This is a genomic window from Nocardia elegans NBRC 108235, from assembly GCF_001612845.1.
GTDB classification, from domain to species: Bacteria; Actinomycetota; Actinomycetes; order Mycobacteriales; family Mycobacteriaceae; genus Nocardia; species Nocardia nova.
Genome location: NZ_BDBF01000009.1, coordinates 115,344 through 173,014, shown reverse-complemented (window position 1 = coordinate 173,014; position 57,671 = coordinate 115,344). Strand labels below are relative to the sequence as shown.

General features: G+C 65.4%; 44 protein-coding genes and 2 pseudogenes (1 of these 46 only partly in view). 29 read left to right on the top strand and 17 right to left on the bottom strand.

Annotated features, from left to right (window positions below; all coding sequences use genetic code 11):
- Nucleotides 1–1,722, top strand: partial view of an ATP-dependent nuclease gene (locus NE2_RS08040; RefSeq protein WP_081879808.1) — the 3' portion only. The gene continues 267 nt to the left of window position 1, outside the view; the window shows 1,722 of its 1,989 coding nt (coding positions 268–1,989); its start codon lies beyond the left edge, outside the window; the stop codon is at nt 1,720–1,722.
- A 131-nt stretch (nt 1,723–1,853) separates the two neighbouring features.
- Here NE2_RS08040 and NE2_RS35525 read toward each other — a convergent pair whose 3' ends face one another.
- The 4 genes from NE2_RS35525 to NE2_RS08020 all read right to left on the bottom strand — a co-directional run bounded on the left by NE2_RS35525 (nt 1,854) and on the right by NE2_RS08020 (nt 7,727).
- Nucleotides 1,854–2,375, bottom strand: a complete 522-nt coding sequence (locus tag NE2_RS35525) for a hypothetical protein (RefSeq protein WP_146165341.1) — start codon at nt 2,373–2,375, stop codon at nt 1,854–1,856.
- A gap of 1,669 nt (nt 2,376–4,044) precedes the next feature.
- Complete coding sequence (locus NE2_RS08030) at nt 4,045–5,517, bottom strand: FAD-dependent oxidoreductase (protein ID WP_063025268.1); 1,473 nt, start codon at nt 5,515–5,517, stop codon at nt 4,045–4,047.
- A gap of 369 nt (nt 5,518–5,886) precedes the next feature.
- On the bottom strand, nt 5,887–7,035 hold the full coding sequence (locus NE2_RS37770) for a hypothetical protein (RefSeq protein WP_425438059.1): 1,149 nt from the start codon (nt 7,033–7,035) through the stop codon (nt 5,887–5,889).
- A 227-nt stretch (nt 7,036–7,262) separates the two neighbouring features.
- On the bottom strand, nt 7,263–7,727 hold the full coding sequence (locus tag NE2_RS08020; protein WP_063025264.1) for a Het-E N-terminal domain-containing protein: 465 nt from the start codon (nt 7,725–7,727) through the stop codon (nt 7,263–7,265).
- Between the two features lie 1,068 nt (nt 7,728–8,795).
- Between NE2_RS08020 and NE2_RS08015 the strand changes: the two genes are divergently transcribed.
- The 4 genes from NE2_RS08015 to NE2_RS08000 are packed head-to-tail and all read left to right on the top strand — an operon-like array spanning nt 8,796 to nt 12,400.
- Complete coding sequence (locus NE2_RS08015; protein WP_063025262.1) at nt 8,796–9,209, top strand: hypothetical protein; 414 nt, start codon at nt 8,796–8,798, stop codon at nt 9,207–9,209.
- Nucleotides 9,210–9,217: 8 nt separating this feature from the next.
- Entirely contained in the window at nt 9,218–9,955 is a 738-nt protein-coding gene (locus NE2_RS08010; protein ID WP_063025260.1) for a hypothetical protein, read from the top strand.
- Nucleotides 9,956–9,980: 25 nt separating this feature from the next.
- Nucleotides 9,981–11,372 (top strand): ROK family transcriptional regulator, encoded by a 1,392-nt coding sequence (locus NE2_RS08005; protein WP_167356715.1) that lies wholly within the window; start codon nt 9,981–9,983, stop codon nt 11,370–11,372.
- A 53-nt stretch (nt 11,373–11,425) separates the two neighbouring features.
- Nucleotides 11,426–12,400: an ROK family protein gene (locus NE2_RS08000; protein ID WP_063025257.1), complete on the top strand. Its 975-nt coding sequence runs from the start codon at nt 11,426–11,428 to the stop codon at nt 12,398–12,400.
- 192 nt (nt 12,401–12,592) lie between these two features.
- Here the strand turns inward: NE2_RS08000 and NE2_RS07995 are convergent, their stop codons facing one another.
- Nucleotides 12,593–12,847, bottom strand: coding sequence for a MerR family transcriptional regulator (locus NE2_RS07995; RefSeq protein ID WP_218018575.1), 255 nt, complete (start codon nt 12,845–12,847; stop codon nt 12,593–12,595).
- Nucleotides 12,848–13,391: 544 nt separating this feature from the next.
- Between NE2_RS07995 and NE2_RS07990 the strand changes: the two genes are divergently transcribed.
- The 3 genes from NE2_RS07990 to NE2_RS07980 all read left to right on the top strand — a co-directional run bounded on the left by NE2_RS07990 (nt 13,392) and on the right by NE2_RS07980 (nt 14,917).
- Entirely contained in the window at nt 13,392–13,595 is a 204-nt protein-coding gene (locus tag NE2_RS07990) for a cold-shock protein (protein ID WP_030518586.1), read from the top strand.
- Nucleotides 13,596–13,696: 101 nt separating this feature from the next.
- A complete protein-coding gene (locus tag NE2_RS07985) occupies nt 13,697–14,041 on the top strand; it encodes a hypothetical protein (protein ID WP_146165342.1) in 345 nt (114 codons plus the stop codon).
- 459 nt (nt 14,042–14,500) lie between these two features.
- On the top strand, nt 14,501–14,917 hold the full coding sequence (locus tag NE2_RS07980) for a recombinase family protein (protein WP_233429706.1): 417 nt from the start codon (nt 14,501–14,503) through the stop codon (nt 14,915–14,917).
- Nucleotides 14,918–15,146: 229 nt separating this feature from the next.
- Here NE2_RS07980 and NE2_RS07975 read toward each other — a convergent pair whose 3' ends face one another.
- The gene (locus NE2_RS07975) at nt 15,147–15,770 is read right to left on the bottom strand and encodes a TetR/AcrR family transcriptional regulator (RefSeq protein WP_233429712.1); all 624 of its coding nucleotides are present in this window, start codon (nt 15,768–15,770) and stop codon (nt 15,147–15,149) included.
- A 333-nt stretch (nt 15,771–16,103) separates the two neighbouring features.
- Between NE2_RS07975 and NE2_RS07970 the strand changes: the two genes are divergently transcribed.
- Together NE2_RS07970 and NE2_RS37625 are read left to right on the top strand one after the other, a co-directional pair.
- The gene (locus NE2_RS07970) at nt 16,104–17,018 is read left to right on the top strand and encodes an NADP-dependent oxidoreductase (RefSeq protein ID WP_063909310.1); all 915 of its coding nucleotides are present in this window, start codon (nt 16,104–16,106) and stop codon (nt 17,016–17,018) included.
- A 150-nt stretch (nt 17,019–17,168) separates the two neighbouring features.
- Nucleotides 17,169–17,318 (top strand): annotated as a pseudogene (locus NE2_RS37625) (transposase); the annotation flags it as partial.
- Nucleotides 17,319–17,441: 123 nt separating this feature from the next.
- Here NE2_RS37625 and NE2_RS07965 read toward each other — a convergent pair.
- Nucleotides 17,442–18,143 carry a type 1 glutamine amidotransferase domain-containing protein gene (locus NE2_RS07965; protein WP_063025247.1) on the bottom strand — a complete coding sequence of 234 codons (702 nt, stop codon included), beginning with the start codon at nt 18,141–18,143 and terminating at the stop codon, nt 17,442–17,444.
- Nucleotides 18,144–18,605: 462 nt separating this feature from the next.
- Here NE2_RS07965 and NE2_RS07960 point away from each other — a divergent pair, with 462 nt between their 5' ends.
- Nucleotides 18,606–18,827 (top strand): hypothetical protein, encoded by a 222-nt coding sequence (locus NE2_RS07960; protein WP_063025245.1) that lies wholly within the window; start codon nt 18,606–18,608, stop codon nt 18,825–18,827.
- Between the two features lie 283 nt (nt 18,828–19,110).
- Here the strand turns inward: NE2_RS07960 and NE2_RS07955 are convergent, their stop codons facing one another.
- The gene (locus tag NE2_RS07955; RefSeq protein WP_063025243.1) at nt 19,111–19,470 is read right to left on the bottom strand and encodes an Rv2640c family ArsR-like transcriptional regulator; all 360 of its coding nucleotides are present in this window, start codon (nt 19,468–19,470) and stop codon (nt 19,111–19,113) included.
- 95 nt (nt 19,471–19,565) lie between these two features.
- Between NE2_RS07955 and NE2_RS07950 the strand changes: the two genes are divergently transcribed.
- Entirely contained in the window at nt 19,566–20,102 is a 537-nt protein-coding gene (locus tag NE2_RS07950) for an ArsI/CadI family heavy metal resistance metalloenzyme (protein ID WP_063025385.1), read from the top strand.
- Between the two features lie 92 nt (nt 20,103–20,194).
- On the opposite strand, the gene arsA is transcribed toward NE2_RS07950, so the two are convergent.
- Nucleotides 20,195–21,970: an arsenical pump-driving ATPase gene (arsA, locus tag NE2_RS07945; protein WP_063025241.1), complete on the bottom strand. Its 1,776-nt coding sequence runs from the start codon at nt 21,968–21,970 to the stop codon at nt 20,195–20,197.
- A gap of 187 nt (nt 21,971–22,157) precedes the next feature.
- Here arsA and NE2_RS07940 point away from each other — a divergent pair, with 187 nt between their 5' ends.
- From NE2_RS07940 to NE2_RS07900, 9 genes and pseudogenes are all read left to right on the top strand, one after another.
- Nucleotides 22,158–22,529 (top strand): ArsR/SmtB family transcription factor, encoded by a 372-nt coding sequence (locus NE2_RS07940; protein ID WP_063025238.1) that lies wholly within the window; start codon nt 22,158–22,160, stop codon nt 22,527–22,529.
- A complete protein-coding gene (gene arsB / locus NE2_RS07935) occupies nt 22,526–23,623 on the top strand; it encodes an ACR3 family arsenite efflux transporter (RefSeq protein ID WP_063025236.1) in 1,098 nt (365 codons plus the stop codon). Before NE2_RS07940 ends, arsB begins: the two co-directional genes overlap by 4 nt.
- Nucleotides 23,620–23,826, top strand: coding sequence for a hypothetical protein (locus tag NE2_RS37620; RefSeq protein WP_063025235.1), 207 nt, complete (start codon nt 23,620–23,622; stop codon nt 23,824–23,826). Before arsB ends, NE2_RS37620 begins: the two co-directional genes overlap by 4 nt.
- A 33-nt stretch (nt 23,827–23,859) precedes the next feature.
- Complete coding sequence (locus NE2_RS07925; RefSeq protein ID WP_063025233.1) at nt 23,860–24,273, top strand: arsenate reductase ArsC; 414 nt, start codon at nt 23,860–23,862, stop codon at nt 24,271–24,273.
- 246 nt (nt 24,274–24,519) lie between these two features.
- Nucleotides 24,520–24,762, top strand: a pseudogene (locus tag NE2_RS07920) (amphi-Trp domain-containing protein); the annotation flags it as partial.
- Between the two features lie 148 nt (nt 24,763–24,910).
- Entirely contained in the window at nt 24,911–26,251 is a 1,341-nt protein-coding gene (locus NE2_RS07915; RefSeq protein ID WP_174553917.1) for an FAD-dependent oxidoreductase, read from the top strand.
- Between the two features lie 5 nt (nt 26,252–26,256).
- Nucleotides 26,257–27,018, top strand: coding sequence for a class I SAM-dependent methyltransferase (locus NE2_RS07910; protein WP_063025227.1), 762 nt, complete (start codon nt 26,257–26,259; stop codon nt 27,016–27,018).
- Between the two features lie 55 nt (nt 27,019–27,073).
- Complete coding sequence (locus tag NE2_RS07905; RefSeq protein WP_063025225.1) at nt 27,074–43,036, top strand: non-ribosomal peptide synthetase; 15,963 nt, start codon at nt 27,074–27,076, stop codon at nt 43,034–43,036.
- A gap of 37 nt (nt 43,037–43,073) precedes the next feature.
- Nucleotides 43,074–43,865 (top strand): alpha/beta hydrolase family protein, encoded by a 792-nt coding sequence (locus tag NE2_RS07900; protein WP_063025223.1) that lies wholly within the window; start codon nt 43,074–43,076, stop codon nt 43,863–43,865.
- A 70-nt stretch (nt 43,866–43,935) separates the two neighbouring features.
- On the opposite strand, the gene NE2_RS07895 is transcribed toward NE2_RS07900, so the two are convergent.
- Nucleotides 43,936–45,063: an NADH:flavin oxidoreductase gene (locus tag NE2_RS07895; protein WP_063025221.1), complete on the bottom strand. Its 1,128-nt coding sequence runs from the start codon at nt 45,061–45,063 to the stop codon at nt 43,936–43,938.
- Nucleotides 45,064–45,175: 112 nt separating this feature from the next.
- Here NE2_RS07895 and NE2_RS07890 point away from each other — a divergent pair, with 112 nt between their 5' ends.
- The gene (locus NE2_RS07890) at nt 45,176–45,601 is read left to right on the top strand and encodes a MarR family winged helix-turn-helix transcriptional regulator (protein ID WP_063025219.1); all 426 of its coding nucleotides are present in this window, start codon (nt 45,176–45,178) and stop codon (nt 45,599–45,601) included.
- A gap of 219 nt (nt 45,602–45,820) precedes the next feature.
- Here the strand turns inward: NE2_RS07890 and NE2_RS07885 are convergent, their stop codons facing one another.
- Nucleotides 45,821–46,537, bottom strand: a complete 717-nt coding sequence (locus NE2_RS07885; RefSeq protein ID WP_106958507.1) for a DUF8020 domain-containing protein — start codon at nt 46,535–46,537, stop codon at nt 45,821–45,823.
- 361 nt (nt 46,538–46,898) lie between these two features.
- Complete coding sequence (locus NE2_RS07880) at nt 46,899–47,528, bottom strand: hypothetical protein (RefSeq protein WP_146165234.1); 630 nt, start codon at nt 47,526–47,528, stop codon at nt 46,899–46,901.
- 397 nt (nt 47,529–47,925) lie between these two features.
- Here NE2_RS07880 and NE2_RS07870 point away from each other — a divergent pair, with 397 nt between their 5' ends.
- Both NE2_RS07870 and tsaA read left to right on the top strand, forming a co-directional pair.
- On the top strand, nt 47,926–48,927 hold the full coding sequence (locus NE2_RS07870; protein ID WP_146165235.1) for an AraC family transcriptional regulator: 1,002 nt from the start codon (nt 47,926–47,928) through the stop codon (nt 48,925–48,927).
- Between the two features lie 66 nt (nt 48,928–48,993).
- Nucleotides 48,994–49,407, top strand: a complete 414-nt coding sequence (gene tsaA / locus NE2_RS07865) for a tRNA (N6-threonylcarbamoyladenosine(37)-N6)-methyltransferase TrmO (RefSeq protein WP_030515053.1) — start codon at nt 48,994–48,996, stop codon at nt 49,405–49,407.
- A 14-nt stretch (nt 49,408–49,421) separates the two neighbouring features.
- Here the strand turns inward: tsaA and NE2_RS07860 are convergent, their stop codons facing one another.
- Both NE2_RS07860 and NE2_RS07855 read right to left on the bottom strand, forming a co-directional pair.
- Nucleotides 49,422–50,783: an NAD(P)/FAD-dependent oxidoreductase gene (locus tag NE2_RS07860; RefSeq protein ID WP_063025209.1), complete on the bottom strand. Its 1,362-nt coding sequence runs from the start codon at nt 50,781–50,783 to the stop codon at nt 49,422–49,424.
- 130 nt (nt 50,784–50,913) lie between these two features.
- Nucleotides 50,914–51,564: a TetR/AcrR family transcriptional regulator gene (locus NE2_RS07855; protein ID WP_084493876.1), complete on the bottom strand. Its 651-nt coding sequence runs from the start codon at nt 51,562–51,564 to the stop codon at nt 50,914–50,916.
- Between the two features lie 203 nt (nt 51,565–51,767).
- On the opposite strand from NE2_RS07855, the gene NE2_RS37615 reads away from it, so the two are divergent.
- Complete coding sequence (locus NE2_RS37615) at nt 51,768–51,842, top strand: 50S ribosomal protein bL37 (RefSeq protein ID WP_369801531.1); 75 nt, start codon at nt 51,768–51,770, stop codon at nt 51,840–51,842.
- A gap of 105 nt (nt 51,843–51,947) precedes the next feature.
- Here the strand turns inward: NE2_RS37615 and rsrA are convergent, their stop codons facing one another.
- Nucleotides 51,948–52,214, bottom strand: a complete 267-nt coding sequence (rsrA, locus tag NE2_RS07850; protein WP_063025383.1) for a mycothiol system anti-sigma-R factor — start codon at nt 52,212–52,214, stop codon at nt 51,948–51,950.
- Nucleotides 52,215–52,258: 44 nt separating this feature from the next.
- On the bottom strand, nt 52,259–52,873 hold the full coding sequence (locus NE2_RS07845; protein ID WP_036504644.1) for a sigma-70 family RNA polymerase sigma factor: 615 nt from the start codon (nt 52,871–52,873) through the stop codon (nt 52,259–52,261).
- A gap of 471 nt (nt 52,874–53,344) precedes the next feature.
- Between NE2_RS07845 and ybaK the strand changes: the two genes are divergently transcribed.
- The 4 genes from ybaK to NE2_RS07825 all read left to right on the top strand — a co-directional run bounded on the left by ybaK (nt 53,345) and on the right by NE2_RS07825 (nt 56,744).
- Nucleotides 53,345–53,842, top strand: coding sequence for a Cys-tRNA(Pro) deacylase (gene ybaK, locus NE2_RS07840; RefSeq protein WP_063025205.1), 498 nt, complete (start codon nt 53,345–53,347; stop codon nt 53,840–53,842).
- Nucleotides 53,843–53,982: 140 nt separating this feature from the next.
- Nucleotides 53,983–54,483 carry a MarR family winged helix-turn-helix transcriptional regulator gene (locus NE2_RS07835; protein ID WP_063025203.1) on the top strand — a complete coding sequence of 167 codons (501 nt, stop codon included), beginning with the start codon at nt 53,983–53,985 and terminating at the stop codon, nt 54,481–54,483.
- A 77-nt stretch (nt 54,484–54,560) separates the two neighbouring features.
- Entirely contained in the window at nt 54,561–56,264 is a 1,704-nt protein-coding gene (locus NE2_RS07830) for an MDR family MFS transporter (protein WP_084493891.1), read from the top strand.
- A gap of 141 nt (nt 56,265–56,405) precedes the next feature.
- Nucleotides 56,406–56,744 carry a hypothetical protein gene (locus tag NE2_RS07825; protein ID WP_063025199.1) on the top strand — a complete coding sequence of 113 codons (339 nt, stop codon included), beginning with the start codon at nt 56,406–56,408 and terminating at the stop codon, nt 56,742–56,744.
- A gap of 24 nt (nt 56,745–56,768) precedes the next feature.
- On the opposite strand, the gene NE2_RS07820 is transcribed toward NE2_RS07825, so the two are convergent.
- The gene (locus NE2_RS07820) at nt 56,769–57,620 is read right to left on the bottom strand and encodes an SOS response-associated peptidase (protein ID WP_063025197.1); all 852 of its coding nucleotides are present in this window, start codon (nt 57,618–57,620) and stop codon (nt 56,769–56,771) included.
- Between the last annotated feature and the right edge of the window lie 51 nt (nt 57,621–57,671).

Here is a 57,671-nt window from a genome sequence, read left to right as displayed (position 1 = left end):
CGGCGACGCCTCGGAAAGTACGGGTTGGGTGAGCAGGCGACTTTTAGGCGCACCTGGACAGCGGCCGATGGAAAAGAGAAGATTGTCGGTAACGCCATGCAAGGGCCAGGTTTCGCGGAAGCACGCGACGGAACGAAAGTGGGCGAGTACCGCCCCGCCTACATTGCGTTGCGCGATAAATTTCCAGAGCTTCCCGACCTTGGCGGGAAGGCAGCGAAGGCGGCCATAGTAACCGCGCTTGAAGATTGGGAGGCAGATCCGGCGAATGCAGACAAGCTAGAACAGACCCCTGACGTTGATGCTTCTCATCTCTTCGGCGCTATTGGCACAACGGTCATTAACCAATGTAGCCGAATGGTCTTTGTGCCGGCCGCGTTGAACATCGCTGGCGAAGTAGGAGCCATCGGAAAGAAGACTGCCCTAAACGAACTGGTCGGAGCACTGATGGCTGCGGCCGGGGAAAAGGCCCACGCAGACTGGCGTGTGAAACATAGCGACGCGATTGACGAGTTGCAGAAGTCTGTTCGCGAAGGAGTCGCCAAGTCTACGGATGTCCAAGCAGCACGGATCAACGCGCGGCTTGACCAGTTCATTCCTGGAACGTCGATCAAGTTCACCCCTGATATTCCGGAATGGCAGCCTAGGTCGTCGGTGTCGGTGAGGACCGATGTGATCGTCAACGGCATCGCGAATGATGTCGCACGGCAAGGTCACGGGACGCAGCGTGCGATCATGATGACAATGCTGCAGGCGATGGTTCCGGACGCCGCGAGCGCCGCAGACAGCCATGTCATCCAGGACGGCGAAGAGGTCGAGGATGCCGATGCTCGGCTGGCCGCAGAGTTGGAACAACTTCCCTCGCTGATCATCTGCATCGAGGAGCCCGAGATTTACCAGCACCCAGTGAGAGCACGAACGTTTGCTCGCGTGCTGACGAATCTGGCACAGGAACCGAACGTTCAGGTGATTGTTGCCACCCACAGCCCGTACTTCGTACGTCCAGAGCAGTTTTCAGCCTTGCGGCGATTCGGGATCGTCGGCAACCAATCGACAATTAAAAGCACTTCATTTGCTCAGATCGCCGCGGATATTGGCAAGAGTGAAGAGTCTGTGAGTAAGGTCGTAACCAAGGAGTTGCCTACCTCCTTTTCGGAGGGATTCTTCTCCGATCGTGTTGTACTCGTCGAGGGCGATACTGACAAGGTTGTGATCGAAGCTCTAGCTGAGCGCTGCGGGATGCCACTTGATGCTGCGGGTGTATCAGTGCTCTGCATGGGAGGCAAAGGGAACCTTCGCGTACCCAGTGCAATCTTGCAGGCGCTCGCGGTGCCGATATATGTAGTTGTCGATGGAGACGCTATGTGCTCGTTGCGTAGCGAAAAATACGAGCCGGGATCGTCGAAGCAACTCGAAGCATTGGAGAGTAATCGAAAACAGACAGAGGAAGTCATTGATTGGCTTCCTAACGGTGTTACGTCGGGCGCCAAGTTCGAGGGTGATTCGATGTCGACGGCAGACTTTACACTCTGGCATGACGATATTGAGTCAGAGCTTGAGAAGTGGCCTGATTTCGTCGCTCAGCTGACAGCTGTCGGCGGCCAGCTGCGAACGAAAAAGATGGCTCACTATCGAGCTGCGGCCTATGCGGTAAATCTGGAAACTATGCCTGCGCCGCTAAAAGCATGCCTAGAAAAGATGGCAGGATTTGCGGCGAAATATTGACGTATCCCAAATTGTAGATAGGCAGGTGCTGATCGGGCATCACCTTCTGGAAGACATCACATAGGGGCTGCGACCGAGGAAATCAGGCTGAGCAGTAAGGGATCGCTACTGCTCAGCCGGGGCCTGGTCGATCAGCTATTCCTTTTCTTGAGGCGCGTTGTCTTACGTTTCGTGTACCATCGACCCTCGCGTGCACTACGCAGAGTCACGCCCGCGCGGATAAGGCTCCTGTTGGCAGTGTTGGTGGTGATATTGAATTCCTTGGCGATTTCAATCGTCGACCAGCCATTGGCATACAGCTCTACTGCCTTATCGACCTGTTCAGAGGACAGCCTGAAGGCCCAGTGTTTCTCTACGCCCTGCCGTTTCAGATGAGCGTCAACCGTTTGCGTATGCATTCCGAACAGGCGAGCGAGATCAGCGATCGACGACCCAGCTTCGTACTGCGCAACCAGATTCTGTATCTCTTCCGGCGATAATTTTCGGTTCGGCTTGTACGACCGTCGCTCACGTTTCGCCGACGTCACCTTGTGTACGAGCTTCGTGCGTTGAGCGCCAGCAGGCTGCTCACCGAGTTTGGCGATGAGCCGCTCCAGGGGTCGCGGCGTGTTTGAAAGCGTTCCGATTAGGCGTACCAAAGCGGGCTCTTTCAAACCTTCACGGTTTGAAAGAGGTCCTCTTAGGTGCACCGTTTCCCGGTAGATCTGCCTGATTTGCGTGCCGTGTGTTCGAGCGCACTCGAACACACGGAGGTGACCTGGGAAAATGCGCACCCACCTGCGGAAACTATTGGCAGATCCGCCAGGATCGGCTCCAGACAACGCTGCCCGTCCGGACACTCGGGATGATCGGTGGGCGACGGTGATCCCAACGCTGATTCCCCCACAGGCACCACTGGAACAACTGATTCGCGGCCCCCTGCCGAAATCGGCAGAGCCGGAACCGGCCCCCATCGACGACATCCTATGTGGCGTATGCGCTCTCGGCGAGGTCGGCAGAGTCCTCGACCGATACGTCATGACAGCCCTGAACTGAACGCCGGGGACACACCTACAGATACAGCCCCTGGACGGCATCCTGTTCGTCGGCCCGGCCGACGACGGACCCGTCCAGGTCACCGCCGACGGCTATTTCCGCATCCCGTTCCGGCAACGGCGCAGAGTCGGCCTCCTCATCGGCGAGCGGTCCTATTGACGGGACGCCGCAGTCACAAACATCTCCTGATCCATCCGCCCGCTGCCATAGGCAGGCTCCTGTCCGCCCAACTGCCCCTTCTGGATCGGTGATCATGGGCGCTCCGAACACAGCAGCCACCACGAGCGATACCATCGCCGCCGCGCGCCTGCTGCTCACGCAGATGGGCCTGTCACCCGCAGACCTCGTCGCCCGGCCACGAACGTGCCTACATTCGCCGAGATCGTCCCCGCAGTCCGCGCCACCCTCGAAGCAGGCACGCGACGCACCTACGGCACCCATCTGAACCGTCTCGAACTCCACTGGGGCGACCGCAGATTGGACCAGGTCACCAAACCGGACCTCGAGGCGATCCCACACCATCCGCTCCACCGCACACACCAATCGGGCCTCACGCGGAGGCATCAGCGCAGTCGAACACTTCATCTCCACGACTGACCTGCGCAAAAGTGGTCCCAGCCGGTTTCAAACCAGCGACTCGCGCGTGCGAGGTAGGTGGGCTCCAATGCACCAATCGCCGCCGCCAGGCAGACTCCGATTGATTTGCTGAAAGATTGCTGTTCGAAAAAATTCATCGGCGTGCCGAAGCGCGACGCGCCGGTACCCCGCCCAGGCGTATTACCAACACAGATCTACCAACACAGATCTTGCAACTCCCCAAAACTAGCCTGTCCTACTGGCATCACCCGGGCGGCGTTGCATGCGACCGACGCGACATTGAAGCTGACCCGCCAGCCCGGACGTGCACTTACCCCGTAGGGGTATTGTCGCCGTCCCGTCATTCTCCCGTTGCTCATTGGGATGCGATGAGGACCTACAGGATGGGAATCGCCTCACCCGGCCTTTCTAGCCGATTGGGTCCAAAAACCGCCTCTCACCAGGGTTTTCTTCGAATCTCGCCGAGCATGAAACTGGTTATCGGGCGAAGTTTGTAGATTGCCTGGTGAGAGGCGGTTTTCGGGGTCAGGACGCGGCCGCTGTCCCGTCTCCGTCCCGTCTCTCGTCGAATTCTGTATCGAAATCTTCGGGTCCCCTGGGGGGTTATTGCCCTCCGGGCCGAAGATGTCGTCGAATCGCGGCGACCGTGTGGGAGTCATGGTCGGGCCACCGATGCGTGTTTCTGCACAGTCAGGACTTGGCAGCTGCGCGCCCGGCGCGGCGGCCGAAGAAGCTGCCGTCGCCGAGTGAAGCACCGCTGGCATAGCCGCCGGCGCAGATGCCCGAGGTGCACCGCCCAGCGGCGAACAGACCAGGGATGGGGTCACCAGAAACATGCAACACGCGGGAATCGAGATCGGTCTTCAATCCGCCGAGAGTGAACCCGCCGGTGCGGTTGCTCAAGTCGTAGGCCGCCAGCGGCGTCCCGATCGGCTTGACCCACTCCGGTTTCTTGCCCAGCACGGGGTCCACGCCCTCCTTGGCATGACGGTTGTAGACATCCACGGTCGCCTGCAAAACACCCGTGGGAAAACCCATCTCCGATTCCAGTTCTTCGACGGACTCGGCGACCCACGCCGGCGGCTCATTCCGCATCCCCGCAGTGCTGGAGCGGGTATTCCGCGCCTCTTCCAGCGCGATCTCATCAATGATAAGAAATGCCTGGTTATTCTGGCGCATCAGCACCTCTTGGCCCATGAAACCGCCGTACGTATCCTCGGCGAGGAAACGCTGGCCTCGTGCGTTGACGAAAATCCCGCGCGCCACCATCTGCGGATCGGCGAAGAGCGCGACCTCGATCGCGTCCATGTGGGCCAAATCAGCCCCAAGCGCCTGCGCAACCCGGATGCCGATCCCGTCATGTTCTTCGACGGCCGACGCCGCCTTATCGGTCAGGACGGGCACGTAGGTCTTCACCATCTGCTCGTTGAAGGCGAAACTCCCGGTCGCCAGCACGACGCCGCGCCGCGCACGAACGTGCACATCCTTCCCGTAGCGCCTCGCGACCACCCCGGCGACGCGACCAGCGTCATCGGTGATCAAGCGCCGCAGGCGCAAATCATATTCGGCGCGCACGCCCAGCGACTCGGCCATGTCGGTGAGCGGCTTCATCAGCATGAAACCGCCACCTTTTTCACCGGTGCGCTTGTTGGCCATCTGTGGGAGGTGTCCACGCGGTGCCGGGGTCGCGATGGTGTTGTACGGCGCGGCGTTCTCGCCGCCGGAGTACATCAGGCCCTGATCCGTCGGGGGTTCCCAGCCCGGTTCACCCCAGAACTCCTCTTTGAACGGGACACCTTGGGCAACAAGCCAATCGAAGTGCTCGACGCTGCCCTGACAATAATCATGGACCTTCGACTCGTCGACCCCCGGGCCGAACGCGGCCGTCATGTACTTCTCCATGTTCTCGGGGGTGTCCTCGAAGCCGAGGGCCTTCTGCAACGCCATGCCTCCGCCGAGATAGATGAATCCACCCGAGAGCGCCGCCGCACCACCCCAGCCACCGGTGCGCTCCAGCACCAAGACGTCCGCGCCCGCACGAGCTGCCTCGATCGCCGCACTCGCACCCGCAACGCCGTACCCGACGACGACCACGTCGGCTTCGTAATCCCATTCGGCAATCGCAGCAGCGTGCTCGGGGCGAACACTCCCGACGTCCGACATTGTTCTCTCCTCTTCATTGAGGCCGGCGATGCAATTCCGCGTGTTACAACTACGAACTCGCCGCTGATCGGCAACGCCGAGAAATCGGTGCAGCCTCGTCAACTGGGCAGTTGTCGATAACCGCCATGCGTCCGCGCCGCAAGGGGGACGACGGTCCGGTACGAGTACACCGGAACGCCGATCGGACTTCGGCCGGGTCCGCACGAACACGCGCAGTGAGTCGCCCGCTCCTGTCTTCAGCAACTCGATCGCGCCCAGTGTCGTCGGCGACCAATCCGAGGAAGGCCGAGAATCCCACTCAGCGAGAAAAATCGCGTGGCGTTTGGCGGCGCGCTCACCCAACACACCGGAGTCACCTCGTCTCGCGTCCTACAACGTCGAATTCGGCGTGACACTTGATGCAAAGGACTCTCCTTCGCTCGGAACGACACCCGCGCGTTCACCGGTCCCGCAACGAATCGTCATTCGATCCACCTGCTCAGCATCCCGGGCATCTCGCAGCGGATGCTCACGGTGACGCTGAAGGCCCTGGAGCGCGACGGGCTGCTCACCCGCACGGCCTACGCCGAGGTGCCGCCCCGGGTCGAGTACGACCTGACCCCGCTGGGACGGTCGCTCCTCGATGCCGTGATGACGCTCGCGGGCTGGGCGGCCAGCCATCACGAAGACGTCGCCGCCAGCCGACGCAAGCACGAGCTGACCGGCGTCGGTCGACAGAAGTCGGCCAGGGCCTAGCGCTCCGCGTCCTGTGCGGTGGGGTCGGTTTCGTCGGTGCTCTCGGGTGCCTCGGCCCGCAGACCAGGGACCTCCGGTGGTTTCGATCGACAGCAGGATCGCGGTGTCCACCCGCAAACGGTGCGGGTCGCCTCTGCGGCGGGTGAGCGCACGCGGCAGCGGCCCGGTCAGCAACTGCCGGTAGGTGGTGTAGTCCAGCCGACGGGCGGTGATGGTGGCGGCGGCCTGGGCCAGTGCCAGCGGCAGATCCCCCAGATCTTCCGCGATCTCGCCGGCACCGGCATCATCGGGCGGGGTGGCGCGGTGGCCGGTGGCGTCGTGCAAGTAGCGCACGGATACAGCCCTGTCGTAGACCTCCAAATCGAGTGCGGCGCCCAGACTGGTGAAGTCGTGGTCGGTGCTGGTGATCACTACCTTCGTGGCACCGAGGACGGGAAGGAATTCGCTGAGCCGGTCGGGGTCGGTGGCGTTGTCGAACACCAACAGCCCTGTACGGGTGGAGTCGCTGAGGTAATCGCGCAACCGGATCGCCGAGCGGTAGGAGTCCCCGTCGGGATCGGCCACCCCTTGCTGTTCGGCGACCGCGGCGAGGCCTTCCAGCAGGGTGCCGGCGGTGTCAGCGTCGATCCAGCCCACCAGGCCGCAGTCGCCGGTGGTGAGCACGGCGCGGGCGTAGGCAGCGGCGAGCTGGGTTTTCCCGACACCGCGCATCCCGGTCACCACCGCAGTCACCGGCGAGGCCGCCACCCGCTTAGCGAGCGCCTCGAACTCGCGGCGGAACACGAAATGTGCTGGCAGCGTGGGGATCCGGCCTACCACCCGGCCCGCTGCCGTGGTCGTGGCGGCCGCGAGGACCTGGGTGACGCTGGTGTGGATGTTGCCGCCGGCGGATACTCCGGACATCGACACCAGCCCGGCCCAGCCGGCATCCGCCACAGTCTGTGCAGCGTCTGCGCCACCGGGAGTGTGCGGTGTTCCCCGGGAGGGTGGTGGCGCGGCCGGGGCGGGGGTTACCGGTGCGCCGGAGGAGGGTCCTGCCGGCCCGCGCGTATCGAGCCGAGGTCGATGTCGCCGTCGAAGCGGCCGTCGACGACACGGATTGCGGTGCCGGTGGATTCGACCTCCCGCACCCGCAGCGCGGCGGCCTGCACCCGTTCAAGATCCACCCCCACCGCCACACCGGCGGCGGCCTCATGCGCACGCACAGCGGCCAGCAGCGCTTGAGCCGCGGCCAGCAGCTCGGTATCACCGCCGGCGCCGGCGGCGGTCAGGTCCTCGGCCAGCTCGCTGCGCCTATGCTCCGAGGCGGGGCGCTGCTCCACCGCGGTCACATCGACCTGCCCGTACCGGCCGGTGACCAAGTTCTTCAGCTGCTTATACGCGTCCTTGACCGCGAGCTTGGCCGTGTCCTTCAACCCCGCCGCAGCCCCCGCAGCGACCGCGTCGGCCACAATCTGCGGAATCGTCTCCAACATGCGCAGAATCCCTCCCTGCCCCGGCGGGCCGACGAACCGGCAACCACCCCGACCGCGCACTTTACGCCCAAACCCCTTCCCGGCCACCGCAACCGGTCGAAACAAGCTCCCACGCCCGAAACCCCGCTGCCGACCCCGGTACGCGGTGTATTTCGGGGCAGGGTGTCTCGCAGGCCGGGATCTGTAGCGCGTGCCTTGAACGCGGCATTGCTGAACGGTCGGGTCGGCGATACACCCGCGATGTTCGATGTCGGAGAATAGATCTCGGATTCGATCTTGATATGCCCGCCGCCGGACGGAGTGCCCTGTGCGGCTGACCTCCGATTAGTGCGCGGAATCGGAGGCTGACCTCAGCAACCGGTCTGTGACCCTGCACGAGGCCCCTCGGCACCGCGACCGCCGGCAGGCGCTTGAGGTGTTCCATGGATTCGCCGCGCTGGTCGGTGCCCTCGATCGCGCGGCTGCTGGGGTGTCGCGGTCAACGCTATACAAGCACCTACCCGAACTCGGAAGGGCCGCCATCACCAAATAAGCAACGCTGAAGTACTGGACGGTTGGCTTTTTACGTGCGAAACGTTCGCGATGGAAAATATCACTCCCACGCGCCCGAGCCGGACATTCTACGAATTAGGGGCAGAGCCGGTGCTCGAGGCCAGCGGAATCCACGGGTCTTGACATAGCTTTTTGCCACCACCGGACCGGCTGCAGGGTTCACAACATTCCGAATCGTCCCGTATCACGCCTGGGAGTCCGCGGCAGTCATTCGATCCTGTAGGCACTCTGACCTGCTGAAATTTCTAAAATACCTACCGGTTTCCGTTTTCTTCGGGGGACGTTTGCACGTTTTGACCTTGATGCCCGGACAGGAGTTTGTTCAGGATCCGAACGTTCTACCTCGCTTATGCCTTGCCATAACGGCCGACCTTTACGTAGCGTGTGTTCTATCGGAGGTCCCCGCAAGTTCGGGTGGCCTCGCACGTAACACACGTCCAGGGTCATCGCTGGTTTCTCCTTTCAGTGGGCAAAACGTGGGTCACCACACCTGCGCCTACGAAAGGAGCCATTCTCATGATCAATTCATCCGCAGACAACAATCAGCGTTTGATCGAGGCGATTGTCCATTTGGTGAAGGGATGGACGCTGATCTGGCGCAGTCCCGGGATGGTGCGTGCGCGCGCGTTCCTGATCGCACTCCATGTCGCCCCAGCGGGATTCGCCTATCAGCTCTATTTCCCCAGCGGACACAACGACGATGCCATCGCCGTCTACACAACCCTGGTGCTGCTGCTGATGGCAGCGCGAAGTGGACCGCCGCCGGCCCAGGGGTTGGACCGAGACCAGGGGCATGTCGATATCAACGCGCACCCCCACGGTCTGCCGCAGCGAGATATCGATGCTGAGACCTGCGAGATCACCGGATTTCTGCCGTCGATCATGGACGTGGCACCCCGTCCTGATCCCCTGCGTGCGTACGAGGAGTGAGTCGACAAATGTGCCAGGGAAACCATGACGTCGCCCGAGCTGTAACCAACGGCGGTCTCAGGGCCATTGATCGAATCGTTCGCGAGTACGGCGGATACCTCGCCGCCGATCTCGATGCCATGCGCCGGGACCTGCGCGCGACGGTCTTGTCCAACGAGCTGCGTTCCCTCACCGTGCAGGCATATACCGACAGGGTCCACGCGATGTGGGCGCTCACGATCCGTGAGAACTACTACGCCGTGTTGAACCCCGAGGCGGTCCCCCCGGTGCCGTTCCTGCGTGCCGCTCGATGGCGGGTGGTGATGTTTCGACGGCATCTGGTCGCCACCCTGCCCGAGGACGTCCTGAAATGCGTCGGCCTGGCCGAGAAGGGAGACCTCTTCCATCGTTGGGAGCCCGCCACCACCCTGGAAGGCCCCGAGCGCCACCGCGGTGTCATCGTCCGCATGCCGAGGGGCGGAGTGCCAGGCATCGTGCACGGCGACAGCGGAAACGGCACCGAGCCGGTGGAGTTGGAGCTGAACCGCCGCGACGCCCGCTCCTACGCCCACTGCCGCCAGGATCATGACCACCTCTCCGGCCAGCGACTCGAGGCAGACTGTGCGCGTCTTCGGCGCCACGACAAGATCACCTACGTCCATATGAGGCGTAATCCCGCCGGGCTGCCCGTCGCTTTCCTGGCAAGCCGCGACACCCCCGCCACGCTCCCCCACCTCTCCGGGATCGGTCTCACCCCGATCCAGTGATCACCCCATGTGGAAGGAAACCGACATGTCAGCGGACCAGTACGGGCCGCGCCTAACGGTGCAGCAGGCCCAGGACCAGATGAGCAAGGCCCGCCACCGGGGGTACCGGCCCGCAGTGAGGAAGAAGGGCGTGGCGACCCGCAACCTGGAACGGGTCTTCTCCACCATCGTGACGGTGGACGGTCCCTCCAGCCGAGACATCGCGACGCTGTTGGACCTGTCCCCCGGCACGGTCAGCGCACTGGTGAGGGAGCTCGAGGAGCGCCAGCTGGTGCGCCTCAGCTCCGGCCGTGCCTCCTCTCAGGGAAGGAAGCCCAAACCCGTCGTCGTCGACCACCGCACCCGCCACACCTTCGGCTTCGAGATCTCCGCCGAGAAGGTGGTTGCGGTGGTCATGAATTTGGCCGGCGAGGCCGTTCTACGCGAAGTCCACGACTTCGGCGATGACGCGTGGACGGGCGGCAAGAAGTACGCCGGCTGGGTCGATGAGGACGTAGTCGTCGACACAATCCGGAGCATGTTCACCGCACTCAAACACCAACTCCTCGAACGCATCCGCGATCAGCACCCGGACGCGCTGGATCAGGGGCTCGACCCCGTGGTCGGGATCGGGGTGTCGCTGGGCGGCCACATCAATCGCCACACCGGCGAGGTGCGGTTCGCCCCCGACCTGCGCTGGAGCACCCCGGCGAACAGGATGGACGGGTGGGGCCCCTCGGTCCAGCTGCGCCAGCGGATCAGGGACGTGACCGGTGTCGACAAGGCCCGCATCGTGGTGGACAACGACGCCAACGGGCGCGCCGCCGCCTACGAACTCTATGGCGGCGGCGCCTACTTCGACGACGCGCCCTCGACCGTCGTCCTGGTCACCGAAGTGGGTGTCGGCGCCGCGCACTTCATCGACCACGAGATCTACCGCGGCGCCACTGGTAAGAGCCTGGAGCTGGGCAACATCCAGGTCAAGCCCGACGGCCTGCAATGCCGATGCGGTAGTAAGGGATGCCTGGAGGCCATGTCCACCCGCGACGCTATCCTCGGCGCCCTCGGCAGCGCGAAGGTCCACAGCCTCGAGGAGGCCCGCAAGCTCGCAGCGGACGGTCATAGCCAGGCCGTCCGGGCCTTCACGCAGGCCGGCACCTATCTGGGCGTCGGGCTTTCGATCTTGGTGAACCTGTTCGACACTTCTCGCATCGTTCTGACCGGCCCGGCCATCACCGCGGTCGCCGGGTCCGCCCCCGTCGTCTTCGACCAGCACTTCGACCGCGCCATGCGCGAAACGCTCCAGAGCAAGGGCTACAGCGAGGGCATCGACCCCGACAGCGTCGAAGTGATCGAGGAGACCGGCGAATGGAACGGTGCCCGCGGCGCGGCCTGCTTGGTCGTGCACGACATGATCACCGGCCACCTGGACCTGTGACACCCCGAGCCTGTCGGCCAGCCCGGCCGACACGAGGAAAGGAAGACTCGACAATGACCAGCACACGCGCCATCGGCCTGGACGTGGGGGGAACCAAGATCGCGGGAGGCGTCATCGACGGCGACGGCCAGATCCTGCACCGCCTGCAGATCCCCAGCCCCACCGACGAGGGCACCGACACCACCCTGGCCGCGCTCCTCGAACTGGTCGACAGCCTGCGAGCCGTACATCCCGAGGTCAGCTCAATCGGAGTCGGCGCGGCCGGGATGATCACCTGGCCCTCGGGCCGCATCCTCACCGCTCCCAACAACGCCTATCGCGATCTGCCCCTGCAGGAACTGCTCGCCGAGCGCACCGGCCTGCCGGCCGTGGTCGAGAACGACGCCAACGCGGCCGCCTGGGCCGAAGCGAAAGTAGGGGCCGGCGTCGGCTACCGCAACCTCATCGCAGTGACCGTCGGCACCGGCGTGGGCGGCGGACTGATCCTCGACGGCGCCCTCTACCGAGGACAGAACGGCATCGGCGCCGAAATCGGCCACCTGGTCGTCAACCCCAGCGGAAACATCAGGTGCGGCTGCGGGTCGGTGGGCTGCCTCGAAGCCCATGGCTCGGGCACCGCACTCGGCCGGCGAGGCCGGGAAACCGCGGCCACCGACCCCGGCGGGCTCCTCGCCACGCTCGCAGGCGGCGCCGACCGCGTCACCGGCGAGACGGTATTCACCGCGGCCCAACAGGGAGATCCCAAAGCACGCAGCCTGTTCGACGAACTCGGCTACTGGCTCGGTGCCGGCCTGGCCAGCCTGGTCAACGTCTTCGACCCTCAAGTCATCGTCATCAGCGGCGGCCTGGTCGCCACCCGCGACTATCTTTATCCCCCCACCAACGCCAGCTTCAGCGAACACGTCTTCGCGGGCCCCCACCGCACGCTCCCCCCGATCATCCCCGCCCAACTCGGCGCCGAGTCCGGCCTGGTCGGCGCCGCGCTGCTGGCCATGGAACGCCAACAACAAACCGTCCTCGCCGCCTAGCACCGGCCGAACAGCCGGTGGCTGAAGACCGCTCGCCGTCCTCAGCCACCGGCTCGCCGATAGATAAGTTTCGACTTCAGGTCGCTGCAGACACAGCGCACGCAATGCCGCCCTTACGGGCCGCTCATTCTGTCGGCGTGGGCTGCACCCCCGGCACCACAGCCCGGGACCATGCTGGCGGGTCAGCCGGAGTCAGTCTTGTTGGGTGAGTTTGGCGTTGAGTTCGAGGGCTTCGGCGAGCTGGTCTTCGAGGATGATGATCCGGCAGGCCGCCTCGAGGGGGGTGCCGTGGTCGACGAGTTCGCGGGCGCGGGCGGCGATACGCAGCTGGTAGCGCGAGTAGCGGCGGTGCCCGCCGGCGGAGCGTTGCGGGGTGATCAGTTTCGCCTCGTCCAGACTGCGCAGGAACGCTTGGGTGGTGCCGAGCATGTCCGCGGCCCGGCCCATCGTGTAGGCGGGGTAGTCGTCGTCGTCGAACTTCTCGTTCGCGGTGGGTGATTCAGAAATCGTGCGGCCTCCATACGCCGAAGCGCCCCGGCGCATGGGACACCGGGGCGCTGAAAGGGGGGAATGTACTTTCGTCTTCCGACATGTAACCGAAGCGTCGGCGATCACACGGACCAGATGTGCTTCCGAGTGACCCGACGGGCAACTCCTCCCTTCTCCTCACGGGTTACTTCAACTTTCCGTTCCACTTCATTTCTTGCCCGGCGGGCGGCGAGACCGTCGTACTTGCTGGTCCCGCAACCGCGCCCGCCGTCTTCCCTCTCACGGGCAGTTCATCATCTCCCGTGCCATCAGAACACTTTCTTTACTTACGACGAGACAGAAGTTACCGCACTGCTCAATGAATGTCTACTGTTACCACTACAGCTTTTTGGATCCGTCTCGGCGCGCCGTCACGCTGGGGCGCGGGGTGTGGCATGGTGGAGGGTGGGTACGGGTTGTTGCAGTGATCGCCCGGCTCGCAACAGGAAGTTACGAAAAGTACATGTCACAAGGCACCGTGAAGTGGTTCAACGGCGAAAAGGGCTTCGGATTCATCGCCCAGGACGAGGGCGGCCCCGACGTTTTCGTCCACTACTCCGAGATTTCCGGCTCCGGCTTCAAGTCCCTGGATGAGGGCCAGCGAGTCGAGTTCGAGGTCGGCCAAGGCCAGAAGGGCCCGCAGGCCCAGAGCGTCCGCGCCATCTAGAGCCGACAGAAGTGAAGCCCGCACCGATGGTGCGGGCTTCCTTGCTTTCCGGCCCCCTCGTCTTCAGTTCACTCGTGGTCGGGAGTGAGGTAAAGCACCAGATGACAACACGCGAGGCACAGCAATCAGGTAGGTGGAGCGTGGTGTGGGGACTGTGCGGCGGTGTCGCAGTCGCGGTGATCTACGTCCCGATCACGATCGCGCTGCAGCATGCACTCAACGTCCCGGAACCGACTGCCGTACCGCGCCACCTACGAGCCCCGCACACCGGTGCGGTCTCACCGGCGTACTCGGCATTGCTGCTCCTCGCGCCGGCTGCTGTGTTCGCTATGTTCGGGCGGACCCGCCGCATCGCGGCGGGATACGCTCTGATCGCCACCTTGATCGGCGGCGTCCTGGCCGCGGCCGTCATCTCGATGGACGTGGGCGGCTTCGCACCCAACTGACCATGTCGGACCCGCCTCACCCGTCGGTGATCCTTCACCGTAGGCCGAGCGACACCGGCAGCCATCCGTGCTTCCGACACCACAGGCACTTTCGCTCGTTTCTGGCATGTCGGCGCAGCCGTCAGCCTCGGCCACTGGATCGGCGACGAACAACCGGCCAGATAACGCCGAAGATCCTGCGCCATCCATCGCCGAACGTCACACCAGGACGGCCCCACCTGACGAGTGTCGATAAAACGTGTCGAAAAGTGTTGGCGTCCAACAAGTCTTGTCGGACCTTTCTCGTACAGTCCCGGGCATGACCGACACTCTCGACTCGCGGCCGGCGCTCACCCTCGACGGTGATGTCCTCGATCCGATCGGTGGTGGTGGCGCGCTCGTCGGCTACGGGCGTGTTTCGACCAAGGGCCAGACCGCGACCGCCAGATCCGTGCCCTGCACGACGCCGGATGCCAGAAGGTGTTCACGGACAAGAAGTCCGGGAAGAACGTCGAGCGTGAGGAGTTGTGGCGCTGCCTCGACTACCTGCGGCCCGGTGACACGTTGGTGGTGCCGTCGCTGGACCGGCTCGGCCGGTCCCTGCAGGACCTGATCCAGGTCGTGACCGGACTCCGTAAGCGCGGCATCGGATTCCGGTCACTGCACGAAGCCCTCGACACCACCACGCCCGGCGGGCGCCTGGTGTTCCACGTCTTCGCCGCGCTCGCCGAGTTCATCCGCGAACTGATCGTCGATGGCACCAACGAGGGCCTGGCCGCCGCCCGCGCCCGAGGGCAGCGCCTCGGCCGACCGCCGGCCATGAACGCCGAGCAGATCCGCCAGGCCCGCGCGATGCTCAGCACGAACGGGTCAATCAGCTTCATTTGCCGCTCCTGACGCGATCCTTACCGGCACCCCAAGTTGCGGGCATTCTTCTTCACGACTACGTCGTCGTTCCTGGCAGGAAAGGCCGGAACTGGGCTAACCCCGAAGCGATAAAGCGGTCCGCCATCGCGGTAGACAGTAACTACGGTTTGGGCCTCTTGGAGGGCGGCATCATGCGTGCCAAGCGCGCGGGTTGGGGTGCCGGTAAGGATCGTGTCACCAGCCGCAAATGAGGGTTGGTCTAAGCCGGGGCGGACGTGACCGCCTCGGCCTCGACCCGCGCGCAGTCGCACGGGCCACGATCGGCAAGCCCGTACATCGCCGTGGAGAGCAGGCGGGCGACCAGATCGGACGGTTCGACCGACCGTTCGGCCGCCCAGGCGAGTCCGAGGGCCAGTGAGATGACCTCGCTGACGGTAACGTCGGGCCGGACCGAGCCGGTCTGCTGCGCGCGTTCCAGCAGTCGCCCACCCGCGGAGCGCATTTGGGCGCAGGAGGCATGCAGTACCGATTCCTCATCCGCCAGAGCGTTCATGATCGATTCCGGCAGACCTTGATACGTCGCGGACTCGGCGGCCAACTCGGCAAGCCACGTCAGGAGCGCGTCGCCTGACGCGGGTGCGGTGAGGAGAGTCTCGGCCCGGGTGCCGAGTGCGTCGAAGTTGGCGTTGAGGAGGGCTTCGAGCAACGCTTCGCGGGTAGGGAAGTGGCGATAGAGCGTCCCGATGCCGACACCCGCGCGACGGGCTATGTCACGCAGCGATGCGTCCGTGCCGTGCTCGGCTACGGCTTCCCTGGCCGCACTCAGGAGCAGGTCGCGATTTTTGCTGGCGTTGGCACGAGACGGCTGCGGCACGATCGACACCTCACTCAAATCGGAGCAGTACTCCGTTGACTATCGGAGCACCGCTCCGTAAGCTGGCGGAGCAGTGCTCCGGTGCGTATTCACGGGGCACGTCAGATTCTACCGGAGCGACGCTCCGGCGGATCCCAGATTTGGAGAGCGGTTGTCCTGCTGGTTCGCCATTGATCGAGACCTACTCGGCAGTCCGGGGGTTGCGCGAGGGCGGACATCCTGTGTGAGGCCGCGACCCAGGGCCATGGACGCATCGTCCGGACTCAGATCAGGTCCGGGGTCGGTACAGGACCCACTGCGCAACACCTCACCGCACCAGAACGACCGGAAAGGACAGGAAACATGCGCGCGATCATCGTCACCCGACCAGGACAAGCAGACGGATTCGGAGTGGAGGAACTTCCCGATCCCGAACCTGCCGCGGGGCAGATCCGCATCAGGATGGTGGGGGCCGCGGTCAACCCGGCCGACCTTCATCTCATCGACGGCTGGGGCCGTGCAATGGCGGGAGTTGCCCCTGAGCGCCGCCTCGGGGTGGGACTGGACGTTGCAGGCGTCGTCGACATGGCAGGCCCGAACGTCCACGATCTCGGCGTCGGCACGCCGGTGGCGGCTCTGACTTTTCCCCACGCCCCCTACTCCGCTGCCGGAACAGCGGCCGAGTACGTGATCGTGCCGGCGGCGGACGCGGCACCGGTGCCCAACGGTCTCGACCTGCTGGACGCGGCCACCGTCCCGCTCAATTCACTGACCGCCGACCAGCTGCTGGCCCGGCTCGGCCCCGCTGAGGGCAGGCGCCTGCTGGTCACGGGCGCGGCCGGAGGAGTCGGTGGATACGCGGTCGGCCTCGCGGCACTTGCCGGCTGGGCTGTCACGGCTCTGGCCCGCCCCTCCGACACCGATTTCCTGATCCGGGCCGGGGCGGTAGCGACGATCACACGTCTGGAGGAAGCTGCGGACTTCGACGCGGTACTGGATGGCGCGCGGCTGAACGGCGCGGCCCTGCGGGCTGTCCGCGACGGGGGAATCTATGCCGGCGTCTTTCCCGGCTTGGAGCCCAAACCTGAGCGTGGCATCACGATCACCAGCGGGGTAGTCGTCCCCGACGGCCATCGGCTGCGCGAAATACTTGGGCTGACCGCCCAGCAAAAGCTGGCAGCCCGTCGCGCCGGCACTGTCTCGTTGGAGAATGCGGCCCAGGCTTACCAAGCTTTGCGCGACGGCGGACAACGGGGCCGATGGGTGCTGACGCCCTGACTCAGGACTGTTCGAACGCGCCAGGCCCTGAGCCGGCGATCAGCAACCACGTCGCAGCCGAGCCTCTCTAATCCGTGCCCAAGAACTCGGTTAGAGAATGGGTGGCGTGTCGGTTTGGTTTGCCGGACAGGGCTTTTCGCACTGTTTGGTGTGGTGGAAGAGGTGGTCGGTGATGAGTTGTGGGCCAGGTTGGAGCCGTTGATCCCGCTGCGGCAGCGTAGGTTTCGCAATCCGGGACGACGTACGACCTCTGACCGCGCGGCGTTGGAAGGGATCCTGTTCGTGGCGCGTACCGGGATCGGGTGGAACCGGTTCGCGGTGGCCAGTGACGCGCCGGATGTCGGGCTGAGGCGGCCTGCTCTGTCATCGGCGGCAGGATCGGAGTGTTCTATGCTGGGGTGGCCGCGCAGCGGGTCCGCATTACTACTTGAGGATTTCCAGCATCCGCCCTCCCAGAACCGCAGCGGAGTGTGGGTTTTGGCCGGTGACGAGGTTACGGTCCTCGACCATGTAGGGCTCCCAGATGGGGCCGCGGCTGTAGTTGACCTTGACCTTCTCTTTCAGGTCCGTCTCCAGCAGCCACGTGGCCCGTGAGGCGAGGCCGACGGCCTCTTCCTCCTCGTTGGAGAAGGCGGTGACGTTGTAGCCCTGGAAGGGCGAAACGCCGTGGATCCTGGTGGCCAGCATCGCGGACGGTGCGTGGCACACGATGAACAGCGGGTTGCCCGACTCCAGCTGCGCCGTGAGCAGGCGGCCAGCATCGGCGTCGAACGCCAGGTCGGCCATGGGGCCGTGGCCGCCTGGCAAGTAGACCGCCACGTAGTCCTCCAGGCGCACGTCCGACAGCTCGAGCGGCCGACGCATGGCCTCCGCGTCGCGGATGATCGCCTCCAGGTCCAGCGCGGCCTGTTCGCCCCCTGTCATCGCGGGGCGCAGGCTCATCATGTCGACGTTCGGCGTGGTGCCGCCCGGGGTGGCGACGACGACTTCGTAGCCTGCGTCGGTAAGCATCTTGTAGGGGTTGGCGAACTCCTCGGCCCAGTAACCGGTCGCGTACCTCGTGCCGTCCTTGAGCACCCAGTACGTGGCCCCGCTCACGATGAACAAGATCTTCGGCTTCGACATGACACACTCCTCTCCGATCGGCCCCTTCCTCCAGCCTGACACCCGAACCGTCTCGGCGCTCGTGCCCAGCCATCTCGAAACCTTGGATTCGAGACAGCGGAGGCTGGCGGTCGAGGGTCCCGGAAGCGGCAGATCCCGAGGTCTCAGATTCTGATCTCGATATCGCGAACGGCCGAACGGAATGCCCGGCGCGCTCCTGGCCTCCGATAAGTGGGCGATCTCGGCGACCAGTCACCGAGATCGCCTGTGCCGTCTATGTTTCGGCGAGAATCAGCCAGGTGATCGCACAAAGGGGACGAAGAGTGCTCCGGTCCGCCAGGATGGGCGTGGGCCGGTTCGCCGCGAACGGGTTGTTGTGGTCTGTCCCCCGGCACCCTGCGCACCTACACCCACTTCCACCGCCTCGAAGCCGACTGGGGCACAGGCCGACTCGACGAACCATCGGAAGCCGACATCGAAGACATGGCGCGCACGATCCAAGCCACCGCCCGCACGACCCGTTCCTCCCGGGGCGGCACCGGAGCCGTCGAGAACTTCGTCGGCGCACTGCGATGCATCTACCGCTTCGCCGAAAACAGCGCCTGGATCCGCCCCCGCGACAACTCGGCCCGCGGCATCGCCAAACCGGTCAGGCGAGCATCCCACCGCTACGCCATCCCCTCAGGCGATAGTCAACAATTCTGAAAATGGGTCCCTGCCTGCGCGTACGCCAACTTTGCACAACTGTCGACGTTCGAATGCTCATTCGACAGCGGTTGACGGGCAGGGAATAGTTCAAAGTTAGTTGTGAGCCTGCGCCGGATCTCATTGGCGTGTCGAAACGTGACACGCCGAGAAGTTCACAGCCACAGCAAATAGTCCGCAATCAATACTCGGGCTCGCACGTCGCGGCGACCGCGCACGCGCGTGCCCCAACAGTCGGCCAAAGGCCGCTCCGGCACCGATCCCCCGGATGGACGAAGAGGTGTCACTGACAGCAGTTGGGGTCCAAGACCACACATAAGGCCGCGAGGGCGTCACGCTTGGCGCGGTGGACGACCTTCATGCCGATGCGTTCGGAGTCGACGAGACCGGCATTGCGCAGCTGCGAAAGATGGTGACTCACAGTGGATTCCGACAATCCGACCGCAGCGGCGAGATCGCCACCGTTCTCACCGGAGTCGGGACTGGCCAGCAGGAGCGACATCAGTTTCACCCGCACCGGGTCGGCGAGAGCCTTGAGCCGCAGCGCGACCTCGAGGGCGGCAGCATCGTCGACCGGGCCCGCGGCCACGGGCGCGCAGCACACCGGCGCGGACATATCGATCACGGGCAGAGCCTTGGGCATGCCACCACTCTATCCAAGGGATTGACATATGTCGAAAAGGTGGCAGACTCCATCTCGTCCAGCTTTTCGATATATGTCTCACTATGGAGGTTCTCATGTCTCGCGTGCAACTTGCCCTCAACGTCGACGACCTCGAGCAGGCGATCACCTTCTACTCCACGCTGTTCAATACCGAACCGGCCAAGCGCAAGCCCGGTTACGCCAACTTCGCCATCGAGCAGCCCCCGTTGAAGCTGGTCCTGCTGGAGAACACCGGCCAGGGCGGCACGATCAACCACCTCGGGGTCGAGGTGGAAACCTCCGAGCAGGTCCACGGCGAGATCGCACGACTGTCGGAGGCCGGACTGTTCACCGAGGAGCAGATCGCGACCACGTGTTGTTTCGCCACCCAGGACAAGGTCTGGGTCACCGGCCCGAATGCCGAGAAGTGGGAGGTCTATACTGTCCTCGCCGACACCGAGAACTTCGGCACCGCACCGGATTTCGCCACCGGAGACGCCGAGGCCGTACAGGCGTGCTGCGGCACCGCCGCCGCACCGACCGCCGAGACCGCTGTCGACGATTCCGCCGCGTGCTGCACCAGTGAGGCGAAGGAGAAGGCGATCGCTTCCGGAGCCGGCTGCTGCAGCTGATCCGCGCGGCGGGTGTCGATGCGGCCGTGACCAGCGGCCGCGTCCGACTGCTCTGCGGTGGTTTGCGGTGGCGGAGTGCCGATGCGGCGGGATCACGGCCCGCTTGCGGTGGCCGCGCGGGACGGTCGAGTGAGTGCGGCGAGTGCGGGGATGCCGACGGGTTCTTCGGCGAGCGCGGGGATGACCGCGTAGCGGTCGGTGTAGGTGGTGGCCTTATGTATCTGGTCGAGTTCGGCGGCGGCGCGGCGGCGTAGCAGTGGGTCGGTGGGTGCGGCGGCGGCGAGGCTGTTGTCGATGACCCACGCCCAGGGGTGGATGCCGGCGCGTTCGAGATCGGCTTGCAGTTCGGCGGCCTCCAGAACCGGGGTGGTTTCGGGCAAGGTGACCAGCAGGACCTTGGTGGCGTCGGGGTTCTGCAGCCGCATCAGCGGGGTGACGAACCGGGTGCCGGGCGCCATCTGGCGCACGATGTCGCGGTGGTAGGAGCCGGTGGCGTCGAGCAACAACAGGGTGTGGCCGGTAGGTGCGGTGTCGATGACGACGAACCGGCGCCGGGATTCGGCGATGACGTGTGAAAACGCTTGGAAGACAGCGACTTCGTCGGTGCACGGTGAGCGCAGATCTTCCTCGAGCGCGGCGCGGCCGGCGTCGTCCAGGCCGGCGCCTTTACCGGCCATCACCCGGGCGCGGTAGTCGGCGACCGCGCGGGCCGGGTCGATCCGCGAGACCTGCAGGTGTTCCAGCGTTCCCGCGACGGTGTCGGCGAGATCACCGGCGGGATCGGTGGTCGACAGGTGCACATCATGGCCACGCTCGGCCAGGGCGACAGCGACCGCGGCGGCCACGGTGGTTTTGCCCACCCCACCTTTGCCCATGCTCATGATCAGGCACGGCCCGTCGCGTTCGATCTGATCGATGAGCGCGGCCAGCGGCGCATCGGCGACCGCCGCAACGACTGCCTCGGGTGCCGTGCCGGAAGCGGATTGCGGTGGTGTCGGGTCGAACAGAGTCGTCAGCGCGTCGGTGCCGACGATGTTGGTGGCTTTGAGGTCGACCAGATCCCGGGGCAGCTCCCGGACCTCGGCGGGCATGGCCTCGATCGCGGCGCGTTCTCGGCGGCGGGTCGCGGCCACCAGTGGATCACCGGAATCGGCGGTGTCGGGCAGGACACCGTTGAGCACCACATACTGATCGGCGAGCCCGACACTGGCCAACTCGCTACGGGTGCGGGCGATCTCGGCCAGCGTCGAGCGTGAGGGGCGGGCCACCAGCACCAAGCGGGTGCGGTGCGGGTCGGCCAACGCGTCGACCGCGGCGGCGTAGACCGCTTTCTGCTTGTCCAGTCCCGACAGCGGGCCCAGGCAGCTCGCCTCACCGCCGCCGGTGAGGAACTGGCTCCAATTGCCCGGCAACTGCAACAGCCGGATGGTGTGCCCGGTGGGAGCGGTGTCGAACAACACGTGGTCGTAGGCGCTGGTTTCGTCGGTGAGCAGGGCGGTGAACTCGTTGAACGAGGCCACCTCGGTCGTGCACGAGCCCGACAACTGCTCGGTCATCGATGCGATATCGGCCTCCGGCAGCGCGCCGCGCATCGGCGCGAGAATCCGCTCACGATAGGCGGCCACGGCCTGCTCCGGATCGATCTCCAGCGCCCACAACCCCGGCACACCGGCAATCGCGGTCACCGTGTTGCCGACCGTGACGCCGAACACCTGCCCGACATTCGAGGCCGGATCCGTCGACACCAGCAGGACCCGCCGACCCGCCCGCGCCAACGCCACCGCCGCCGCGCACGCGATGGAGGTCTTGCCAACCCCGCCCTTGCCGGTGAAGAACACGAACCGCGGTACACCCGCGAGAAACTTCATCTCACCCACCGGATACCTCCACAACCGTCGAACCACGCATTCCCTATTCGACCGCGATCACCGACCGCGGCGGCAGAGTCGAACGTCCCGCCCGGCGGGACCGGCGACGGACCACCGGCTCTTCGCCCGAAGCTTGTCACTCGACGTTCATTTGCCCTCCAGTATCGATATCAGTCAATATCGATATATGTCTAAACCAGAGGTGCCGGTAGCCGTGCCGGTCGGCTGCGACCCCACTCCCACGGTGGGACACGCGTTGAGCGGTGCGGAGGCGGCCGAGTTCGCGGTGATGTTCAAAGCCCTCGCCGACCCGGTCCGACTCCGGGTGCTCTCGGCGATCGCCGCCCGCGCCGGCGGCGAAGCCTGCGTGTGCGATGTGTCCGACGGGCTGGATGTCACCCAGCCGACCATCTCCCACCATTTGAAGGTGCTGCGCGAGGCCGGGCTGGTCACCAGCGAACGCCGCGCCTCCTGGGTGTACTACCGCGTCGTGCCGCGAGCCCTGGACCGCTTGTCGCTCGTGCTGGGCCGCTGTTCCGGATCGGAGGTCCCGGCATGACGACAACAGAACACGCCGATCACCCGGCGGTGGTCGGGAGGTTGTCGACGCTGGACCGGTTCCTGCCGGTCTGGATCGGTGTCGCGATGGCCGCGGGCCTGCTACTGGGGCGTTTGATCCCCGGCCTCGGGGACGGTCTGTCCGCGGTCGAGGTCGACGGGATCAGCTTGCCGATCGCGATCGGGCTGCTGGTGATGATGTATCCGGTGCTGGCCAAGGTCCGCTACGACCGCCTCGATTCGGTCACCGGTGACCGCCGCCTGCTCGTCGGCTCGTTGGTGCTGAACTGGCTGATCGGGCCCGCGCTCATGTTCACCCTCGCCTGGCTGCTGCTGCCGGATCTGCCCGAGTACCGCACCGGGCTGATCATCGTCGGCCTCGCGAGATGCATTGCGATGGTGATCATCTGGAACGACCTCGCCTGCGGTGACCGCGAAGCCGCCGCCGTGCTGGTCGCCCTGAACTCGATCTTCCAGGTAGTCATGTTCGCCGTGCTCGGCTGGTTCTACCTCTCGGTCCTGCCCGGATGGCTCGGCCTGGAACGAACCACCATCGACACCTCACCGTGGCAGATCGCGAAATCGGTACTGATCTTCCTCGGCATCCCGCTGGTCGCCGGATTCCTCACCCGCCGATTGGGTGAGCGCGCTCGCGGGCGTGACTGGTACGAATCGAAACTCATACCGCGAATCGGCCCTTGGGCCCTCTACGGGTTGCTGTTCACGATCGTGATCCTGTTCGCCCTGCAAGGCCACCAAATCACCTCCCACCCCTGGGATGTCGCACGCATCGCGATCCCGCTGCTCGCCTACTTCGCGATCATGTGGGGAGGCGGGTACCTCTACGGCCGCCTGATCGGCCTCGGCTACGAACGCACCACCACCCTCGCGTTCACCGCCGCGGGCAACAACTTCGAACTCGCCATCGCCGTCGCGATCGCCACCTACGGCGCCACCTCCGGCCAAGCACTCGCCGGCGTCGTCGGCCCGCTGATCGAAGTCCCCGTCCTCGTCGGCCTCGTCTACGTCTCCCTCACCCTGCGCACACGCTTCACCCACACCACGACCGGCGCGTCGGCGGAGCCGACGCGGTGACCGCGACACCGTCGTCACCTACCTGCCACTGCCGGCCGAACGCTTCGCCCGCCAACGCCTGCGCGCACTGGCCGAGGCCGAAAGGCCACCCCGGCACCGAGACCCCGGCCGCGCTGTTCCTGTGCACCCACAACGCCGGACGCTCCCAAACGGCCCTCGAATTCTTCACCGCCCTCGTCGCCGACCTCGACCTCACCACCTAACCCCCTCAGTATTTCGAAAGGCCCTGCCCCGCTATGGCATCCACCCCCAGCGTGCTGTTCGTCTGCGTACACAACGCCGGACGCTCCCAAATGGCCCAAGGCTTCCTCACCCACCTCGCCGGCGACCGCGTCGAAGTCCGCTCCGCCGGAACCGAACCCGCCCACGCGATCAACCCCGCCGCCATCGAAGCCATGGCCGAGGTCGGAATCGACATCACCGCCCAAACCCCGAAAATCCTCACCCCCGACACCGTCCAAACCAGCGACATCGTCATCACCATGGGCTGCGGCGACAACTGCCCCTACTTCCCCGGCGTCGACTACCGCGACTGGAAACTCGACGACCCCGCCGGCCTCGGCGTCGACGCGGTCCGACCCATCCGCGACGACATCGAACGCCGCATCCGCGACCTACTCACCGAACTCGCCATCCCGACCACCGCATAGACGGCGACGACGGGCCGCTGCCGCCAACGCAGCGGCCCGCAACCGGTACTCGAATCCGAGCCCGCCCCACGGCTTGCATCCTGTACCTGGGTACAGACACGCCCCGACCATTGCCTGCTGCGGCCGCCGAATGCCGACAACCTCGCCGAAACCGGCACAGTCGGGGTTCCCGGTTCGCTCCGACGCCTCTCTCGCACCAGCTATTGTTCAGTTATCGATCCGTCCCGCATCGAGGCAGGAGTTGTCGTGCCGAAGCTGGAGATCAACAGAAAGTCCGAACTGTCGCGTGAAGAAGTGGCCGAGCGGCTCATCGCGATCGGACAGGCGCTTGCCGGTGGCTCCGAGGTGAAACTGGGATCCGGCGGGGACTCGATCGACATCGTCGTCCCCGAGCGCGTCCATGTGGAGCTCGAAATCGAGGTCGACGGCGACGAAACCGAAATCGAGATCGAGATCAGCTGGCGTGACGAAGCTACCGGTGATTCGACGATTTGAACCCGGCATGCCTGCTGTTCGTGCTTGCTGAATAGGACGAAGCGTCGACGGGCAACGTTCTCGCCGAGAAAGGCGACGGCGAGTTGCGGCAGGGAGCGCTATGAGCAAACTCGGACACCGAGCCATCGTCTGCGGGGCGAGTATGACCGGGCTGCTCGCCGCCCGGGTGCTGTCGGACTTTTACGAGGTGGTCACGCTCATCGAGCGGGACCCGCTGCCGGACGGTCCTGAGCAGCGGCGAGGTGTGCCCCAGGCACGGCATTTTCATGCTCTGCTGAGTAGGGGATCGAGCGTCCTGGATCAGCTGTTTCCCGGCGTGCTCGACGAACTCGTCGCCGCAGGCGCGAAAGTCCTGGCCAATGAGCCATCGCGGGTATATGTCCGGTTGGGCCGGCATGAGCTCGATGTCGCGGACAAGTTTGCCGACCCGGCATCGCTGGTCGTCTATCAACCCAGCCGACCATTCTTGGACTCCCATGTCAGGCGGCGAGTCCGCGCCATCGAGAACGTGAGAATTCTGGACAGCCATGCTGTCGTCGAGCCCACGACCGACCGCGACCGTCGGGTTACGGGCGCCCGGATAGTCAACCGCTACACGGGTGAGGAATCCGTGCTGGATGCCGACTTGGTGGTCGATGCGATGGGCCGCTCGGGGCATACGCCGGCGTTCCTCGACAACCTCGGCTGCGAGCGACCGATCGAGCAGAGCTACCCGGTGCATCTGAACTATGCCAGCCAATTTCTGCGGGTCCCCGCGGGCACGATCGGCGAGAAATTGGGTTTCTCGGTCAGTCCGCTGCCCGAACGACCGGCCGGGGTGGTGGCCGTGGCCTACGAGGACGACACCTGGATCCTGACCCTGTTCGGCGTAGGCGGGTACAAACTTCCCCGTGACCTGTCCGGCGTTATCGAATGCGCCGCGCAATTCGCGCCACCCACTCTGATCGACGCGCTGCGGTCCGCTGAGCCGCTCGGCGGGGTGTCCGCGCAGCATTACCCGGCCAGCACATGGAGACGCTATGACAAGATGCGTCGATTCCCCGCGGGGCTGCTGGTGATGGGCGATGCGATCTGCAGTTTCAACCCCGTATATATGCAGGGCATGACCATGGCCGCGCTGCAGGCCGTCGCGCTGCACGACTGCCTGGCCGATCGCGACGGAGCGGTGAGCCGGCGATTCTTCAAAGCGACCGCCAAACAGATCGCCCCGGTGTGGCGGGGAAATCGGTTCACCGATTTCACCGTGTCCCAGGGAGGTGGTTGGCGTCGCGTGCCGAGGCACTTGGTGAACTGGCCCATAGACAAGGCACAGGCTGCCGCCGCGAACGATCCGGCGGTCGCCGAAGCGGTCCTTCGAGTGATGCACTTCGTCGACCCACCGGCCCGGCTCGCGCGGCCCTCGTTCCTGATGCGGCTGGTCGCAGCCAACCGCCGAGCCGGAATGGCCACATCCACCGATAACGGTTCCCGTAGCGCGGGGTGAACGCTATGACCACGGAGACCTTCGACATCAACCGCATGCCGCGCGGCGGACCGGATGCGTCGTGGCTGGACAGGCGGTTGGAAACCGATCGTCTGGAGTACCTCGACCGTGACGACGTCGATGATCGGAAGCGCAAAATCATTCGTTCTCTGGACCGCGGAGAAAGGTTTTTCGGGATACATCGGAAGCTCGCGCGCATCGTGCTCGACGAGGTCACCGACGTGCGCGAGCCCAAGATCCTGGAACTCGGCTCCGGCCACGGAGGACTATCGCGCGCGCTGCTGGAGATGCATCCCACCGCCGACGTCACGGTCACCGACATCGAACCCGCCTCTGTCGCTGCGATCGCCGCCGGTGATTTGGGCAGTCATCCGCGGGCCACCGTGCGCGAGATGGACGCCACTGCCATCGACGCGCCCGACGGGTTCTACGACCTCGCCGTGTTCGTGCAGTCCCTGCACCATCTGCCACCACCGCTGGCTGCCCGGGTGTTCGCGGAAGGCACCCGCGCCGCCGCGAAACTGCTGATCATCGACTTGTCGCGTCCGCCTTCGTTACTGCACCTCGTCATGCTGGCGCCGGCGCTGCCGTTGGTGATCTTTCCGTACTGGCACGACGCGTTGATCAGCTCGTTGCGCGCCTACGGCCCGTCGGCGCTGCGCGCGTTGGCCCGATACGCCGACCCGGCGATCACCCTCGACTTGCGCAGGCAGGCAGCCGTTCTCCCCGGAAGCCCCCAGATCGCGGTGGCCAGTTCTGCCCGATGAACATTCGATTGAACCGATCGGCATCGGGGTTCGTGACCACGGCTATGGGCGCACTGTGTGCCATCACGATCACCGCTACAGCCGGCATGAGATCACCGAATCGGTCGTCTGGTTGCCGGGATTCGACGCTTCGAAGACTTACACGGAATTCGTCATCATGCTCAACTACGGTGTCCATCCGGAGGTGCTGGGGTCCTTAACCGCCGCTCAGAGGTCGATATGGGCTGCCCAGCAACTCCGGCCCGAAGTCCCTTACAACGTTGCCGTTTTTCTGGCGATCGATCACGATGTCGATGCCGAGAGGCTCATGGTTGCGTGCGAATCGGCGGCAACGCGGTTCGGCACACCGTGCGCGCGGCTATCCCTCGACGACGGCGAACCGGTTTTCATAGTCGATCGCTCGTTTCCGCGGACCATTCGCTGTATCGATCTGCGCGCCGAGCGTGACCCGGTATCCGCTGCGCGCGGCTGGATGGACAACGACTACCGCCGGCCGATCGATCTGGTCCGTGACCGACTCACCGAGTTTGCGCTGCTGCGCATCACCGACGATCTGTCGTATTTCTACCTGCGCACACACCACGTTCTCTTGGACGGGTACGGCGCCCACACCATGGTCCGGCACATCGCGGCCGTCTATTCGGGAGCAGTGCCCGACACCGGCGAAGTCGACTTCTCCGAATTCGACCTGATCCGCAACGCGGATCAGAAGTATCAGCAGTCTTCGCGCAGTCGTGCCGATGCCGAGTACTGGAAAACCGTCGTGCGTGAACCTCTGGACATCACCGACCTGGGCGGGACGCGCAGGCCGGTGGCACCACGCCACCCGTTGGTTCGTGAACTGGTGTACACGCATCGATTCGAGGAGAACCGGCCTGTCCGACTCGATGTCGCAAGGGTTGTCGCGACGGTAGCGGTGTTCATCGCGAAAACCACAGGACAGCAAGATGTTTCGTTGTCTCTGCCGGTGTCGGCACGCACGACTGCGGCCCTGAAAGGATGTACGGGCATGGTCTCGAACATGGTGCCGCTGCTCATTCGAGTCCATGACGGCGACACCATCGGCGTACTGACCGATCAGGTAGCCGAGTCCATAGTCGGCGCGCTGCGGCACCAACAATTCCGGCGCTGGCCGGACCTGATCGCCGAGGCAACCCGACCCGACATGAACATAGAATTCGGTCCGGCGATCAACATCCTCGACTTCGCCACCCCGTTGCATTTCGGGCCTTCCGAAGTGACGTACAACGTATTGACCACCTATCCCATACAAGACTGCGCAATCAACATCTATCCGCAATTGGGTGATGGCACGCCGCGAATTCAGTTCATGTGGAATCCGGATCGGTACGCCGCCGACGACATCGCCAGGCACATAACCCGTTTGGAGATGCTTTTCGACCGCCTTGTGGTGGCGGACTCGTCGGTGACGGTGGGAGAGGTGTCGTTGCTGGCCACCGGTGAGCGCGATCTGGTGCTGTCGGTGTGGTCCGGTGCCCGAGTGGCGGCGCCGGTCGGGTTGGCGCCGCAGTTGCTGGCGGCGGCGGTGGCGGCCGGCCCGGACGCGCCGGCAGTCGTCGACGGTGCCCGGGAGGTGTCGTATCGCGAGCTCGATCGGTGGTCGACGAGGGTGGCGCGGGTGCTGATCGAGGAGGGCGTGGGCCCGGAGCGCGCGGTGGGTGTGGCGATGGATCGCCGTGTGGAGTTGGTGGTGGCATGGTGGGCGGTGGTCAAGGCCGGCGGGGTGTATGTGCCGCTGGACCACGCCCATCCGGTCGAGCGAATCTCCACGGTGCTGGACGCGGTGGGGGCCGTGTGCGTGTTGACCTGCGGGTCCGACACGGTAGCCGGGGCCGCGGCGCGTGCGATAGTGCGCATCGACGCTCCGGATGTGTCCGGGCGGTCCGCGGAGGCGATCACCGACGCCGATCGGCTGGCGGGGCTGAGGGTGGACAACACCGCGTATGCCATGTTCACCTCGGGATCCACCGGTGCCCCCAAGGGAGTGGCGGTCAGCCATGCCGGTCTGTTGGGGCTGGCCGCGGCGCAGCGGGCGGTGTTCGGGCTGGGCGCGGATGCGCGGATTTCGATGGTGGCCGCGCCGACCTTCGATGCGTCGATCTTCGATATCTTGTGGGCAGTCGGGTCGGCCGCGGCGCTGGTGGTGGCACCGCCGGCGGTGTATGCCGGGGAGGCGTTGACCGCGTTCCTGCAGGACCAGCAGGTCAGCGCGGCGGTGTTGACGCCGACGGTGCTGTCGTCGCTGGATCGGGCCCGGCTGGACCGAGTCGGCACACTGGTCACTACCGGGGAGGCCTGCCCGGAGGAGTTGGTGGCCGCCTGGGCTCCGGGACGGCAAATGTTCAACGGCTACGGCCCCACCGAGACCACCATCGGTGCCACCCTTGCGCCACTGTCGTCGAGGCAGCCGGTCAGCATCGGCACCCCGATTCCTGGGATATGCGCGCTCGTGCTCGACGCGCGGCTGAACCCGACCCCGGTCGGGGTGGTGGGCGAGCTGTATCTGGGCGGGCCCGCGCTGGCGCGCGGCTATGTGGACCGGCCGGACTTGACCGCGGAACGATTCGTGGCCAACCCCTACGGAGTCGCCGGGGCGCGTGTGTACCGCACCGGTGACCTGGTGCGCTGGACCTCCACCGGCACCCTGGTGTACGTGGGCCGCGCCGACACCCAGATCAAGCTGCGCGGGCAACGCATCGAACTGGGTGAAATCGAGAACACGCTGCTGGCCTGCCCACAGGTCACCCAGGCCGCCGCAACCATGCACCGGAGCAGCACCGGTGCCCACCTCATCGCCTACATCACCCTCGATCACACCGCCACCGATCACGATGCCGACATCGTCGGACAGTGGCGGCACATGAACAACGAGCTGTACGACGCCGAGGTGGCGTCGTCGGAGTTCGGCATGGATTTCCGGGGCTGGAACAGCAGCTACACCGATGATCCGATTCCGCTCGAGGAGATGATGGAGTGGCGTGCGGCCACGGTGGATCGGATCCTCGCGCTGCAGCCGCGGCGGGTGTTGGAGATCGGTGCGGGCTCCGGGCTGGTGTTGTCACAGATCGCCCCGCGGTGTGAGCGCTATGTTGCCACCGACGTGTCAGCGGTGGCGATCGACAATCTCGCGCACTCGCTCGACCAGTTGCAGATCCCGTGGCGTGACCGAGTCCAGCTGCTGACCCAGCCGGCTCACGTCACCGAGGCATTGCCGCGGGGCTACTTCGACACGATCATTCTCAACTCGGTCGTCCAGTACTTCCCCAATAAGGATTATCTGACCAGGGTGAGCGATGCCGCTATGGATCTGCTGGCCCCCGGTGGGGCGATGTTCATCGGCGACGTCCGTAATCACACCCTGCAGGCAGCGTTTCACACGGCGGTCGCGCTGGCCCGCACCGCCACCACCGACGCCGCCGAGATCCGCCGGCAAGTCCGGCTCGCCGTGCTCAGCGAACCCGAATTGCTGCTGGCCCCCGAGTTCTTCACCGGCTGGGCCGCCGGTCGTCCGTCGGTGGCCGGACTCGACATACAGGTCAAACGCGGATCGGCCGATAACGAACTCAACAGGTACCGGTACGACGTCACCGTCTATAAAACGCCCACTCCGGTCCGCTCACTGGCAACGGCACCCTCTTGGGCATGGACCCGATTCGCCGGGCTGCGCGGTCTGCACGCCGAGCTGATCTCCCGACATCCCGCCACCGTGCGCATTACCGGCATCCCCCGTACCGGACTGATCACCGATGTCCGCATCGAACACGCCCTCGCAGACGGGTTACCCCTGGCCGACGCACTCGCCCGGGCCGCCGCGACCTCCGACACCACTACACCCGAACAGCTGCACCGCTTGGGCGAAACCACCGGCTACCACGTTGCCGTTACCTGGGGCGCCCAGCCCGGCACCCTCGATGCCGCTTTCATCACTCCCACCGACCCCGACCGCCGGCCCACCCCACCGCTGAGCGAGCTCTACCTGCCCAACACCGGAGACCATCGGATCACCACCCACGCCAATGACCCGCACACCAACACCGAAATCAGCGCCGTCCGTCGGCGGTTGAGCGCGTGGTTGCCCGAGTACATGGTGCCGGCGCAGATTGTGGTGCTCGACGAGTTCCCGCTGACCTCCTCGGGCAAAATCGACCGTAAGGCCTTGCCGGCACCGATGTTTGCTGCCACGCCCTTCCGGGCGCCGCGGACTCGGGTCGAGAAGATCGTCGCCGAGGTGTTCGCGGAGGTATTGGGTCGAGACCGAGCGGGGCTCGATGACGATTTCTTCGCCCTGGGTGGAAACTCGTTGACTGCTACCCGGGTGAGCGCGCGGCTGCAGTTCGCGCTGGGCCGAGAAGTGCCGGTCCGGTATCTGTTCGACGCGTCCACGGTCGAGGGTCTCGCCGACTATCTGCACTCGCATCGTGGCGAGCCCGCTCGCTCGCCGCTGCAGGCCATGCCGCGCCCTGAGCGCGTTCCGTTGTCGTATGCCCAGCAACGGTTGTGGTTCATCGACCAACTACAAGGCCCCTCCCCGGTCTACAACATGCCGATCGCTTTCCGGATCACCGGGGAACTCGACGTCCAAGCACTGGACGCAGCCCTCGACGACGTACTCGCCCGCCACGAATCACTGCGCACCATATTCCCCGACACCGACGGCGTGCCATTCCAGCAAGTGCTGCCGGCCCGACCAGGAATGTGGCGACGCGACGGCCCAGCAGCAATACCGCTGCCCGAAAAAAACATCGACGACGCCTTGGCCGAACTGGCCGGATACCGATTCGACCTCTCGACCGAAATCCCGATCCGCGCCCACATCTACTCGATAGGACCCGAACAGCACATCGTCGCAATCGTGTTGCACCACATCGCTTTCGACGGATGGTCACCGATTCCCATGGCCCGCGACGTCAGCCAGGCATACCGAGCCCGCCGACACGGCCACGCACCGGATCGGGCACCGCTGCCGGTGCAATACATCGACTACACACTCTGGCAACGCACCCAACTCGGCGACCTACACGACCCCCACAGCCCCATCACCACCGAACTCGAGTACTGGGAACACACCCTCGCCGGAATGCCCGAACACCTCGAACTCCCCACCGACCGACCCTACCCACCAACCACCGACCACCACGGCGCCAGCCTGAAAGTCGAATGGCCCGCGGAATTGCAGCAGCAGATCAACCGGACCGCGCGCGAACACAACGCGACCGGCTTCATGGTCATCCAGGCCGCCATCGCGGTCCTCCTGTCCACAATCAGCGCCAGCCCCGATGTGGCAATCGGATTTGCGGTCGCCGGCCGCGACGACCCCGCCCTCGACGAATTGGTCGGCTTCTTCGTCAACACCCTCGTCCTCCGAGTCGACCTGACCGGCGATCCCACCTTCACCGAGTTACTCACTCAGGTCCGCACACGCAGCCTCGAAGCGTTCGAATACCAACACGTACCGTTCGAAGTACTGGTCGAGCGGCTCAACCCCGCCAGGTCACTGGTGCATCATCCCCTCGTCCAAGTGCTGCTGGCCTGGCAGAACTTCGCCGAGAACAACGAATCCACCGCCGGGTTGCAGCTCGAAAACCTCGACGTCACCTCGCTTCCGTTGGACACCCACAGCGCCCGCATGGACCTAGCGTTCTCCCTCGGGGAACGCTTCACCGACACCGGCGACTCCGCCGGACTCACCGGCACAGTGGAATTCCGCACCGACATCTTCGACGCCACCACCATCGAAACACTCATCCAACGGCTGGAACGAACACTGATCGCCATCACCAGCGACCCGGGGCGGTCATTGTCGTCGGTGGACCTGCTCGACCAGACCGAACACACCCGGCTGGACGAGATCGGCAACCGCGCCGTACTGCACACGCACACGCGCTCGGCGATGTCGGTTCCGGCGTTGTTCGCCGAACAAGTGGCCCGCACCCCCAACGCAACAGCCTTGAGCTGCGGTGCTCGTTCATGGACCTACCTGCAGCTCGAGCAAGCCGCGAACCGGTTGTCACATCTGCTCAGCGACCACGGGGTGGGTTCCGGATGCGTGGTCGGACTGCTGATGCAACGCACAGCACAAGCCATCACCGCGATAGCGGCAGTGCTCGAGACTGGGGCGGCCTACCTACCCATCGATCCAGAACACCCAAGAGCACGAATCGAATTCATGCTCACCGACGCCACGTCCGTGGCGGTCATCACCACCTCTGACCTGGCCGGACGACTCGACGGAATCGACATACCGATCATCGATATCAACGACCCGACCCTGGAAAGTCAACCCAGCACCGCACTCCCGGCGCCACGCCCGGACACCATCGCCTACCTCATCTACACCTCCGGCACCACCGGGATCCCCAAAGGCGTGGCCACCACCCACCACAACATCACCCAACTACTGACAACTCTGAACACCGGCCCCACACCCGCGTCGAAACAGGTATGGGCACAGTGTCATTCGCTGGCCTTCGACGTCTCCGTATGGGAAATCTGGAGCCCGCTACTCCACGGCGGACGACTCGTCGTCATCCCCGACTCGATCACCCTCTCCCCCGGCGACTTCCACGACCTTCTTGCCGCCGAACACGTCACCGTGTTGACCCAAACCCCCACTGCCGCAGCAATGCTCACACCAGAAGGCCTGGAACCGCTGACATTGATACTCGGCGGCGAACGCTGCCCGGCCCAAGTGATAGACCGCTGGGCGCCCACACACACGGTCATCAACGGCTACGGACCCACCGAAACCACCATGTGTGTTTCCTTGACTGCGCCATTGGCGCCGGGTTCAGGGACACCACCGATCGGTTCACCCGTACCGGGTGCAGCGTTGTTCGTCCTCGACCGCTGGCTACGGCCGGTGCCGGTTGGTGTGACAGGTGAGTTGTATGTGGCCGGTGACGGAGTCAGCTGCGGCTATTGGCGTCGCGGCGCACTGACCGCGACACGGTTCGTGGCTTGCCCATACGCCGCGCCCGGGGCCCGGATGTATCGCACGGGAGATCTCGTCCGCTGGGGAAACGACGGCCAACTCCACTACGTGGACCGCGCCGACGAACAGGTCAAAATCCGCGGATACCGCATCGAATGCGGCGAAATCCGCACCGCCCTCACACAACTCGACGGCATCGAACAAGCAGCCGTCATCGCCCGCGAAGACCACCCCGGAGACAAACGCCTCGTCGCCTACATCACCGGAACCGCAAACCCCGCCACGATACGCACCCAACTCGCCGAACACCTTCCCACCTACATGATTCCGGCGGCGGTGATGGCGGTGGCGGCGCTACCGCTGACGGTCAACGGCAAGCTCGACATCCGCGCCCTACCGGCACCGGAGTACACCGCCGGCGGGTATCGCGCCCCGAGCACCCCCGTCGAGGAAATCCTCACCACGCTCTACGCTCGGATACTCGGACTCGACCACATCGGGGTCGACGACTCGTTCTTCGATCTCGGCGGAGATTCACTGTCGGCCATGCGCTTGATCGCCGCGATCAACACCACGCTCGACACCGACCTCTCGGTACGCACCGTGTTCGACACACCCACCGTTGCCCGGCTGGCCCTCGGTATCGATGGTGCGGGTTCGAGCCGAGCCCCACGACTGGTACCCGTCGAACGCCCCGAGCGCGTTCCGTTGTCGTATGCCCAGCAACGATTGTGGTTCATCGACCAACTACAAGGCCGGTCCCCGGTCTACAACATGCCCATCGCTTTCCGAATCAGCGGGGAGCTGGATATCGAAGCACTGGACGCAGCCCTCGACGACGTCCTGGCCCGCCACGAATCACTGCGCACCATATTCCCCGACACCGACGGCGTGCCATTCCAACAGGTACTGCCGACCCGACCGGGAATGTGGCGACGCGACGGCCCAGCAGCAATACCACTGCCCGAACAAGACATCGACGACGCCTTGGCCGAACTGGCCGGATACCGATTCGACCTCTCGACCGAAATCCCGATCCGCGCCCACATCTACTCGATAGGACCCGAACAGCACATCGTCGCAATCGTGTTGCACCACATCGCTTTCGACGGATGGTCACCGATTCCCATGGCCCGCGACGTCAGCCAGGCATACCGAGCCCGCCGACACGGCCACGCACCGGATCGGGCACCGCTGCCGGTGCAATACATCGACTACACACTCTGGCAACGCACCTGGCTTGGTGACCTACACGACCCCCACAGCCCCATCACCACCGAACTCGAGTACTGGGAACACACCCTCGCCGGAATGCCCGAACACCTCGAACTCCCCACCGACCGACCCTACCCACCAACCACCGACCACCACGGCGCCAGCCTGAGAGTCGAATGGCCGGCGGGACTGCAGCAGCAGATCAACCGGACCGCGCGCGAACACAACGCGACCGGCTTCATGGTCATCCAAACCGCCCTGACGGTGCTGTTGTCTAAGATCAGCGCCGACCCCGACGTAGCGGTCGGCTTTGCCGTCGCCGGTCGTGATGATCCCGCCCTCGACGAGTTGGTCGGCTTCTTCGTCAACACCTTGATACTGCGAGTCGACCTGACCGGCGATCCCACCTTCACCGACCTGTTGGCCCAGGTCCGCGCCCGCAGCCTGGATGCGTTCGAACACCGGCACATCCCGTTCGAGGTACTGGTGGAACGACTCAATCCGGCCAGATCATTGACACATCACCCGCTGATCCAGGTTCTGCTGGCCTGGCAGAACTTCACCGGAAACAACGACCCCGCAGCCGGTTTGGCGCTGGAAGACCTCCAGGTCACCTCGCTTCCGGTGGATACCCACACCGCCCGCATGGACATAGCGTTCTCCCTCGGCGAACGCTTCACCGATACCGGCGAACCCGCCGGACTCGGCGGAGCAGTGGAATTCCGCACCGACATCTTCGACACCACCACCATCGAAACATTCGTCGACCGGCTGCAACGAACACTGAACGCCGTCACCACCAACCCGGAACAACCACTGTCATCGATAGACCTGCTCGACGAGACCGAACACACCCGGTTGGACGAGATCGGCAACCGCGCCGTATTGCGAACCCGCCCACCGTCGATGAAATCGGTACCGGAACTGTTCGCCGAACAAGTCGCCCGCACCCCCAACGCAACAGCATTGAGCTGCGGCGATCGTTCATACAGTTACCGGCAGCTCGACGAGGCGGCGAACCGGCTGGCCCACCTGCTCACCGACCACGGGGTGGGTCCCGGATGCGTGGTCGGGCTACTGATGCAACGCTCGGCACAAGCGATCACCGCCATCACCGCAGTACTCGAAACCGGAGCGGCATACCTACCCATCGATCCCGAACACCCAAGAGCACGAATCGAATTCATGCTCACCGACGCCACACCCGCGGCCGTGATCACCACCGCCGACCTGGCCGGACGACTCGACGGAATCGACATACCGATCATCGATATCAACGACCCCGTAATCGACATCCAACCCAGCACCTCACTACCAGCGCCGCGCCCGGACACCATCGCCTACCTCATCTACACCTCCGGCACCACCGGGGTGCCCAAAGGCGTGGCCACCACCCACCACAACATCACCCAACTACTGACGACCCTGGACACCGGCCCTACACCCGCCTCCGAACAGGTATGGGCGCAATGTCATTCGCTCGCCTTCGACATTTCTGTGTGGGAAATCTGGGCCCCGTTACTCCACGGCGGACGACTCGTCGTCATACCCGACTCGATCACCCTCTCCCCCAACGACTTCCACGACCTTCTTGCCTCCGAACACGTCACGGTGTTGACCCAAACACCGACTGCGGCAGCAATGCTCACGCCACACGACCTGGAACCGCTGACACTGATACTCGGCGGTGAAACTTGCCCCGCCCGTGTGATAGACCAATGGGCGCCCGCACACACGGTGATCAACGGCTACGGCCCCACCGAAACCACCATGTGCGTCACCCTCACCCCACCCTTGACACCCGGATCGGGAGCTCCGCCGATCGGGGCACCGGTAGCCGGGGCAGCGTTGTTCGTCCTCGATAACCGACTACAGCGCGTGCCGATCGGCGTCACCGGCGAACTGTACGTCGCCGGCGCGGGAGTCGCCGGCGGATACTGGCGGCGCACCGCACTGACCGCGACGCGATTCACCGCCTGCCCGTTCGGGCAGCCCGGGACACGCATGTACCGCACCGGCGACCTCGTCCGCTGGGGACACGATGGTCAGCTGCGATATGTGGCCCGCGCCGACGAACAGGTCAAAATCCGCGGATATCGCATCGAATGCGGCGAAGTTCGGGATGCCCTGACCGGATTGGACGGGGTGGAACAGGTGGCAGTGATCGCCCGCGAAGACAGCCCCGGGGACAAGCGCCTCGTCGCCTACATCACCGGCACGGCAAACCCCACCGACATACGCACCCAACTCGCCGAACGACTTCCCGCCTACATGATCCCCGCGGCAGTCATGACATTGCCCGCGCTACCACTGACCGTCAACGGCAAACTCGACACCCGTGCCCTCCCGGTACCCGAATACGCGGCGAGCGGGTATCGCGCGCCAAGCACCCCCGTCGAGGAAATCCTCACCGCCATCTACGCCCACACACTCGGACTCGACCACGTCGGCATCGACGACTCGTTCTTCGACCTCGGCGGAGACTCACTATCGGCGATGCGCCTGATCGCCGCGATCAACACCGCACTCGACACCGACCTCTCGGTACGCACCGTATTCGACACACCCACCGTTGCCCGGCTGGCCTCCGGTATCGGTCGCGCGGGTTCGAGCCGACTCCCACGACTGACACCCGTCGAACGACCCGCGGTGATTCCGTTGTCGTATGCCCAGCAACGATTGTGGTTCATCGACCAACTGGAGGGCCCCTCCCCGCTCTACAACGTGGCGGCGGCGTTGCGGTTGAGCGGTGGGCTCGATGTCGAGGCGCTGCGTGCAGCGCTGGCCGATGTGGTGGGCCGTCATGAAAGCCTACGCACGGTGTTCGGCACGGTCGAGGGAACGCCCCGGCAGGTGGTTATCCCCGTCGAGCGGGTCGATTTCGGGTGGGAGGTTGTCGATACGACCGGGTGGTCGGGCACCCAGCTGGACGCGGCGGTCAACGCGGCGGCATGCTACCCGTTCGACTTGGCGGCCGAGATTCCTTTGCGGGCACGGCTTTTCGGAGTTGCCGATCGAGAACACGTGCTGGTGATCGTGATGCACCATATCGCTGCGGACGGCTGGTCGCTGAGGCCGCTGGCCGCCGATTTGAGTGTGGCGTATGCCGGCCGGTGCGCGGGCCGGGCGCCGGATCGGTCGCCGTTGGCGGTGCAATACATCGACTACACACTCTGGCAACGCACCCGGCTCGGCGACCTACACGACCCCCACAGCCCCATCACCACCGAACTCGAGTACTGGGAACACACCCTCGCCGGAATGCCCGAACACCTCGAACTACCGACCGACCGACCCTACCCACCAACCACCGACCACCACGGCGCCACCGTAGAAATCGAATGGCCCCCCGAACTACACCAACAAATCAGCCGGATCGCACGCCGACACAACGCGACCAACTTCATGGTCATCCAAACCGCCCTGACCGTGCTGTTGTCGAAACTCAGCGCCAGCCCCGATGTGGCAATCGGATTCGCGGTCGCCGGCCGCGACGACCCCGCCCTCGACGAATTGGTCGGCTTCTTCGTCAACACCCTCGTCCTCCGAGTCGACCTGACCGGCGATCCCACCCTCACCGACCTACTCACCCAAATCCGCACCCGCAGCGTCGAATCCTTCGAACACCAACACGTACCCTTCGAAGTCCTGGTCGAACGACTCAACCCAGCCAGATCACTGAGGCATCACCCCCTCATCCAAGTGCTGCTGGCCTGGCAGAACTTCACCGGAAACAACGACCCCGCAGCCGGTTTGGTATTGGACGACCTTCAGATCAGCTCGCTCCCGGTGGATACCCACACCGCCCGTATGGACCTGGCGTTCTCCCTCGGCGAACGCTTCACCGACAACGGCGAACCGGCGGGACTCACCGGCGCAGCGGAATTCCGCACCGACATCTTCGACACCACCACCATCGAAACACTCATCCAGCGGCTCGAACGAACACTGACCGAACTGACCCGCGACCCGGGACAACCACTGTCATCAGTGGACCTGCTCGACGAATCCGAACACACCCGGCTGGATGAACTCAGCAACCGCGCCGTGTTGCGTACGCGCACACCATCGGCGATGTCGGTTCCGGCATTGTTCGCCGCACAGGTCACCCGCACCCCCAACGCAATAGCACTGAGCTGCGGCGAAGACTCCTGGACCTACCGGCAACTCGACGAGGCGGCGAACCGGTTGGCACACCTGCTCAGCGACCACGGTGTGGGTTCCGGATGCGTGGTCGGGCTACTGATGCAACGCACAGCACAAGCGATCACCGCCATCACCGCAGTACTCGAGACTGGGGCCGCCTACCTACCCATCGATCCCGAACACCCAAGAGCACGAATCGAATTCATGCTCACCGACGCCACACCCGCGGCCGTCATCACCACCGCCGATCTATCCGAACGACTCGACGGAATCGACATACCGATCATCGATATCAACGACCCCGCAATCGACACCCAACCCAGCACCCCACTACCAGCGCCACGCCCGGACACCATCGCCTACCTCATCTACACCTCCGGCACCACCGGGGTGCCCAAAGGCGTGGCCACCACCCACCACAACATCACCCAACTACTGACTACCCTGGACACCGGCCCTACACCCGCGTCGAAACAGGTATGGGCACAGTGTCATTCACTCGCCTTCGACGTCTCCGTATGGGAAATCTGGAGCCCGCTACTCCACGGCGGACGACTCGTCGTCATCCCCGACTCGATCACCCTCTCCCCCAACGACTTCCACGACCTTCTTGCCGCCGAACACGTCACCACGCTGACCCAAACACCTACCGCCGCAGCAATGCTCACACCACACGACCTGGAACCGCTGACACTGATACTCGGCGGTGAAACCTGCCCCGCCCAGGTAGTAGACAGCTGGGCACCCGAACACACAGTCATCAACGGCTACGGACCCACCGAAACCACCATGTGCGTCACCCTCACCCCACCCTTGACACCTGAATCCGGAACACCACCGATCGGCTCACCGGTACCCACAGCAGCACTCTTCGTGCTGGATGAACGGCTACGGCCGGTACCGGTGGGTGTGCCCGGCGAGTTGTATGTCGCCGGTGACGGAGTCAGCTGCGGGTACTGGCGCAGACCCACGTTGACCGCAACGCGGTTCGTGCCCTGCCCGTTCGGAGGAACCGGCACACGCATGTACCGCACCGGAGACCTGGTCCGCTGGGGAAACGACGGCCAACTCCACTACGTGGACCGCGCCGACGAACAAGTCAAAATCCGCGGATACCGCATCGAATGCGGCGAAATCCGCACCGCCCTCACACAACTCGACGGCATCGAACAAGCAGCCGTCATCGCCCGCGAAGACCACCCCGGAGACAAACGCCTCGTCGCCTACATCACCGGAACCGCGAACCCCACCGAAATACGCAACCGACTCGCCCGGCAACTCCCCACCTACATGATCCCCGCCGCAATCATGACACTTCCCGCACTACCGCTGACCGTCAACGGCAAACTCGACACCCGCGCCCTACCGGCACCCGAATACACCACCGGCAAATACCGTGCCCCCACCAATCCCACAGAAGAAATCCTCACCACCATCTACGCCCACACACTCGGACTCGACCACGTCGGCATCGACGACTCGTTCTTCGACCTCGGCGGAGACAGCATTTCGTCGATGCAGGTGGTGGCGCGGGCCCACACCGCCGGTCTCGTGTTCAGGCCGCGCGATATCTTCGTCGAGCAGACCGTTGCCCGCCTGGCCGAGGTGGCGGAGGTGGCCGGCAGTGCCGACGGCCCGATCGACGACGGTGTCGGGCACGTGGTCGCGACCCCGATCATGCGCTGGCTGCACAGTGTTCACGGCCCGATCGAGCAGTTCAATCTGATGGCGTTGTTGCAGGCGCCCGCGGAGGTCACCGAGACCGACGTGGTGATGATGGTGCAGGCCTTGCTGGATCGGCATGCCATGCTGCGGCTCCGCGTCGACGACGACGGCGCCGGTGGATGGTCGCTGCAGGTGCCCGAGGCGGGGGCAGTGGACGCGAGCGCTTGTCTGCAACCGGTCGACGAGTTGTCCGATGAGGAGCTGACGAAAGCGCAATCTCGGTTGAATCCGGCCGCCGGGGTGATGCTCAGCGCGCTGTGGGTTGCGTCCACGCGCCAGTTGGTGCTGGTAGTGAACCATCTGGCCGTCGACGTGGTTTCGTGGCGGATTCTGCTGGACGACCTCAACACCGCCTGGGCGCAACACCGTGCGGGGCAGCAGGTCACGTTGCCGACAGCCGGGACGTCGTTTGCCCGGTGGGCATCGCTGCTGGCCGAGTACGCGCACCGCCCGGAAATCGTCGGGCAGGCGGCCGTTTGGAGGAAGGTGGCGGAGATCCCCGCCGCGATCCCGCCGGTGCAGCCCGAGGATACGTTCGCCACCGCTGAGCACATGGAGGTGTCGCTGGATGCCGAAACCACCCGCACGATCCTCGGTGAGGTGCCGGCCGCGTTCGATGCCGGGGTACACGAGGTCCTGCTGATCGCGTTCGCCTTGGCGTGGACGGAATTTTCCGGCAGCGGCAGCACGCCGATCGGCATCGACGTCGAGGGCCACGGGCGCGAGGAGGAGCTGGCCCCCGATGTCGACCTGTCGCGCACCGTGGGATGGTTCACGACCAAATACCCGGTGTCGCTGGCGGTGGGTGGACTGTCGTGGGCGCAGGTAGCGGCCGGCGAGACAGCGCTGGGGGCGGTGATCCGTGACGCCGAGGAGCAACTTCGTACGGTCCCGAACCCAGTGACCTACGGTCTGCTGCGCTATCTGAACGCCGATGTCGACCTGGGCGGCTCCGACCCGCCGATCGGATTCAACTATCTGGGGCGCCTGGGCGTGCCGGTGCTCGACTCTTCGGCAGAGGGTGACGTCTGGCGGCTCGGCTATTGGGGTTCGTTGTTCACCGACAACGGCGATGCCGGTCGCGCGATGCCACTGGCGCACACCGCGGCCGTCAATGCGGTCACCGTCGACAGCGACAGCGGCCCGCGCCTGCACGCCCAGTGGACATGGGCGCCATCCAAGCTCGATCGCGCGGCGATGACGGAGCTCAGCCGGCTGTGGTTCGAAGCCCTCGGTGGTATCTGCGCGTACGCGCGACAAGCTGGGACCACGTCGACGCCGTCCGATACCGCTCCCGCGCAGCAGAGTCAGCACGTCGATGCCGAGAAGAAGGCCGAGAAGAAGGCCGAGGACAAGCCCAGGAAAGAGCGCCTCAGTTACGCGAACTACCTTCATCTCGACGAGCTGCTCGGCGCTGTTCAGCCGTTGTTCGCGGGCGACGACCGTTTTGCTTGGAGCGACGAGAGGTACTTCCTGATCGTCCACCAGACCTCCGAACTGTGGGTTTCGCAGATCCTGCTCGACCTCGAGCTCGCGCTGCAGTCCGCCCGTCTGGCGGAGTTCGACACCGCAGTCGATCGGTTGAAGCGTGCCAATGCCGTGCTCGAACTGATGCTGACGACAGAGAGCGCCCTACAGCATCTCGCGGTGGACGCCTTCCAACAGTTCCGGCCTCGATTGCAGGGAGTGAGCGCGGCACAGTCGGACCAGTTGGCGACCTTGCTGGCCGGCGTTCGCCATGCTCCCGTGGCAGCTCTGCTGGAGATCGTGGCCGACCGGCGCGACGACGACAGCACCCACCGCCGGCAGCGCCGCTATCTGGGCGCGCAGCTCGATGTGTTCATCGCCGGCCTCACGCGCTGGCGACTGAACCATCTGGATGTCGTCCGCCGCTTCATCGGCAACAGCCGGGGCACTGGGGGTACTGCCGGGCTCGGCTTCCTGATCGATCGCTTGAGTGATTCTTCGCGGCCGTCATAGGACTCGCTGGTCGCACTGAGAGGTTGAGAGGTGTGGAATGCCGACACGTGCGTTGGTGCGCTACGGCACCCACCCGAGCCAGCACGGCATGCTCAGCCTTCCCGACTGCCCCGGCCGCTGGCCCGTTGCCGTGGTCATCCATGGCGGATTCTGGCGAACGGCCTACGGTGCCGACCTGACCTCCGAGCCGGCCGAGGATCTGGCCCGGCACGGCTTCGCCGCCTGGAACATCGAATATCGGAGAGTGGGCGGCGACCCGGACCGCGGCGGCGGCGGTTGGCCGACCACCTGTGTCGACGTTGCCGCCGCCGTCGACCGGCTCGCCGCGATCGGCCGGACCCTGGAAGTCGGCAGTCTCGACCTGTCACGAGTCGTCGCGATCGGGCATTCGGCGGGAGGTCAGCTGGCCGGCTGGCTGGCCGGTCGAGGATCGCTGCCCGCCGATTCTCCCGGAGGCTCGCCCCTTGTACCGCTGACCGGGTTCGTCAGCCAGGCAGGAGTTTTGGACCTCGAGCTCGCGCTGAAGGAGGACCTGGGTTCCGGAGCCATCCGAAACTTCCTGGGCGCCTGGGCAGACGACCCCGCGGCCCGCTCCCTGGCTTGTCCCAGCGCACTGCTTCCGATGGGCGTCCCCTCGATGTGCGTGCACGGCACCGCTGATGAGGACGTGCCACTCGGCCAGTCGCAGCGCTTCGTCGCCACAGCCCGACAGGCCGGGGACGACTCCCGGCTACTGGTGCTCCCCGGCACCGACCACTACGCACTCATCGACGTCACGTCCCCGGCGTGGGAGGCCTGCCGCGCGGCGGTCATGGATCTGGCGCGCTGAAGCTCGCCACCCACAGCATCCGACCAGCTCCCACGATTTCGCTCACCGCGGCCGAGAGTTCAGTGTCTTCCTAGCTCAGGGTCTTCAGCGCCGCCGCATCGTAGGCCTTCAGTTCGTCGATCCGGCCGCCCAGCACCTTGGCCGCCCATTCCGGGTCCTGCAGGAGGGCCCGGCCGACGGCGACCAGGTCGAACTCGTCGCGTTCCAGGCGGTCCAGAAGGTTGTCGAGGCTGCCGAGTTCGGCGCCGCGGCCCGTGAAGGCGTGGAGGAAGTCGCCGTCGAGGCCGACCGAGCCGACGGTGATGGTGGGCTTGCCGGTGAGCTTCTTGGTCCACCCGGCCAGGTTCAGGTCCGAGCCCTCGAACTCCGGGAGCCAGTACCGGCGGGTGGAGGCGTGGAAGGCATCGACACCGGCGGCGGCCAGCGGCGCCAGGATCGCGTCGAGTTCCTGCGGGGTCTCGGCGAGCCGCGCGTCGTAGGCCTCCTGCTTCCACTGCGAGAAGCGGAAGATCACCGGGAAACCGGGCGACACGGCCGCGCGAACCGCGGCGACGATCTCGGTCGCGAACCTGGTGCGCGCCAAGGGATCTCCACCGTAGGCATCGGTGCGGCGATTCGTGCGCGCCCACAGGAACTGGTCGATGAGGTAGCCGTGGGCGCCGTGCAGTTCGACCCCGTCGAAACCGATGCGCTCGGCGTCCGCGGCAGCCTCGGCGAAGGCGGCGACGACGTCGTCCAGGTCACGCTGCGTCATCGCCGCGCCGGTCCCCTCGGTACCGTCGACGCGGATGCCGGAGGGGCCCATGGCCGGGGCCTCGGGGTAGGGCTGTTCGCCGTGGTTGCGGACCATGCCGATGTGCCACAGTTGCGGCACGATCGTGCCGCCCACCGCGTGCACGTCCGCGGCGACCTTCGCCCAGCCCGCCAACTGCTCGGCACCGTGGAATCGCGGTACCCGATCGCTCTGACCGGCCGACGCGTGACCGACGTAGGTCCCCTCGGTAACGATCAGACCGACACCGGCGGCAGCCCGGCGCGCGTAGTAGGACCGCACGTCGTCGCCGGGAATGCCGCCCGGGGAGAACATGCGCGTCATCGGCGCCATCACGATGCGGTTGGGGATGGTCAGGCTGTTCACGGATACGGGCCGGGACAGCATCTCCGCTGCGCGGGAGACGTCGGACGCGGTGACGGGCACGGGTTGCTCCTCGTAGAAACTTGACAACTTTGATGGTTGATAACCTCAAGCAATTTCCACGGTAGGGGTCAATAGTTGAGATGGTCAAGTTTCGGAACGTAGGATGAATTGCATGGCAGAGGTTCAGCACATCGACACGGCCCAGCTCATGGAGCTGCTCTCGGTGTCGCTGGGCGTCTACTACAGCGACTTCACGGCCGCCGCGGCGAGTGAGAACCTCACGGCGAGCCAGGGCAAGACCTTGACGGTGCTGCGCCGGGGTCCCGCCGCGATGCGCACCCTGGCCGAGATACTGGCGTGCGACGCGTCCAACGTCACCGGGATCATCGACCGGCTGGAGAAGCGGGGCCTCGTGCGACGGGAGGCCAGCGCATCCGACCGTCGCGTGACGAATCTGGTCATCACCTCCGCGGGCGAGCGTGCCGTCGACGCGATCCGCGCGACAATGCACCGGACCCGAGAAGGCCTGAGCAGGCTCGGCGACGAGGACCGAGCCCGCCTGTACACGCTCCTGGAACGGGCTTTCGTCGAGCCCTGACGCCCGACAAGTCCGGAGCTCGGCGTTCCAACCCGGTTGCGCTGCGGTTACTTTGCCGAGGGCGCGGGCGGGTTTGCAGTCGTGAAAGCTGGACGTGGACGTCATCGAACACTCTTCGAGCAGTCGCCGTCTCCGCGAGAAACGCGCCACCGCAGCGATTTTCACCCCGCGAGCGGGTGTCGCGTCCGGTCCGTGACGAAACGCGACACCCGCACAGCGTTACTTCTGAGGGTTGGTGAGGGTGTTGTACATCTGGACCAAGGAGACCACCGCGGCGGGGCCGCCGATGGCGACCGTGCCGATCGCGGCACCGAGCGCCGCACCGGAGATGGCTCCAGCGATACAGCCTCCCGGTGCGCCGGCGAAGAACAGCGGCGGCATCAGCGCGGTGCCGACCACCGCACCGGCCACACAGCCGCCGACGAGACCGATCGCGGTACCCAGGAGAACACCGAGTCCGGAGGCCAGGCCGACCTGGTTGGCGGCCACACCGAGCGCGCCGTTGAAGTCGTCCTGGGAGAAGATCGGCTTTGCATCGGGCTGCGTCGAGGCGACGGCGTCGGCAGGGTTACGACTGGGGGTGAGCGTCGCGGTGCGGCCATCGGCATCGATCTGCGCGGCGATGGGCCAGTCCTTGTGATCGAGCCGATAGGTCAGCGGCATACCGAAGGCGAGATTGCCGTTGCCGTCGAGCATTTCGAACTGGTTCCCGCGAGTGGTCAGCCGGCCCGCATCGGTGCGCAGCACTACCGACTGGTCGACCACGTTGGCGGTGTAGTGAATCCCGGGGGCGACGTCGGTGCTGATCGTCGCGTCGGGTTTACCGGCCGCCGGGGCGGACGGCGCCGGCGTGTCGGCGTATGCGGTACCGGCGGAGACCGTCAGCGCGGCGATCGCGATCGCGGAGGTGGCGGCGAACTTCTTCATGGTCTTCATCAGGTGTCCTTCTTCGTGAGCACGAATGCCCACGAGTCGAAAAGTGGTGAGGGAAACGACAGTGGCGGACTATCTCTTCTGCCCGCGAGCAAAGGCCGGCTGCGAGCAGAAACAGCTACATGGCAATGCCGAAGGCCGGCCGCACGATCCCGGAGGAAAACAGCCGTACACATTCCCATCCGATAGCGCCGCGTGAAAATCGCAACGATACAGATGATCAGATCGACCGCACCGAAGTAAAGTATCGAATAACCACTTGTGGGAATATTCGCCGCAGGCCACGGTCCATTGCCCGCGATATGAATCTCGGTCGGTACGAGAAGGCGCGGTTGCCGAGCGTTCGCGCCGAACCGATAACCGGTCAGGCCGCTACCACAACCGGCAATGGGAAAGGAGGGCCGCGACGAGAAATCGCGCCCCGCAGCAGAATCGCGCCCCGCCGATCAGCGGCGTACCGCACACCGGAGAGGGGGTCGTCGAGGGCAGGGCGGGGCGAAAACGTCGACAGCAGAGTCGACACGAGCCCGGCCACCGCGCGATACAACCGCTCGGCCGCCGCAATGAGCAGGGCACACAGCATCGTGGCGGCCGCGTGAGCGGCGAGCATGATCCATCCCCCGCCGCAGCCACTGATCTCGGAGGGATGCGAAGGTCGCGGCGGCTCCATCGATGCCAATGCCGTGTGGCCGAGCAACTGCCCCAGGGCCAGCATCCCGAACAACCACAACCGGCCGCGGCCGGCCGAGCAACCCACTACCGCACCGACTACGCCACTGACCAGCAACACGAGCATCAGCGCAGCAGAATTCGGAGAGTCCCTTTCGATACCGTGCGCCGCGAAAGCCAATATCCCGCACGTGACGCCGGCCAGGCCACCACGAATTCGGTCACTCGACCACATCATGACAAAGACCTCGCGTCCGCCCCGCCGAAGGAAAACGACGATGTGTCGGCAACACAGACGAGCGACATCATCGGCGACCTTCACCATAATCGGAACCAGGCGGAACGCAAGCACTATAACCGCGAAGAGGGAAAGACGAAAAATCCCAGCAGTATCGACGGAATGCGTTTCCAGCTCAATCGGGGAAACGTTGATTCGGACGTGAAAGTGGCGTTGGTGCGATACGTCTGTTTTTTCCGGTCTGTCCTGTAAATCCCTTTATCAACAACCGCGGACCCCGGCGGAAATGAACCTGCGGCTCTCGAGTCGCGCCGCGGGCACACTGGTCGGCAGCGAGTCTTGCCAGAATGCGCCGTGAACTTGCCAGAAATCGGAAGTGTTGGCGTCTAACGTTTTTCGTGCGCCCAGGGGTGGTCGCGGCGGGCACACTGATCGCGGATCCGCAAGCAGGAGGGGAGATCCGCGCTCAGGCCGGAGCTGTAGCTTGAAGCCGTTCTTCGGCTGGGCGCGCGAAAGGGAACTTCTCTTGGATTCGGAGTATCAGTGGGAGGAGGAATCGTCGGCATCCGCTGAGACACTCGCCGAGCGGATGGAGTACTGGCACCACTACCTGCGGAGCCGGCAAGGGTCGGTGGGATTGGCGTTCGGCGACACCGTCGACGACTTCGCCTGGTCGACCACCGCGCAGCGAGTCGGCCGGATGCAGATCGTGCGCTTCGATTCCGATCCCGTGCACTACCGCCGCACCGGACGAGATGTGCGCAGCGACGGCGACGACAGCTACCGGTTGCTGCTACCGCTGCGCGGGGAATTCAAGTTCGCGCAGGGTGATTCCGCGGAAGTCGTCGCTCCCGGCACATTGGCATTCTTCCAGTGGGGAGCGCCGCTGGTGATGCGTCAGGACGAGCCGCTGCGAGCGCTGATCATGACCGTCCCGGAGACGTCGGTGGATCTCTCTCGCGCGCGGAACGCTCCCCTCGCACTCGACGGACGGCGTCCCTTGGTGCGCTCGCTGGTGCGGCAGATCGATGAGCTGCACGCCGGTCACGGAGACTGGACCGCAGTGGATTTCGCTGTCGCGTATTCCAGCGCCCTCGTGTTGCTCGACGGTGTGCTCAACCACGACCACACCCGTGTCGCGGCGGGTGGCAAATATGCGCATCTGGCTGCTCGGGCACGCGAGATCATGGAAATACACTGCGGCGACAGCAGACTGACACTGGAGGCGGTCGCCGGTATGTGCGGTTGCTCGCGCCGGACACTGCACAGCGCCCTCACCGAGTCGACAGGTCTGGCCCCGGCGGCGCTGCTGCGCACGATTCGTCTCGACCGTGCGCGGCAGCGCTTGTCGTCTCCCCTGCCGGTGGACATGGACACGGTCGCGCACCGAACCGGGTTCACCACCACACGCCGGTTCCGCGAAGCCTTCCAGCGCCGGTACGGCCGGAGCCCGGAGCAGATGCGCGCCGAGCTGTACGGGTCGTAGCAGAGTCCCGCCGTCGTCACCCGAAACCCTTGACCTGCAGCGGGGTTGAGGTATCACACTGGGGCGGTGACCGACTATCTGCTGCGCCCGATCGGATCCGTCGAATCCGAACTCACGGATCTCGCTACCGCACCGCGTCAGCCCGACGAAGGCGCCCCGCCGGCCTGGATCGTGCTCGACGACCGCTACGCCGAGGCGCTGGAGGGCCTCGAGCCCGGGATGGACCTGGTTCTGCTGACCTGGCTCGACCGCGCCGACCGGGACACCCTGACTCTCCATCCCCGTGGTGACACGAGCCGTCCGCTCAGCGGTGTGTTCAGCACGCGCGCACCACACCGCCCGAACCCGATCGGGCTGCACGAAGTCCGGATCCTCTCCATCGCCGGCGCCCGGATCCGCGTCGCCCACCTGGAAGCCTTCGACGGCACCCCGGTCCTCGACATCAAGCCCGTGCTCGCGGCGTCCGCGGCGAACCGGTGAGATGAAATCTGCGGTCAGTCGTTGTCGCCGAGTGCTTTCAGCGTGCGCGGGACTTCCTCGGCCGGTAGATAGCATCCGGTCTGCTCGAAACCGCCGATCGTGTGGGTGCTGTAGTCGCCGTAGCCGATACGGAGGAAGTCGTCGCCGCTGAGGCCGTGCACAGTCCAGTCGAAGGCCACCCGGGCCCGGGCGACGAGGGTGCGCAGCGCCATCAGGTGATAGCCGCGCGTGACGAATTGTGCTGGGATGCCGCGCAATCCGATCTTCAGCGGGCGCGCCACCGCATCGGCGCCGCCGAGGTCGACCACCAACCCGAGGTCCTGGTGCCGGTACGGCGTCGGCCGCGCGCCACGAAGCGCGGCCACCAGATTCTTGCCGAGGTGACGTCCCTGCCGCATGGCGTGCTGTGCGGTGGGAGCGCACACCGCGCCCGCACCGGCGGTCAGGTCGGGTACCGCGGCCGCATCGCCGCAGGCCCATACACCGGTGAGTCCCGGCACGGTGAAATCGGCTGCCGCGACGATGCGGCCCTTCTCCGTCGCCGCACCGAGGTGTCCGGCGAGAGGGCTGGGGACCACACCGGCGGTCCACAGCACCGTCCGCGTCGGGATGAACCGGCCGTTGGTGAGTTGAACCCCGTGGGCGGTAACCTCTTTCGCCGACGTACCGGTGATCAATTCGATGCCGCGTTCGGCCAGATTCCGTTTGGCCTGTTCCCCCAGTCGCTGCCCGAGTTCGGGCATGATCCGATCGCCGTGGGTGACCAGATGCCAGCGCACCATGCCGGATTCCAGCTTCGGGAAATACCGGCGCGCGGCGGCCCGGGTGACCTTGTTGAGCACCGCCGCGGTCTCGGTACCGGCGTAACCGGCGCCGATGGTGACGAAGTTCAGCCGCTCCCGGTCCTCCTCCTCGCCGCCGCGCACGGCGGCGACGTCCAACTGCTGCAGGACGTGGTCACGCAGGAACATGGCCTCGGCGAGCGTCTTCATCCCGAATCCGTACTCGTCCAGTCCGGGCACATCGAGGACGCGAGTGATACTGCCCGGCACCAGCACCAGATGGTCGTAGTCGAGAGCACTGTCGGCGCCCGCGGATCCGCGCACCACGACCTGCCGGGTATCCGGATGCACCCCTATCGCCATCCCCGGCACCACCTCGGTGCGGCGCAACACCCGCCGCAGCGACACCGTGATCGACCGCGGATTCAGCACACCCGAGGCGACCTGCGGCAGCAGCGGCAGATAGAGCAGCCCCGCATCCGGTGTCACGAGTTGGATGAACGCTTCGTCGGAACTGAGATGACGTTCCAGGTAACGGGCACATTCGACGCCGGAGAAACCACCGCCGATGATCACGATCTTCGCGGGACTCACGAATTCACTCTACTGATCGCGACCGAAGACTCGGGCCGCGTTCGGCGGCCGGGCCGATGCGGTGGCAGCGGCGAAAGTCGAATCGGCGCAAGGCATCAGCGGCGCCGGACAGTTGCCGGCGGTTCGCCCGCTATGCCGTGGCGTCCGGAACCGGGAACTGGCCGACGTCGCGGGCCGAATGCTTCGGCGCCAATTGCACGCCGGCGAGTCCGGTCCAGCACAGGCTGGCGGTCGTGGCGATGGCCTCGTGTTTGGGCAGGGGTTTGCCGGTGGCCACCCAGTCCCGCGCACACGACTGAGCGATGGCGACCAGCTCGGCCGTGATCAGCCAGCCGTGCTCGGCGCGCGGTAGCGGATGCGGTGCCAGCGCCTGCGCGAGCGTGTCGATACAGATGGTGGCGGCCTGATGGGCGATGCGTTGCGCCGACGGTTCGTCGGCCACGGCGGCGCCGGCCAGCAGGGCGGCACTGCGTGGCCGGGTGTCGGCGAAGTCGAACACCGCTGCTACCGAAGCCTCCACGATCGAGCGCATGCCCTCGGCGGGTTCGAGTGCGGCGGTGAGCGTCTCCTCCAGTTCCTGCATCGCCTCGTGCAGAACGGCCAGATACAGTTCCAGCTTGCTCGAGAACGACTTGTACAGGACCGGCTTGCTGATCCCGGCCCGGCAGGCGATCTCCTCCATGCCCGCGGCCCGATACCCACACGCGGCGAACAAACCCGCCGCCGCGGCCAGGATCACCCGCCGACGCCGCTGCCTGGCCTGCGTCATCTGTCTGTCCACCTGGCACCTCCTCCGCTCACGGTACCGACGCCCGGGTCCGCCACAACCGCCGCCCGCACGATCGGCGGATTACCGCGTGCCGCATTCGGGTCGCTCACCGGCCGATTGCCGGGTGGGCGGCGGACGCATGTAACCTTTCCTCCCAGGAACTCGCACCTGAGGCGGGTTCACCCCAGCCTGGTGTGGTCAGAAGGGAGATACCGATGGGTAAGCGTGGGCGTAAGAAGCGCAGCCGCCGTAAGAATGCGGCCAACCACGGCAAGCGGCCCAACTCCTGAGCCGTTGCGCCGTGCGCCCCGGGACCGCCCAGCGGACTCGGTGCACTGCTGAAGACGACAATGCGGCACGCCATCACGGATGGCGTGCCGCATTCGCGTTTCCGGTCAGGACTCGCGTTCGACCCGGGTTTCGGTGACGGTGATCGACCGCCGGATGTCGAGAGTGAGCCGCTCGCGCAACGATTCGGGGGCACGGTCCCCACCACATTTGCGGCTCAGCAGGCGCTTGAGCTTCTCCTCCAGACCGTAAGCCTCGATACACGGCGAGCAATGGTCCATGTGGTGCTGCAATCGCGCCCGCGTGGCCTCGTCGCATTCACCGTCGAGAATCAGCCAGACGTCGGTGAGAACCGCCGAACAGTCCAGTTCCATCTCGTCCCCGGCGCCCCGATCCTCGTGCTCGTGCCCGCTGGTGCTCACTGGGTTACCTCCTGACGCGCCCCGTTGCCCGTTCGGTTCCGGTCGAACCCCCGCTCGTGCGCGACATCGGCCAACAGCCCCTTGAGCTGTTTGCGCCCGCGGTGCAGCCGGGACATGACGGTGCCGATCGGAGTCCCCATGATGTCGGCAATCTCCTTGTAGGGGAAGCCCTCCACGTCGGCGTAGTACACCGCCATCCGGAATTCCTCCGGCAGCGACTGCAGTGCCGCCTTGATGTCGTCGTCGGGCAGCGCCTCCAGCGCCTCCATCTCCGCCGAGCGCAGACCGGTGGAGGTGTGCTCGGCCGTCGCGGCGAGCTGCCAGTCGGTGATCTCGTCGGTGGGGTACTGCGCGGGCTGGCGCTGCTTCTTGCGATACGAGTTGATGTAGGTGTTGGTCAGGATCCGATACAGCCAGGCCCGCAGGTTGGTGCCCTCCCGGAAGGACCGGAAACCCTGATAGGCCTTGGCGAAGGTCTCCTGCACCAGATCCTCGGCGTCGGCCGGGTTGCGGGTCATCCGCAGGGCCGCACCGTAGAGCTGATCCAGCAGCGGCAGCGCGTCCCGCTCGAAGCGCCGCGCGAGCTCGGCCTCGTCGGCCGTGGAGCGCACGGTCGAATCGTCGTCGCTGTCCGCGTCCTCGGCGTCGCGAGCGTCGGAATCCTCGGACGTGAGGTCGTCGTCCACCGGGTCGTCGGGGATCTCGATATCCTCCGGTCGGGAACCGCCCGCGGTGTCACCGCGGGGGCGATCGGCCGCCAGTTCGTCGTCGCTCGTCACGGAAGTCCCTTCGGTCGCCGTAGCATCTGAATCTACCGCGCGCGAGGGTCGCCGATCGAACCCGGTGTCCGGGATCATGAAGTCGATCAGCGGGTACGACAGCGAGTCGCCGGTCGTTACCGGGCGTTCGTCGACGAGGACGGTCACCGGCATCTCCTTCGAACTTTTCCGATCTCGAGCGGCTGCGAAGGCAGCTGCGCTGTGCTGGCGGAACAGTGCAACATGTGGGGCCTCCACTGTGTTCCCACGGCCGCGTCACACCCGGCGAAACGCGATTGCCGGGGATGAACCGGCGCCGCTAGGGTGGCCGGCATGGCCGCATCGACACCCGCGATCCGGGCACTGACCCAGGCGAAGGTGCCCCATGCGGTGCATTCCTACCCCCACGATCCGCGCAGCGACTCCTACGGTGACGAGGCCGTCACCGCCCTGTCGGAGCGGGTGGGTGTGACGGCCGCTCAGATCTTCAAGACGCTGATCATCGAACTGTCGACCGGCACGCCCGCGGTCGCGGTGCTCCCGGTTCCGCACTCGCTGGCGTTGAAGGCGGCGGCCGCGGCTCTGGGCGCGCCCAAGGCGGCCATGGCCGACAAGGCGAAGGCCCAGCGCGTCACCGGTTACGTCCTGGGCGGGGTGTCGCCGCTGGGGCAGAAGCGCGCACTCCCCACCGTGGTGGACGAATCCGCCCTGAGCTGGGATCGCATCCTCGTGAGCGCCGGAAAGCGAGGCCTCGAGATCGAACTCGCGCCGGCGGAGCTGATCCGGTTGACCGGCGCGGTCACGGCGCCCGTCATCGCCTGATTTCTCGCATTCGGCGAGATCCGACCACCCTCATCGGAAATATTTGTGTGTAACAACTAGTTGGTGTATACAAATAGTTGATTGATGCAAGTAGTTTTCGGCCCGGTACGAGGCCGATCGGGTGGAAACGGAGGTCCGACATGGACAGCGAGCAGGTGATCGATCAGATCGCCCAGCAGCTGATTCGCCTGGGGCGGATCCGGGAGCGGACCAACGCCCAGGTGGCAGCGGCATCGCACGGCGACATCGATCTCTCGGCCTACCGCATCATCTTCCGCCTGCTCTGCGACGGCCCGATGCGCTCCGGCGCGCTGGCCGAGGCGATGTACTCCGACGCGTCCACGATCAGCCGCCAGGTGGCGACTTTGGTCAAGCGCGGCCTGGTGCGCCGCGAGGCCGACCCCGGCGACGGCCGCGCCAGCGTCCTGATCGTCACCGACGCCGGCAAGGAGATGGCCGCCCAGCTGCGCGCACGGCGCAACGAGATGATCGGGCGCATCCTGACCGACTGGAACGACCCCGACCGCGAGCAGTTCGCGGTTTTGCTGCACCGCTTCGTCGACGACTACGAAGCCGCGCGACCGGCGATACTCACCCTCCCCTCCCCCACGGAAGGCCCTGCGACGGAGAAGAATTCGTGACCACAACCACCACCCCGGCCGCGGCCGGCACCGCACCGAACGCCGCGGGTTTCACCCACCGGCAGGTGCTGGTGATCATGAGCGGCCTGATCCTCGGCATGCTGCTGGCCTCCCTGGACCAGACCATCGTGTCCACGGCCATCCGCACCATTTCCGACGATCTCAGCGGCTATTCGCTGCAGGCGTGGGTCACCACCGCTTATCTCATCACCGCGACCCTCAGCACGCCGCTGTACGGGAAGCTGTCGGATATGTTCGGGCGCAAGCCCTTCTATCTGGCGGCGATCGCCATCTTCGTCGCCGGGTCGCTGCTGTGCACCATGGCGCAATCGATGTACGAGCTGGCCGCCTTCCGCGCATTTCAGGGACTGGGCGCGGGCGGGCTGATGTCGCTGGCGCTGACCATCATGGGAGATATCGTCTCGCCGCGGGAGCGCGCCCGCTATCAGGGCTACTTCCTGGCCGTCTTCGGCACCTCGAGTGTCGTGGGGCCCGTGCTGGGCGGCCTGTTCGCAGGCCAGCCGGTCATTCTCGGCATCGACGGCTGGCGCTGGGTGTTCCTGGTGAACGTGCCGATCGGGCTGCTCGCCTTCGCCGTGGTCACCAAGGTCCTGCAATTGCCGCGCCGCCCGCATCCCGGAGTGCGGATCGACTGGTGGGGCGTGCTGATGCTCGCGGTGGGCATCGTCCCGCTGCTGGTGGTGGCCGAGCAGGGCAGGGAATGGGGCTGGGGCAGCCCGGATGCCATCGCCTGCTATCTGATCGGCGCGGCCGGCGTACTGGGCTTCGTCGCGGTCGAGGCGAAACTCGGCGATCTGGCGCTGATTCCGCTGCGGATGTTCAAGAATTCGACGTTCGCCCTGGGCGTGGTCATCTCCTTCGTGGTGGGCGCCGGCATGTTCGGCGGGATCTCCCTGCTGCCGCAGTATCTGCAGGTGGTGCGCGGATCGAGCCCGACCGTCGCCGGCCTGCAGATGCTGCCCATGGTGCTCGGCATGATGACGGCCTCGGTGATCGCGGGCCAGACCATCTCCCGCACCGGCCGCTATCGCGTCTTCCCGCTGATCGGCGCCGGCCTGCTGACGCTCGGGCTGTTCCTGCTGCATCTGATCGGCGCCGACAGCCCGCTGTGGCTGGTGATGATCTTCATGGCGATCGCCGGACTCGGCCTCGGCAACCTCATGCAGCCGCTCACGCTGGCCTTGCAGAATGCCCTGCCGCCGAAGGATATGGGCGTGTCCACGGCCGCGGCCACCTTCTTCCGGCAGATCGGCGGCACCCTGGGCGTGGCGGTCTTCCTGTCCATTCTGTTCGCACAGCTGACGCCGCATATCAGCGACGAATTGCACAGCGCGGCAACACAACCGGCCTATCAGCAGGCGGTGATCGCCGGTGCGCACAGCAGCAATCCCGCCGATGCGGCGCTGTCGAAAGGTTTGCTGTCCCATGATGTCTCGGCGGCCGGACAGGTGATGAGCGACAGTTCGGTGATCCAGCAGTTGAATCCGACGCTGGCCCGCCCGTTCCAGGTCGGCTTCGCCGATTCGATGGACACCGTATTCCTCGCCGTCACCGCCATCGCCGGGATCGCGCTGTTGCTGGTGGTGTTCTGGAAGGAGGTGCCGCTGCGCACGGCGGGTGGGCTGCAGGCGAGTGCGGAGACCAATCAGCCGCGTGTCCTGGTCGCTGCCGACTCCGCTCCGGTGGGCGGTGAGAAGGCCGAACCGACCGCGACAGCGGTGCGGGCAGAGCCGGATCCGGCGGCGACTCTACAGAGGTGATCCGGCGGCAACACTCCGCTGGACACGCTGCGCCACACCTACGATTCCCGCGAATTACCCGAAGCTCACCTGTCTCTGTGCGTTACTGGTCGGGCAGTTCGTTCTCTCCCGATTCGTTCCGAACCGAGGATGTGATGCGAAATGATCCATCGTCCGCGCGTACGTAGCCTGCTCGCCGCGACCGCCGGCGCCGCACTGCTCAGCCTGGGATCCGGTCTGCTGACAGCAGCGCCCGCCGGCGCTGCTCCGAGCGCGCCGGTCCCCGTCCACGATCCGAACTATCCGCTCGGCGGCGACGCCGAACATCCGGGCACGCCGGAGCAGGATCCACAGGCGGAGAAAGCCGAGAAGCTGGGCGGCCACGCCACCACCGACATTATCGAACTGGCCACCGACACCACCACAAAGATCGTCGAGATGGGCGCCGACGTCCTGAAATGTGGGCTGAACATCGCGATGCCATCCGTGAAATGTGACTAGCGGGCCAACAGCGCCGGGCCGGGTTCAGATCAGGCTGATCTGCCCGGCCTGTTCGCTGCCCGCACCCGGTACCGGCTCCAGCAGCTGTGGACCGTTGTTGCGCACCGAATTCACCAGCGGCGAGACCGGACGCGCGACGATGGACGAAATCACCTGCGCCTCAGGGGTTTCCAGTAATTCGTGTGGCGCCGGATGGTCGGGGTCGAGCCAGGCGTCCCAGTGTTCGCGCGGCATCATCAGCGGCATCCGATCGTGGATGCGGGTCAGATCGCCCACCGCGTCGGTGGTGAGGATCGTGCAGGACAGCAGCGGGGCCATATCCCGCTGCGCCGGATCCCGCCACACCGACCACAGGCCGGCCATGTACAGCCGGCGTCCCTGGGCATCCGACATGTAATACGGCTGCTTCACGGCCTTGCCGGAGCCGGTGGGATGCGGTTCGGTGAGCCATTCGTACCAGCCGTCCATCGGAACCAGACAGCGACGCTTCTTCACCGAATCCCGGAACGAGGGTGCCGTGGCGGCGCGGTCGGCTCGGGCATTGAACAGCGGCTTGCCCTTGGCCGGAACTCCCGGTTCGGCGGCCTTCGTCCAGACCGGGATCAGCCCCCAGCGCATGCGGCGAATCCGCAGCGTCGGGTCGTCGTCGGGGTGGTCGTGGTCGTGACGGCGAACGACGGTGAGGATCTGATTCGTCGGGGCGACGTTGTAGTTGGCGCCGTTTCCGGATTTGCCGCCGGCACTCTTGTCACCATCACCGGGCGCCGATCTTCCTGCGGCGGCGTCACTCGGCGCACCGTCCGCGGTCTCGTCGAGGGCGTCGAGTTCGACCGCCAGCCTGGCGGGATTCGCCGTGGTCGCATATCTGCCGCACATATCTCCATGCTGCCATCCGGGACCGACAGAATCCGTAGGCTCGGCCATACC

Bases quoted from the DNA above. Each gene is read 5' to 3' on its own strand.
- NE2_RS08030 (WP_063025268.1), bottom strand. From the start codon at position 5,517: ATGTCGGACGTCGGGAGTGTTCGCCCCGAGCACGCTGCTGCGATTGCC.
- NE2_RS08020 (WP_063025264.1), bottom strand. From the start codon at position 7,727: ATGTTGGAGACGATTCCGCAGATTGTGGCCGACGCGGTCGCTGCGGGG.
- NE2_RS08015 (WP_063025262.1), top strand. From the start codon at position 8,796: ATGATCAATTCATCCGCAGACAACAATCAGCGTTTGATCGAGGCGATT.
- NE2_RS08010 (WP_063025260.1), top strand. From the start codon at position 9,218: ATGTGCCAGGGAAACCATGACGTCGCCCGAGCTGTAACCAACGGCGGT.
- NE2_RS08005 (WP_167356715.1), top strand. From the start codon at position 9,981: ATGTCAGCGGACCAGTACGGGCCGCGCCTAACGGTGCAGCAGGCCCAG.
- NE2_RS08000 (WP_063025257.1), top strand. From the start codon at position 11,426: ATGACCAGCACACGCGCCATCGGCCTGGACGTGGGGGGAACCAAGATC.
- NE2_RS07995 (WP_218018575.1), bottom strand. From the start codon at position 12,847: ATGGGCCGGGCCGCGGACATGCTCGGCACCACCCAAGCGTTCCTGCGC.
- NE2_RS07990 (WP_030518586.1), top strand. From the start codon at position 13,392: ATGTCACAAGGCACCGTGAAGTGGTTCAACGGCGAAAAGGGCTTCGGA.
- NE2_RS07985 (WP_146165342.1), top strand. From the start codon at position 13,697: ATGACAACACGCGAGGCACAGCAATCAGGTAGGTGGAGCGTGGTGTGG.
- NE2_RS07970 (WP_063909310.1), top strand. From the start codon at position 16,104: ATGCGCGCGATCATCGTCACCCGACCAGGACAAGCAGACGGATTCGGA.
- NE2_RS07965 (WP_063025247.1), bottom strand. From the start codon at position 18,143: ATGTCGAAGCCGAAGATCTTGTTCATCGTGAGCGGGGCCACGTACTGG.
- NE2_RS07960 (WP_063025245.1), top strand. From the start codon at position 18,606: ATGGCGCGCACGATCCAAGCCACCGCCCGCACGACCCGTTCCTCCCGG.
- NE2_RS07955 (WP_063025243.1), bottom strand. From the start codon at position 19,470: ATGCCCAAGGCTCTGCCCGTGATCGATATGTCCGCGCCGGTGTGCTGC.
- NE2_RS07950 (WP_063025385.1), top strand. From the start codon at position 19,566: ATGTCTCGCGTGCAACTTGCCCTCAACGTCGACGACCTCGAGCAGGCG.
- arsA (WP_063025241.1), bottom strand. From the start codon at position 21,970: ATGAAGTTTCTCGCGGGTGTACCGCGGTTCGTGTTCTTCACCGGCAAG.
- NE2_RS07940 (WP_063025238.1), top strand. From the start codon at position 22,158: ATGTCTAAACCAGAGGTGCCGGTAGCCGTGCCGGTCGGCTGCGACCCC.
- arsB (WP_063025236.1), top strand. From the start codon at position 22,526: ATGACGACAACAGAACACGCCGATCACCCGGCGGTGGTCGGGAGGTTG.
- NE2_RS07925 (WP_063025233.1), top strand. From the start codon at position 23,860: ATGGCATCCACCCCCAGCGTGCTGTTCGTCTGCGTACACAACGCCGGA.
- NE2_RS07915 (WP_174553917.1), top strand. From the start codon at position 24,911: ATGACCGGGCTGCTCGCCGCCCGGGTGCTGTCGGACTTTTACGAGGTG.
- NE2_RS07910 (WP_063025227.1), top strand. From the start codon at position 26,257: ATGACCACGGAGACCTTCGACATCAACCGCATGCCGCGCGGCGGACCG.
- NE2_RS07900 (WP_063025223.1), top strand. From the start codon at position 43,074: ATGCCGACACGTGCGTTGGTGCGCTACGGCACCCACCCGAGCCAGCAC.
- NE2_RS07890 (WP_063025219.1), top strand. From the start codon at position 45,176: ATGGCAGAGGTTCAGCACATCGACACGGCCCAGCTCATGGAGCTGCTC.
- NE2_RS07885 (WP_106958507.1), bottom strand. From the start codon at position 46,537: ATGAAGACCATGAAGAAGTTCGCCGCCACCTCCGCGATCGCGATCGCC.
- NE2_RS07880 (WP_146165234.1), bottom strand. From the start codon at position 47,528: ATGGTGAAGGTCGCCGATGATGTCGCTCGTCTGTGTTGCCGACACATC.
- rsrA (WP_063025383.1), bottom strand. From the start codon at position 52,214: ATGGAACTGGACTGTTCGGCGGTTCTCACCGACGTCTGGCTGATTCTC.
- NE2_RS07835 (WP_063025203.1), top strand. From the start codon at position 53,983: ATGGACAGCGAGCAGGTGATCGATCAGATCGCCCAGCAGCTGATTCGC.
- NE2_RS07830 (WP_084493891.1), top strand. From the start codon at position 54,561: ATGAGCGGCCTGATCCTCGGCATGCTGCTGGCCTCCCTGGACCAGACC.
- NE2_RS07825 (WP_063025199.1), top strand. From the start codon at position 56,406: ATGATCCATCGTCCGCGCGTACGTAGCCTGCTCGCCGCGACCGCCGGC.
- NE2_RS07820 (WP_063025197.1), bottom strand. From the start codon at position 57,620: ATGTGCGGCAGATATGCGACCACGGCGAATCCCGCCAGGCTGGCGGTC.